This is a genomic window from Brotaphodocola sp. (genome assembly GCF_050873365.1).
GTDB lineage: Bacteria > Bacillota > Clostridia > Lachnospirales > Lachnospiraceae > Brotaphodocola.
Genome location: NZ_JBNMIQ010000017.1, coordinates 1 through 57,671, shown reverse-complemented (window position 1 = coordinate 57,671; position 57,671 = coordinate 1). Strand labels below are relative to the sequence as shown.

49 protein-coding genes and 1 pseudogene (1 of these 50 running past the window's edge) are annotated in these 57,671 nt (G+C 48.4%); 2 read left to right on the top strand and 48 right to left on the bottom strand.

Annotation, left to right across the window (positions count from 1 at the left end):
• From ACR0QT_RS09440 to ACR0QT_RS09225, 44 genes and pseudogenes are all read right to left on the bottom strand, one after another.
• On the bottom strand, positions 1–1,632 hold the 5' end (the start) of the coding sequence (locus ACR0QT_RS09440) for a PolC-type DNA polymerase III (protein ID WP_432630549.1). It extends 3,012 nt beyond the left edge of the window; only the first 1,632 of its 4,644 coding nucleotides appear in the window; it begins with the start codon at positions 1,630–1,632; its stop codon lies off the left edge, out of view.
• A 71-nt stretch (positions 1,633–1,703) separates the two neighbouring features.
• Positions 1,704–2,798, bottom strand: a complete 1,095-nt coding sequence (gene ispG / locus ACR0QT_RS09435; RefSeq protein WP_432630548.1) for a flavodoxin-dependent (E)-4-hydroxy-3-methylbut-2-enyl-diphosphate synthase — start codon at positions 2,796–2,798, stop codon at positions 1,704–1,706.
• Positions 2,799–2,962: 164 nt separating this feature from the next.
• On the bottom strand, positions 2,963–4,105 hold the full coding sequence (locus ACR0QT_RS09430; RefSeq protein WP_432630550.1) for a M50 family metallopeptidase: 1,143 nt from the start codon (positions 4,103–4,105) through the stop codon (positions 2,963–2,965).
• Positions 4,106–4,256: 151 nt separating this feature from the next.
• Positions 4,257–5,408: a 1-deoxy-D-xylulose-5-phosphate reductoisomerase gene (locus ACR0QT_RS09425; protein WP_432630547.1), complete on the bottom strand. Its 1,152-nt coding sequence runs from the start codon at positions 5,406–5,408 to the stop codon at positions 4,257–4,259.
• A 57-nt stretch (positions 5,409–5,465) separates the two neighbouring features.
• Positions 5,466–6,269, bottom strand: coding sequence for a phosphatidate cytidylyltransferase (locus tag ACR0QT_RS09420; RefSeq protein WP_432630546.1), 804 nt, complete (start codon positions 6,267–6,269; stop codon positions 5,466–5,468).
• Positions 6,270–6,318: 49 nt separating this feature from the next.
• Positions 6,319–7,047, bottom strand: a complete 729-nt coding sequence (locus tag ACR0QT_RS09415; protein WP_432630545.1) for an isoprenyl transferase — start codon at positions 7,045–7,047, stop codon at positions 6,319–6,321.
• A gap of 225 nt (positions 7,048–7,272) precedes the next feature.
• Positions 7,273–7,827, bottom strand: coding sequence for a ribosome recycling factor (gene frr, locus ACR0QT_RS09410; protein WP_432630544.1), 555 nt, complete (start codon positions 7,825–7,827; stop codon positions 7,273–7,275).
• 16 nt (positions 7,828–7,843) lie between these two features.
• On the bottom strand, positions 7,844–8,548 hold the full coding sequence (pyrH, locus tag ACR0QT_RS09405; protein ID WP_432630543.1) for a UMP kinase: 705 nt from the start codon (positions 8,546–8,548) through the stop codon (positions 7,844–7,846).
• Positions 8,549–8,587: 39 nt separating this feature from the next.
• Positions 8,588–9,388: a 4'-phosphopantetheinyl transferase family protein gene (locus ACR0QT_RS09400; RefSeq protein WP_432630542.1), complete on the bottom strand. Its 801-nt coding sequence runs from the start codon at positions 9,386–9,388 to the stop codon at positions 8,588–8,590.
• A 427-nt stretch (positions 9,389–9,815) separates the two neighbouring features.
• On the bottom strand, positions 9,816–10,451 hold the full coding sequence (locus tag ACR0QT_RS09395) for an AAA family ATPase (RefSeq protein WP_432630541.1): 636 nt from the start codon (positions 10,449–10,451) through the stop codon (positions 9,816–9,818).
• A gap of 284 nt (positions 10,452–10,735) precedes the next feature.
• Positions 10,736–11,650: an RluA family pseudouridine synthase gene (locus tag ACR0QT_RS09390; RefSeq protein ID WP_432630540.1), complete on the bottom strand. Its 915-nt coding sequence runs from the start codon at positions 11,648–11,650 to the stop codon at positions 10,736–10,738.
• Entirely contained in the window at positions 11,647–12,252 is a 606-nt protein-coding gene (lspA, locus tag ACR0QT_RS09385) for a signal peptidase II (protein WP_432630539.1), read from the bottom strand. The genes ACR0QT_RS09390 and lspA overlap by 4 nt, the downstream gene beginning before the upstream one ends.
• Positions 12,242–13,351, bottom strand: coding sequence for a 3-dehydroquinate synthase (gene aroB, locus ACR0QT_RS09380; RefSeq protein ID WP_432630538.1), 1,110 nt, complete (start codon positions 13,349–13,351; stop codon positions 12,242–12,244). Before aroB ends, lspA begins: the two co-directional genes overlap by 11 nt.
• A gap of 280 nt (positions 13,352–13,631) precedes the next feature.
• Positions 13,632–14,144 (bottom strand): cell division protein SepF, encoded by a 513-nt coding sequence (locus ACR0QT_RS09375; protein ID WP_432630537.1) that lies wholly within the window; start codon positions 14,142–14,144, stop codon positions 13,632–13,634.
• A 20-nt stretch (positions 14,145–14,164) separates the two neighbouring features.
• Complete coding sequence (locus ACR0QT_RS09370) at positions 14,165–14,845, bottom strand: YggS family pyridoxal phosphate-dependent enzyme (RefSeq protein WP_432630536.1); 681 nt, start codon at positions 14,843–14,845, stop codon at positions 14,165–14,167.
• 67 nt (positions 14,846–14,912) lie between these two features.
• Complete coding sequence (locus tag ACR0QT_RS09365) at positions 14,913–16,322, bottom strand: HlyD family efflux transporter periplasmic adaptor subunit (RefSeq protein ID WP_432630535.1); 1,410 nt, start codon at positions 16,320–16,322, stop codon at positions 14,913–14,915.
• Positions 16,323–16,609: 287 nt separating this feature from the next.
• Positions 16,610–17,614, bottom strand: coding sequence for an aldo/keto reductase (locus ACR0QT_RS09360; RefSeq protein WP_432630534.1), 1,005 nt, complete (start codon positions 17,612–17,614; stop codon positions 16,610–16,612).
• A gap of 87 nt (positions 17,615–17,701) precedes the next feature.
• Positions 17,702–18,352 (bottom strand): CatA-like O-acetyltransferase, encoded by a 651-nt coding sequence (locus tag ACR0QT_RS09355; protein ID WP_432630533.1) that lies wholly within the window; start codon positions 18,350–18,352, stop codon positions 17,702–17,704.
• A 113-nt stretch (positions 18,353–18,465) separates the two neighbouring features.
• A complete protein-coding gene (locus ACR0QT_RS09350) occupies positions 18,466–19,428 on the bottom strand; it encodes a hypothetical protein (protein WP_432630532.1) in 963 nt (320 codons plus the stop codon).
• 248 nt (positions 19,429–19,676) lie between these two features.
• A complete protein-coding gene (locus ACR0QT_RS09345) occupies positions 19,677–20,096 on the bottom strand; it encodes a twitching motility protein PilT (RefSeq protein ID WP_308451166.1) in 420 nt (139 codons plus the stop codon).
• An 89-nt stretch (positions 20,097–20,185) separates the two neighbouring features.
• A complete protein-coding gene (locus ACR0QT_RS09340) occupies positions 20,186–21,166 on the bottom strand; it encodes a D-alanyl-D-alanine carboxypeptidase family protein (protein WP_432630531.1) in 981 nt (326 codons plus the stop codon).
• A 2-nt stretch (positions 21,167–21,168) separates the two neighbouring features.
• Positions 21,169–21,564, bottom strand: coding sequence for a methylglyoxal synthase (gene mgsA, locus ACR0QT_RS09335; RefSeq protein ID WP_432628328.1), 396 nt, complete (start codon positions 21,562–21,564; stop codon positions 21,169–21,171).
• A gap of 15 nt (positions 21,565–21,579) precedes the next feature.
• Positions 21,580–22,710, bottom strand: a complete 1,131-nt coding sequence (locus ACR0QT_RS09330; RefSeq protein ID WP_432630530.1) for an FtsW/RodA/SpoVE family cell cycle protein — start codon at positions 22,708–22,710, stop codon at positions 21,580–21,582.
• A 3-nt stretch (positions 22,711–22,713) separates the two neighbouring features.
• A complete protein-coding gene (gene minE / locus ACR0QT_RS09325) occupies positions 22,714–22,974 on the bottom strand; it encodes a cell division topological specificity factor MinE (protein WP_177978188.1) in 261 nt (86 codons plus the stop codon).
• 28 nt (positions 22,975–23,002) lie between these two features.
• Positions 23,003–23,794, bottom strand: a complete 792-nt coding sequence (gene minD / locus ACR0QT_RS09320) for a septum site-determining protein MinD (protein WP_177978189.1) — start codon at positions 23,792–23,794, stop codon at positions 23,003–23,005.
• 69 nt (positions 23,795–23,863) lie between these two features.
• Positions 23,864–24,529 carry a septum site-determining protein MinC gene (locus tag ACR0QT_RS09315; protein ID WP_432630529.1) on the bottom strand — a complete coding sequence of 222 codons (666 nt, stop codon included), beginning with the start codon at positions 24,527–24,529 and terminating at the stop codon, positions 23,864–23,866.
• A 223-nt stretch (positions 24,530–24,752) separates the two neighbouring features.
• Positions 24,753–27,632 (bottom strand): penicillin-binding transpeptidase domain-containing protein, encoded by a 2,880-nt coding sequence (locus ACR0QT_RS09310; RefSeq protein ID WP_432630528.1) that lies wholly within the window; start codon positions 27,630–27,632, stop codon positions 24,753–24,755.
• A 3-nt stretch (positions 27,633–27,635) separates the two neighbouring features.
• Complete coding sequence (gene mreD / locus ACR0QT_RS09305; RefSeq protein WP_432630527.1) at positions 27,636–28,157, bottom strand: rod shape-determining protein MreD; 522 nt, start codon at positions 28,155–28,157, stop codon at positions 27,636–27,638.
• A gap of 243 nt (positions 28,158–28,400) precedes the next feature.
• A pseudogene (gene mreC / locus ACR0QT_RS09300) lies at positions 28,401–29,219 on the bottom strand (rod shape-determining protein MreC); the annotation flags it as partial.
• Complete coding sequence (gene radC, locus ACR0QT_RS09295) at positions 29,220–29,918, bottom strand: RadC family protein (protein WP_432630526.1); 699 nt, start codon at positions 29,916–29,918, stop codon at positions 29,220–29,222. It lies immediately after the preceding pseudogene.
• A gap of 252 nt (positions 29,919–30,170) precedes the next feature.
• Positions 30,171–31,454: an aminotransferase class I/II-fold pyridoxal phosphate-dependent enzyme gene (locus tag ACR0QT_RS09290; protein WP_432630525.1), complete on the bottom strand. Its 1,284-nt coding sequence runs from the start codon at positions 31,452–31,454 to the stop codon at positions 30,171–30,173.
• Positions 31,455–31,734: 280 nt separating this feature from the next.
• The gene (miaA, locus tag ACR0QT_RS09285) at positions 31,735–32,682 is read right to left on the bottom strand and encodes a tRNA (adenosine(37)-N6)-dimethylallyltransferase MiaA (RefSeq protein ID WP_432630524.1); all 948 of its coding nucleotides are present in this window, start codon (positions 32,680–32,682) and stop codon (positions 31,735–31,737) included.
• Positions 32,683–32,742: 60 nt separating this feature from the next.
• Positions 32,743–35,229 (bottom strand): DNA mismatch repair endonuclease MutL, encoded by a 2,487-nt coding sequence (mutL, locus tag ACR0QT_RS09280; RefSeq protein ID WP_432630523.1) that lies wholly within the window; start codon positions 35,227–35,229, stop codon positions 32,743–32,745.
• A gap of 106 nt (positions 35,230–35,335) precedes the next feature.
• Positions 35,336–38,008 carry a DNA mismatch repair protein MutS gene (mutS, locus tag ACR0QT_RS09275; RefSeq protein ID WP_432630522.1) on the bottom strand — a complete coding sequence of 891 codons (2,673 nt, stop codon included), beginning with the start codon at positions 38,006–38,008 and terminating at the stop codon, positions 35,336–35,338.
• 19 nt (positions 38,009–38,027) lie between these two features.
• Positions 38,028–39,461, bottom strand: a complete 1,434-nt coding sequence (gene miaB / locus ACR0QT_RS09270) for a tRNA (N6-isopentenyl adenosine(37)-C2)-methylthiotransferase MiaB (protein ID WP_432630521.1) — start codon at positions 39,459–39,461, stop codon at positions 38,028–38,030.
• Between the two features lie 533 nt (positions 39,462–39,994).
• Complete coding sequence (locus ACR0QT_RS09265; protein WP_432630520.1) at positions 39,995–41,575, bottom strand: glucose-6-phosphate isomerase; 1,581 nt, start codon at positions 41,573–41,575, stop codon at positions 39,995–39,997.
• A gap of 208 nt (positions 41,576–41,783) precedes the next feature.
• Positions 41,784–42,875, bottom strand: a complete 1,092-nt coding sequence (gene asrC / locus ACR0QT_RS09260) for a sulfite reductase subunit C (protein ID WP_308451155.1) — start codon at positions 42,873–42,875, stop codon at positions 41,784–41,786.
• Positions 42,876–42,892: 17 nt separating this feature from the next.
• A complete protein-coding gene (gene asrB, locus ACR0QT_RS09255) occupies positions 42,893–43,684 on the bottom strand; it encodes an anaerobic sulfite reductase subunit AsrB (protein WP_308451154.1) in 792 nt (263 codons plus the stop codon).
• A gap of 19 nt (positions 43,685–43,703) precedes the next feature.
• A complete protein-coding gene (gene asrA / locus ACR0QT_RS09250; protein WP_308451153.1) occupies positions 43,704–44,741 on the bottom strand; it encodes an anaerobic sulfite reductase subunit AsrA in 1,038 nt (345 codons plus the stop codon).
• Between the two features lie 161 nt (positions 44,742–44,902).
• Positions 44,903–46,783, bottom strand: coding sequence for an aryl-sulfate sulfotransferase (locus ACR0QT_RS09245; protein ID WP_432630519.1), 1,881 nt, complete (start codon positions 46,781–46,783; stop codon positions 44,903–44,905).
• Between the two features lie 124 nt (positions 46,784–46,907).
• Positions 46,908–48,779, bottom strand: a complete 1,872-nt coding sequence (locus tag ACR0QT_RS09240; RefSeq protein WP_432630518.1) for an aryl-sulfate sulfotransferase — start codon at positions 48,777–48,779, stop codon at positions 46,908–46,910.
• Positions 48,780–48,921: 142 nt separating this feature from the next.
• Positions 48,922–49,233 carry a thioredoxin family protein gene (locus ACR0QT_RS09235; RefSeq protein WP_308451150.1) on the bottom strand — a complete coding sequence of 104 codons (312 nt, stop codon included), beginning with the start codon at positions 49,231–49,233 and terminating at the stop codon, positions 48,922–48,924.
• 116 nt (positions 49,234–49,349) lie between these two features.
• Positions 49,350–50,276, bottom strand: coding sequence for an NAD(P)/FAD-dependent oxidoreductase (locus ACR0QT_RS09230; protein ID WP_432630517.1), 927 nt, complete (start codon positions 50,274–50,276; stop codon positions 49,350–49,352).
• A 295-nt stretch (positions 50,277–50,571) separates the two neighbouring features.
• Positions 50,572–52,041 carry an SLC13 family permease gene (locus ACR0QT_RS09225; protein WP_432630516.1) on the bottom strand — a complete coding sequence of 490 codons (1,470 nt, stop codon included), beginning with the start codon at positions 52,039–52,041 and terminating at the stop codon, positions 50,572–50,574.
• A gap of 202 nt (positions 52,042–52,243) precedes the next feature.
• Here ACR0QT_RS09225 and ACR0QT_RS09220 point away from each other — a divergent pair, with 202 nt between their 5' ends.
• Positions 52,244–52,912, top strand: a complete 669-nt coding sequence (locus ACR0QT_RS09220) for a Crp/Fnr family transcriptional regulator (RefSeq protein ID WP_432630515.1) — start codon at positions 52,244–52,246, stop codon at positions 52,910–52,912.
• A gap of 98 nt (positions 52,913–53,010) precedes the next feature.
• Entirely contained in the window at positions 53,011–53,721 is a 711-nt protein-coding gene (locus tag ACR0QT_RS09215) for an orotate phosphoribosyltransferase (RefSeq protein WP_432630514.1), read from the top strand.
• Between the two features lie 159 nt (positions 53,722–53,880).
• Here ACR0QT_RS09215 and ACR0QT_RS09210 read toward each other — a convergent pair whose 3' ends face one another.
• The 4 genes from ACR0QT_RS09210 to ACR0QT_RS09195 all read right to left on the bottom strand — a co-directional run bounded on the left by ACR0QT_RS09210 (position 53,881) and on the right by ACR0QT_RS09195 (position 57,525).
• Positions 53,881–54,471, bottom strand: coding sequence for a metallophosphoesterase (locus tag ACR0QT_RS09210; RefSeq protein WP_432630513.1), 591 nt, complete (start codon positions 54,469–54,471; stop codon positions 53,881–53,883).
• Complete coding sequence (locus tag ACR0QT_RS09205; protein ID WP_432630512.1) at positions 54,468–55,631, bottom strand: hypothetical protein; 1,164 nt, start codon at positions 55,629–55,631, stop codon at positions 54,468–54,470. Before ACR0QT_RS09205 ends, ACR0QT_RS09210 begins: the two co-directional genes overlap by 4 nt.
• A complete protein-coding gene (locus ACR0QT_RS09200) occupies positions 55,609–56,511 on the bottom strand; it encodes a hypothetical protein (protein WP_432630511.1) in 903 nt (300 codons plus the stop codon). The genes ACR0QT_RS09205 and ACR0QT_RS09200 overlap by 23 nt, the downstream gene beginning before the upstream one ends.
• A gap of 87 nt (positions 56,512–56,598) precedes the next feature.
• The gene (locus ACR0QT_RS09195; protein ID WP_432630510.1) at positions 56,599–57,525 is read right to left on the bottom strand and encodes an RNA ligase family protein; all 927 of its coding nucleotides are present in this window, start codon (positions 57,523–57,525) and stop codon (positions 56,599–56,601) included.
• Positions 57,526–57,671: the final 146 nt, after the last annotated feature.

The window sequence follows — 57,671 nt, the reverse complement described above, 5'->3', positions numbered from 1 at the left end:
TGCGCCAATCTCAATGATCTTGTTCTTCTCCGGCGAAAATCCTGTCGTCTCGATATCGAAGACAACGTAAGAGCCGAGCAGATCCTGTCCTTTGGAGTTCTCGACAAGCTGTTTCATATCGTCAACGAGATACCCCTCCACCCCATACAGAATCTTGAACTCATCGCCTTTGTCGAGCGCGTGGTTCGCCTCGGTAAACGCCTGCACGCATCCATGATCGGTCACGGCGATCGCCGGCATTCCCCACGATTTTGCGCGCTTTACGATGTCCTTGACATCGCTGACTCCATCCATATCGCTCATCTTCGTGTGGCAGTGAAGCTCCACGCGCTTCAACGGGCTGTGATCCATCCGTTTGCTCGTGAAATCCTCGCCCTTCTTGATTCCGCGCACCGAGCCGATTGTGAGTTCTCCGTCGAATTTATCGATTGTCGTCATTCCGCGCAGACGGATAAACGATTTCTCAGCGGTCGCCTTGTTGATCTCCTCAAGAGAATCCGGATCTGCAAACAGCTTGACCGTGATCGTGTCGGTGAAATCGGTCACCTGGAACATCACGATCGTCTTTCCACTCTTGAGTTCCCGGCTGTCCTTCTTTAAAATCTTTCCGCGAATCGTGACCTCGCCAACCTCTCCCTCGATCTTCTCGATCTCGATGAAGTCATCCTCAAAATCACGCCCGTAGAGCACATCCGGATTGTCGGATTTCTTCCGATAACCGCCTGAACTCCAGTCACTCTTCTTGAAGTTCTCGCGCTTTCCACCACGCAGATTGCCCGGATGAGCGCCAGCTCCGCCAGATACGGTTCCGTTATTAGAACCAGAGGATGCACTCTTTGCCACACCCTTTGCAGAATTTTCTCCGGCAGATGCTCCACCGCCTGCTTTTGCATTTCCTGCTGTTCTACTTGCCCCGGCGCCAGCAGAATTTGCACCCGAAGACGTTCTCGCCCCAGCTTCTCCGGTTCCGGCTCCATCCGTTCCGGTTGCCAATGCGCCCTCTCCGCTTGTACCGCCCTGACCGTCATCCTCCCTCGCGCGCAGATTCAACACATCTGCAACCGCTCTCGTCATCCGCAGTGCCTCCTGCTCTGCGAGAAGTTCTCTCTCGATCGAGGCTTTCGCACGCGTCGCCGGAACATACTCAAACTCGATCTCGACCGGAATCGAACAGCGCTCATAGAAAACCTTTTCGAGAATTCGCTTGAGCTCTCCTGCCTTATCGCGGTTAATCATCGTGTCCTCGACCGTCATGTGCAGAAGATCCGGCTCTGGAAACGAAAACTGCGCCTTTCTGAAAATCGAGTACTCCACGATGCTGTAATGCTTGAGTTCAAGGAGCAGACTGTCGCGGTACGCAGACAGCAGTTTTTCCGGCGTGTACTGTTCCGACAGATGATATTTTTCAAAAATCTTGATCTGAATCTGCTTGCCGTAAAAGAGCTGATCTGCAATCCCGCGCTCCAAATCCATGATATTTTTTCGATGAATCAGACGCGGACTCTCGATGTACACGCGAATCAGACGGCGATCTCTCGTCATGGAGACGCGGTCTACCTTCACCATCCCCATCAGTTCCTTCATCTGATCCGTCATATGTAATCCGGGAAATACTTCCAGAAATTCTTTCATTGCGCGACTCATCCATCCTTTCAATCATGTGCGTATTTTTGTATTTTTGTGTATTTTGGTTGGAAACCTGTCTATTTCGCTTCCTTGGCTTCCTTTGCCTTCTGCTCCTCAGATGCCTTCACAAGCTCTGCGCGCAGTGCCTGCAACAGATCGCTCTCCGGAAGTTTTCTGACAACCTCTCCGTGCTTGATCAGCAGACCTTCCTTGATTCCGCCTGCAACGCCGAAATCTGCCTCTCTCGCCTCTCCCGGTCCGTTTACGACACAACCCATCACAGCAACCTTGAGATTTAAGTGATCGAACTCGGTCACCATATTTTCAACCTTGTTTGCAAGACCGATCAGATCGATCTGGGTGCGTCCGCAGGTCGGGCAGGAGACTACCTCGATTCCACCCTTGCGCAGTCCGAGTGTCTTTAAAATTCTCTTTGCAGACTTGATCTCCTCAAGCGGATCTCCGGTCAGAGAAACGCGGATTGTGTCTCCGATTCCCTGATAGAGAATGATGCCGAGTCCGACTGCGGACTTGATGTTTCCGGAGGAGAGGGTTCCCGCCTCGGTGATGCCGACATGGAGCGGATAATGCGTCTTCTTGCTGATCAGCTCATGCGCGCGCACGCACATCATAACATCGGAGGACTTGATGCTGATAACGAGATTGTCGTAGCCGAGGCGCTCAATCATCGCAACCTTGTCAAGTGCACTCTCAACAATTCCCTCTGCGGTCACACCGCCGTACTTCTCAATCAGATTCTTCTCAAGCGAACCGCTGTTGACACCGACACGGATCGGAACACCATATTTCTTTGCGGTGTCCACAACTGCCTTCACGCGCTCCTCCGAGCCGATGTTGCCCGGATTGATGCGGATCTTGTCTGCCCCGCTCTCAATCGCTGCAATCGCAAGGCGATAGTCAAAATGAATGTCTGCGACAAGCGGAATGTGAATCTGCTTCTTGATCTTGCTGATCGCTCCCGCTGCCTCCATCGTCGGAACTGCAACACGGATGATGTCACATCCCGCCTTCTCAAGCGCGAGAATCTGTGCGACCGTCGCCTCGACATCCTCGGTCTTTGTGTTGCACATCGACTGGATCAGAATCGGATTGTCCCCGCCGATCACGCGATTTCCAATATGAATTTCTTTTGTCTTCATTCGCTCTGCCATAATCTGTTTTTTACCTCCCCGTTTTTCTTTCCAACATTTCAATTTCAAGAGTTTCTCTCTGACATGTCTCTAAGAGTTTCTTTTTAACGTTACGTTATTCGATCCGTATCTTAATCTTTATCTTAATCCTTATCTCACTCTTAATATTGTCTGATAGTAGACCTTTATCTGATAATCAGCTTGCTGATATCATTGAACAGCACAAGAACCATCAGCGCCATCAGAACCATCATTCCCGCCATATGAACCGCATTCTCAATCTTCGGGTCCGTCGGTTTTCTGCGCACAAGCTCAATCAACAAAAACAGCAGTCTTCCGCCGTCAAGTGCCGGAATCGGAAGCAGGTTCATGATTCCAAGACTCGAGCTCAAGAGAAGCACCCAGTTCGAGAGCACAAGAATCACCGCCTTTGTTCCAACCTCACGGCCCTCCTGCACGGTCTCTCCGACCATCCCGACAATGCCGACCGGTCCGCTGATCGCCTCATCAACCTTGACCTGGCGGTGCACGAGCATCCGGATACTGTCAAATGTCGAGACAACACAGTATCTGACCTCGTACACGCTGTCACTGATCAGCTCTCCGATTCCATGCACTCTCTCATATCCGCGAAACTGCACGCCAATCAGATAGGTCTGATATTCCTGGCTGTAAGCCGGAGTCAACGTCACACTGCGCTTCTCAAATGCACCCTCTGTCTCCCACGTTCCATCTGCCGGTCGCTCATAGTGGATCACCATCTTCTCACCCGGATGCGAAAATGTGTAGAGCTGTACATCGCGGTACGCATAGATTCTTCTGCCGTTGATCTTCGTGATCCGGTCTCCCGCCTGAAGTCCTGCCTCCTGAGCCGGAGAGCCTTCCGTCACACCGTAGAGCACCGGTGCATCATGACCGACTGCGCCGACAATCACAATCGCAAACAAAAATGCGAGAATAAAGTTGAAAACCGGTCCCGCTGCAATCACAAGAATTCGCGCAAACACCGGCTTATTTCCAAATGCATTCGGGTCCGGATGCTCGACATCGCTGTCCTCCCCGACCATCATGCACGAACCACCGAACGGGAGCAGTTTCAACGAGTACACCGTCGTCTCCGATTCCGGCGCGAGCGCATCCGCCTCGGGGCGCGCAAGAAAACGCACCTTGTAAGCTCCATCGTTTTTTACCAGACTGACAAGACGGGGACCCATGCCGATGGAAAATTCCACGACACCGATCCCGTTGAGTTTTGCCAGCAGGAAATGACCGAATTCATGTACCAGTACGATAAAGCCAAAAAGCAATACCGCCGCCACAATATTCAGCAATTTACCACCTGCTTTCTAAATATTCATTACTATTCATTCTGCTTCTTGTACGATACAAATCTCGAACGATCTTTTCTAATGGTCTTTTGATCTTTTCTAACGATCTTTCCGAACGATCGAACGATCCATAACCGTCTCTTACAGACTCTTACAGATTAAACTGCATCATCTGCAAGAATTCATACGTCTCACGCTCTGCCTCAAGAATCTGCTCGACATTCGGGTTCTCCACGGTGTAATGATGTTCCATCGCAGACTCGATCATCTCGATAATCGCAAGGTACGGGATCTCTCTCTTTAAGAACTTGCTTACCGCATACTCATTTGCCGCATTGTAGACCGTCGGCAGAGAGCCACCGCGACGTCCTGCCTCATAGGCGAGTTTCAGACCGCGGAACACCTCCATGTCCGGTGCCTCAAAGGTAATTTTACCCATTTTTGCAAAATCCAGACGATCTCCCGGCAGAAATCTTCTCTGCGGATAATAGAGTGCGTACTGGATCGGCAGTTTCATATCCGGTGTACCAAGCTGAGCAATCACCGCTCCATCCTCATACTCGACCATCGAGTGAATCACACTCTGAGGCTGTACGACAACCTCAATCTGGTCCATCTCGACATCGAAGAGCCAGTGTGCCTCCATGACCTCAAGTCCCTTGTTGACCATCGTCGACGAATCGATCGTGATCTTTCGTCCCATCGTCCAGTTCGGGTGCTTGAGTGCATCCTCGACCTGCACGCCAGCAAGCTGATCTCTCGTCCATCCACGGAACGGACCGCCGGAAGCTGTCAGCAGAATCTTGTGAATCTTATTTCCATGTTCGCCGTTTAAGCTCTGGAAAATCGCGCTGTGCTCACTGTCAACCGGAAGAATCTTCACCCCAAGCTCTTTTGCGAGTGGCATGATCAGATGACCTGCGGTTACAAGTGTCTCCTTGTTTGCAAGCGCAATGTCCTTTCCTGCCTTCATAGCAGCGATCGTCGGGCGAATTCCGATCATACCGACAACGGCGGTCACCACGATCTCTGCATCCGGCTGAGTCGCCGTTTCCATCAGTCCATCCATTCCGGAGACAATCTTCACATCGAGATCTGCAACTGCCGTGCGCAGTTCCTTTGCCTTCTGCTCATCCCAGACACAGGCAAGCACCGGATGAAATTTGCGGATCTGCTTTTCGAGAAGCACAATGTTACTTCCCGCTGCAAGCGCTGTAACCTGAATATCCCCGTTTTGCTCCACTACTTCCAAGGTCTGCGTACCGATCGAACCGGTCGAACCCAGAATTGCAATCTTCTTCATGGTCTTTTCTCCTTTTTTCGTTATTCTTCTGTCACTTCATTCAATTCCTTTATTCTGTTACTTTAAAAATGTCAGTGCAAAGTAAATTGCCGGTGCGGTGAACAACATACTGTCAAATCGATCCAGAATTCCACCGTGACCCGGAATCAGGTTGCCGTAATCTTTGATGTTGTGGTTGCGCTTGATTGCCGAGGCCGCAAGATCTCCGATCTGGGAAATCATTCCCGCAATCGCACATGCAATCGCGCACGCAATCTGAGGATTTGCAAGTTCCTGCATATGCGTTCCAAAAATGCTTCCATAAAGAAATCCGAGAAGTCCGGCTCCGACAACTCCGCCGATTCCGCCCTCAATCGTCTTCTTCGGGCTCAGCACCGGGGTCATCTTGTGTTTTCCGATCAGCATGCCGACGCAGTAAGCACTCGTGTCACATCCCCATGAGCTGAAAAAGACGAGCCAAACGAGGTAGGCACCATCCGGCATCACACGCACCAGATAGAGATAGGACAGCATCACCGGCACATAGAAGAGTCCAAAAAATGCCACCGTAATCTCCTCAGTCTTATACTTCGGGAACGTAAACACATAGATGCTCATCAGCACCATCAGCGTGATAATCGCAAGCAAGGTCACGTACTGCTGACCGTTCTCCAGCCAGACCATCCCATAATATGCCAGAGCAGAGACAAATCCGACTGCTCCGAGCACATTTTTCTCAATCTTCATCACCCGATACAGCTCAAACAGACCGATCAGAGAAATCAGCGCGGTCGTCGCATACAAAAGGATTCCTCCCTGTCCGACAATCAGAATTGCAAGGATGACAAGAACAATACCGCTTATCAGTCTCTTCGTAAACATCGTAAAATTTCCTCCGTTTATGTCCTGTTATGTCCTGTCTGTGCGTGCCTTACGCCTGCTTGACTCCGCCAAATCTGCGGTCACGCTTATTATATGCCTCAATCGCCTTCACAAGCTCTGCGCGGTCAAAATCCGGCCACAGACAGTCTGTGATGTAGATCTCGGAGTAAGCAAGTTGCCAGAGCAGGTAGTTCGACAGGCGCAGTTCTCCGCTCGTGCGGATCAAGAGATCCGGGTCCGGCATGCCTGCGGTATCGAGGTAAGATGCAACCGTGCTCTCCGTGATCGTCTGCGGATCGAGATTTCCAAGTTTGCAATCCTCTCCCATCCGTCTCACTGCACGGGTGATCTCATCGCGTCCACCGTAATTGACTGCAATGACAAAGGTCAGACCGGTGTTGTCCTTCGTCTCCTCCTCGAGACGGTTGATTCCGTCGATGATGTCCTGTGCAAAACGACTGCGCTCTCCGATCATCTTGACGCGCACGTTGTTTGCCTTTGCGGTCTTTAAGAGGCGCACCATGTAGAAGCGGAACAACTGCATCAGAGCTCCGACTTCCTCGCTTGAACGCTTCCAGTTCTCCGTCGAAAATCCGTACACCGTCAGATACTCAACGCCCATGCGCGCTGCGATCTCAACGGTCTTCTCAACCGTCACACAGCCTTCCTTGTGTCCCATTGAGCGCGGAAGTCCTCTCTTCTTCGCCCAACGTCCATTTCCATCCAGAATGATCGCGATATGTTTTGGAACTACAAGTCCCTGCAAATCATTTTCCATAATTTTTTATCCTCCCTAATCTGAGATCCCAACGGTCAAAACTTACACTCGTTGAGATTCTCATACATGTTTTGATATATGTTTTCACATACATTCTATATCCTTATATACAACTTATATACGATTGTAAAAATACAGGACAGGAATTTCCCCCTGTCCTGCTAGAATACATATGGATCTGTCTTTGCAAAATAATCAATATAATCAATCTTTTCTCTTTTGCAATTAAACAGTCATGATCTCCTTGGTCTTTGCATCGATTGCTGCATCGATCTTCACGATCATCTTGTCGGTCAGCTTCTGGATCTTCTCCTCTGCGGTCTTCTGCTCATCCTCAGAGATCTCTCCAGCCTTCTCCATCTTCTTGAATGTCTCGTTTGCATCACGACGGATGTTGCGAACTGCTACCTTTGTCGCGTCACCCTTCTTCTTGACATCCTTTGCAAGTTCTTTACGGCGCTCCTCAGTCAGCTCCGGGAATACCAGACGGATCACCTGGCCATCGTTCGTCGGGTTGATACCCAGATCAGAGGTCAGAATTGCCTTCTCGATTGCCTTTAACAGGGACTTCTCCCACGGCTGAATCACGATCATACGAGCCTCCGGAACGCTTAAGTTACCAACCTGCTGAATCGGGGTCGGAGTTCCGTAATAATCCACCTTAATCTTGTCTAAAACATGCGGGTTCGCACGGCCTGCACGGATAGATGAATACTCCTCCTGAAGTACCTCCAGGGACTTTTCCATCTTTCCCTCGTAAATCTTTAACTGATCCTGCATAACATCCTCCTGTTAGTTAGTCTACGGTCACAATCGTACCGTTAATTTTTCCCTGCATCGCATTTGCAATGCTGTCTTTCTCATTCAAATCAAATACTGCCATCGGCATCTTGTGCTCCATGCACATGATCGATGCGGTCAGATCCACAACTGCAAGTTTCTGATCGATCACGTCCTGAATGCGGATGGTATCATAACGCTTTGCATTCGGGTTCACAGCCGGATCGCTGTCATATACGCCATCGATCGACTTTGCAAGAAGAATGCAGTCTGCATCCATCTCAACCGCACGCAGAGTGATTCCGGTATCGGTAGAGAAATACGGATGTCCCGTACCGCCTGCAAAGAATACAACTCGTCCTTCCTCAAAGAACTGATTTGCTAAATCCTTTGAGAACTGCTTCGTCATCGTTCCACAGACAAACGGAGTCAGAATCTCGGTCTTCATTCCGGTATTGCGGAAAATCTCAGACACATAAATGCAGTTCATGATCGTGGCAAGCATACCGATCTGATCTGCATGTGTGCGCTCGATCGCGTCGCTCGTGCGTCCTCTCCAGAAGTTTCCACCTCCGATGACGATGCCGACCTGAACACCTGCATCGACAGAAATCTTAACCTGTCTTGCAACTTCCTTTACCGTATCTTCATCAAACCCAGTTTTCTTCGGGCCTGCAAGCGCTTCACCGCTCAATTTCAAAAATACACGTTTCATATCCATGAAAAATTCTCTCCTTCCGGCCACCCATATTCGTAGTGATTATATCACATCCGACAGATTTTGAAAAGAGAAAAAAACGTCCCTGTCTTCGGATGAAAGACAGACCGAAGCACACGCCCCCCTGCCGGAAATTTTCTCCATTTTTTCTTCCATCCATTCGGAAAAATCATAGAGTGCGCAGTTCTCATGTTCTCCACTCCGCCGTACACGCCCGATCGCATATTCCAAACATTTCCTGTTCTCTATCTGCACACAATCCGTCTGCACAGTCTGTTGAGACAAACTCCCATCCGGTCTCTTCTGTGGAAGCAGAATGCGAAACGAGTCGAGCGGAATCGTCAATCCCGTCCCCGTCATTTTTACATAGCTCTCCTTCATGGTCCAGAACCGTGTAAACATCCGGTCTCTCTGCACTCCCTCCGGACATGAAAAGATCTCCTGACATTCCTCCTCACAGAAAAAACGTCTCGAAACCCCGGCGACCGCTTTGCGAACCTCCTCGACATCACAGCCACACGGTCGATCAGAAGTAACTGCCATCACCAGATTCATCGAGTGAGAGAGATTAAAAAAAAGTTCCGGGCACGACAAAAGCACCGGCTTTCCATGTTCAGAAATCCCAATTTCTTCCGTCTTCTCCCTGCACCCAAATCTCATAAGCGCATAGTCAAGCAACAGCCCCGCACAGAGCGAACGCTCCCGATCCTCCGGTCTGCGAAAACGATTTGCCTTCTCAATTCGCTGTCTCGACAGTCGTCCCTCTATCTCAGCAAACATCTCCATCTTTTCCTGCTCGTCTTCCGGAAAATCCAACCTCATCAAATCTACATATGTGCTCATGATCCCGCCTTATTTTCCCTATCCCTATGAACTAATAAAATATCGTATAACTTCAGAAGGGGATTGTCTCCACTCCTGAGAAAGTTTGTGATAATCCCACCTATCGAGGAGGATGGGACATTCACTCTGAGTTATACCTTGATGGAACTCCGAAAGGCGAGAAAGTGACTGCAAACCCGTGTGAGACGTTGGTGTTTAGGTCGCGTACTTTGCGACCTTATGCACCATTACGTCGAACCCGGAGCGAGAGCGCGTTTGCAGGACTTTACTCGCCGTCGGAGTTCTAATGGATGCGCAGTGATTCTGATTGGAAAATGTCAGCAAAGCTGACCAGAATCACGCGCTAAGTCTCCGCGAGCGTCGACTTGAACCGCAAAAATGCCCTCATCCGGCACTTTCACCAAATGAGAGCATCTTGCAAATATCTCTACCGATTTACCCACTTCTGCTTTGCTTTCGCAACTTCCAGAATCATGTCAACCACGCCATCGATTCCAAGTGCCGTACTGCTCAGGCAAAGATCATAGCTCTTCGCATCGCCCCAGCGCTTGCTCGAATAGTAATTGTAGTAGCTTGAACGCTTCTTGTCCGTCTTTACCATGATGTCCTTTGCCTTGGCATCATCCACCTTGTACAGATCCTTCAGACGGGCAATTCTCTCCTCGTCCGATGCTGTGATAAAGACAGACAGCGTGTTCGGATAATCTGCAAGTGCATAGTCCGCACACCGTCCAACAATGACACAGGACTCCTGATCTGCGAGTTTCTTGATCGTATCAAACTGAGCAAGAAAGATCTTGTGATTTAAAGGCATATCCATATATGCAGAAGAATTATATCCCATCGAATAGGTATCCATCACAAGCGAATACAGAAAGCTACTCGTTGGCTTCTCATCATGAGACTCGAATAATTCCTGGCAAAGTCCACTGTTCTTAGCTGCCTGTGCCAACAATTCCTTATCGTAGCACTTGACCCCCATCTTTTCTGCCAGTTTCATTCCGATATCCTTACCATCGCTTCCGCACTGTCTGCCTATTGTGATAACAAGATTTCCCTTCATAATGTTTCGCTCCTTTCTGTCTTCGTGCGCGTCCGCCGATCACAGAAATGAATGTTGAGACACGCCTAAATCTTTCTAACCCTATTATAACTCAAAATTTCAGAAAAGTACATAAACATTATTCAAAAAAACGTATACTTTAGAAACTATTGTCACAATTCTTTGCTAAACGTTCAATGAAACCGAAAATACTACACAATGTTTCAATGTTTCCTTTTTCATCAAAATTCATCAAACTGTTTTCTCAATCCTGCTTAATATTGCTTAATATTGCTTAATATTGCTCAATCCTGTTCCAATTTTCTCAAAAGTGTCTCAAAGTATTCCGGAAGAGGCGCCTGAAATTCCATATATTCCCCGGTTGTCGGATGAATGATTCCGAGCACACCCGCATGGAGCGTCTGCCCCTGAAGTCCGGAAAACGGACATTTCGCCGGTCCGTACACATGATCTCCGAGGAGCGGATGACCGATGCTTGCCATATGCACGCGAATCTGGTGCGTCCGCCCGGTCTCAAGCTGACACTCGATGTAGGTAAAACGGCGGAAACGGCGCAGAACCCGGTAATGCGTGATCGCGTCCTTTCCGTTCTTCTCATTGATGCTCATCTTCTTGCGATCCGTCGGATGGCGACCGATCGGCGCATGAACCGTCCCCTCATCCTCCTTCACAACACCGTGAACAATCGCATAGTACTTTCTCGTGATCGAGTGCACTTTGAGCTGTTCGGCAATCGCGTTGTGCGCCTGGTCATTCTTGCACACAATCAGCACCCCTGTTGTGTCCATATCAATGCGGTGAACAATTCCCGGACGCATCACTCCGTTGATCCCAGAAAGATCGCCACGACAGTGCGCCATCAGTCCATTGACGAGCGTTCCGGTCGCATGCCCCGCTGCCGGATGCACAACCATGCCCTTCGGCTTGTTGATCAGAATGATATCCTTGTCCTCATAGAGAATGTCAAGATCCATCTCCTCCGGCACAATCTCCGGCTCGACCGCCTCCGGAATATCAAGCTGAATCTTGTCGCCCTCCATGACCTTATAACTGCTCTTGACAGGGCGATCATTGACGGTCACGCCCCCGTCCTTTAAGAGTTTCTGGAGATGAGCGCGCGACATTTCTGCAACCTGCTCGCTCAGATAGCGGTCAATTCGGGACCCTGCTCCCTCTTCCACACAAAATTCCCGAATCAATGCTTCGCCTCCTTATTGCCCTTATTCTTGTTATTGCTCTTCTCGCTCTTATTGTCCTTATTTTCTTTTCCACCAGCATTTGCTCCCTCAGCCTTCTTTTTCAGAGAGAAGACCTCGAGATCGCTGTCCTTGTAATAAAATCCAAACAAGACGAGAAGAAATGCCGTCGCTGTCGTCACATAGATGTCTGCGACATTAAAAATCGGGAAATCAATCAGGCTAAAATACAAAAAATCCACGACATAGCCGAGGGAAATTCGATCTGCCATATTTCCGATTGCACCTGCCGTGATAAAGATCAGGCAGATCTTGAGCGCATGGTAGCGCGCATTTTTCCAGTTCGGCATCCGGTACATCATAAATCCCGCCGTCACCAGAACTGCGAGTGCAATCACAAAGAAAAATCCCTGACGCCCCTGCAAAATTCCAAATGCAGCGCCCCGGTTCTCCGAGTAGAGAAGTTCAAAGACTCCGTCCACGATGACGCGCGGAGCCTTTCCCTTCAGTGAAATCGTTGCAGCCAGTTTCGTGTACTGGTCAAACCAGAGAAGAAGGATCGATCCGATTCCCCAGATTGCCAGATTGCCAAACTTATCTTTCATTCGTTCCTCCTGCAAGCCATTCCAGTGCCTCTTTCATCTCTGCCTCGGTCACCGTGCGGTCGATATACGCCTCGCCGACCTGACGCAGAAGAACAAACTTGATGGCACCTGCTTCCATCTTCTTATCATTTTTTGTCGCCTGAATCACCTCATTCGGGTCCAGACCATATCCAGCGATTGAAACCGGAAGATCAAAGGTCGCAAACGCCTTTCTCATCTGATCCACCTCGGCATCCGTGATCATTCCGCGCTTTGCGGAGATATGAGCAGCGGCAAGACAGCCGAGGGCAACACACTGACCGTGAGCCAGCTTGAAATTCATCATCTTCTCGATCGCGTGACCGAGCGTATGTCCAAAGTTCAGGAGCGCTCTCTCGCCCTGCTCGGTCGGATCTTTCTCCACGACATCTCTCTTAATTCGACAGCTCACAAGAATCAGCTGTTCACAGACGCTAAGATCTCTCTCTCTAATTGCATCTGCGTGCTCACAGATCCACTCATAGTAGTCCCGGTTCTTGATCAGACCGTGCTTGACAATCTCACCCATTCCCGACGCAAACTGCTCTGCGGACAGCGTCAGAAGGCTTGAGGTGCTCGCATAGACAAGCGATGGCATGTGGAATGCACCGACCATGTTTTTGTAGCTGTCAAAGTCGACTCCCGTCTTTCCTCCGATGCTCGAATCCACCTGAGACAGAAGAGTCGTCGGAACCTGGATGAAACGAATTCCGCGCAGATAAGTTGCCCCCGCAAATCCGCAGAGATCGCCGACAACGCCACCGCCCAGTGCGACGAGAACATCCTTTCTGTCGAAGTGTTTCTGAATCAGGAACTCATACAGCGTGCGAACCGTATCCAGATTTTTATTTTCCTCTCCTGCCGGAAAGATAAATGTCTCCACTTTCTTACAGCACTTAGAAACCTGCTCCTTCACCTCATCCAGATAGAGCGGTGCCACATTGCTGTCCGTCACAATACAGATTTTCCGGTTTCCGGTATCCAGCGCCGGAATCTCCTCACCCAGTCGCTCATAGGAGGACTCCACCACAATATCATAAATCCAATTGCCATCTCTGCGCACATTCAATCTCTCTGCCATCGTATGTTCTCCTTTTCCTGTTTTTTCGTTTCTCCTGTCTCCTATTTCCAATCCCATTTCCTGCCCTGCCATAACTGCTCTCAATTTCCAAAAAATTAAGAATTCAAGAATCGTTGCAGTCAACCTCTGTTAAAAGAAAAGCAAACAATCTTCCGAAAAATCGCTGGAAAATTGTCTGCTCTATGTATCTTTTCTTCCCAGAACGATGTCCGTTCCGTATTGATTTTTTCCACAGATTTTTCTGCGGATTCCCTGTTGACCTACTATTCCTACTATTGATTTACAGGTGGATATTCATGCCGGAAACTTCCAGACCGCCATTGTTGAGCATCTCCTGAAAATCACCGGAAAGTTCTACGGTCTCCGGTGTTGCAATAAAGATATAGCTGGAGATCTTCTGAAGATTTCCATTCATGGAGTAAGTGGAACCAGAGATGAAATCGATAATTCTCTGTGCGGTCTCCGTGTGGATTCCCTCCATATTCAGGACAACTGCCTTACCAGCAAGCAGATAGTCACAAGTCTCACGCGCATCATCAAAAGAAGTTGGCTTGATTAACGATACTTCCATCGTCTTCTGCTTCATCGGAACAACCTTCGGGGAGCGGGAGAACAGGCTTCTGCGTCCCTCCTCGATATCGTCATCGTCATCATCGTCACGCTGTGAAAAACGACTCTTTCTTGAGGAGCGATCTCTATCCTCCATCTCATAGTCGTCTTCCGGGTCGAACACTCCTTCATCTATATCATCGTTCATCCGGAAGGTATCCATTACCTTACTCAAAATACCCATAATTCTCTCTCCAATCCTCATCATCTGGCACCAAAGATTCCCGTGCCGACTCTAATCATGGTTGCACCCTCCTCAACGGCAACCTCATAGTCACCGGTCATTCCCATGGAAAGTACACTCATGCTAACATTATCAACGTTTTTCTTTTTAATGTCAACAGATAATTCATATAATTTTTTAAAAACAGGGCGATTTTCTTCCGGATGTTCCACATTTGGCGCTATTGTCATCAGACCACAAATTTTTAAGTGCTTCATCTGGCTGATTGCAAGGACAGCTTCCTCCACTTCTTCCGGCGCAAATCCGAACTTGCTCTCCTCTTTTGCGACATTGACCTCAAGCAGAATCTTCACCTCGCGCTCTTCCTTCTGCGCCTCTTTCTCGATATACTCTGCGAGTCGCACAGAGTCAACCGAGTGGATCATCTCAACGTGCGGGAGAACCTGACGGATCTTATTGTGCTGAAGATGACCGATCATGTGGAAACGGGCATCCTCCGGCATCTGCGGTGCTTTCTGCACAATCTCCTGCACCTTATTCTCCCCAAAATCACGGGCTCCTGCCTCATACGCCTCATGAAGATCCTCGATCGGCTTCGTCTTGCTCACTGCAATCAGCGTCACTTCCTTCGGATCTCTGCCACTGCGCGCACAGGCAAGATCGATTTTCTCTCTGACTTTTCTGTACTGTTCCTGAATCATCTTTTTTCCTCCTGTCTTTCCTGTATTTCCTATATTCCCTGTATTTTCTGTATTTTCCGTAACGCGTTTACTGATAAATCAGCTCTCCCTCATAGTCAGAATTTGCATCGAGTACAATGTGGTCAAACACGGCGAGTCCGTAATTGGTTCCCTTCTTCACTGTATAGTACTCATCATTTGACTTTAAAATCTCAATCTGCTTGAAGACTGCATATCCCTTGTTGATGTTATAGACACCCTGAAGAGATGCCGTCTGACCGATCTGGTATCGCTCCTGAGAATTCGGCTTGTCAATATAATCGCCTCCCTTGAGCGGAGCCTTGTCCCCCATCTCAATATAATCATATTCACCATCCGAATAATATATGGTAACAGGAACAAATTCCAGTGAAGTTCCTGACTCTGAGTACACCTCTCTCATAAAGCCAATGTCTCCGCTGTCTCCACCCTTTGCCAGATAATCCTCCGGAATGAGATAGAAATTCTTCTCGGTGACTGCAGTCACAGGAATCTTGAGTCCGTCCATTCTCTCGGTATCCACCTCAAAGTCCACATATCGCTCTCCGACAAACTGCACCATGTACTGATGGAAATCCAGTTTTCCGTACTGTGCCCCGTCCGTTCCGGTGAAAATCGAAAAATCCCCGTCTGTGTCGAGATCATACGTCGGAAATGTCACATGGAGACTTGTCTTGTCGCTGTACTCGGCAACGGCATCTTCCTTCAGCGGAAAGACCAGACTCCAGTCATCCGAAGTCACCAGCTTGTAGACCGGCGTGGACTGCTCAATCAGATCACCCGATTTCGGAATGGATTTTGTATACTTCGTGCGGTCAAATGAATCTGCACTCACCTGATCTGCCGTGAGCCCCTCCATCCCGTCGATCGCATACGAGACCACGCCGGACAGCGGTGCTCTCACCTGCTGGAATGTGATTCCGGTCTGCTCCAACATCGCATCAAGATTTCCGAGTGCATTGAAATTCACATACTCGAGGACGGATGCCTCCAACGTGTAGCGCAGATCATAGACATCTGAAAATCTCTGGTCGCTGTATCCGATGGAAAACGAGGAGAGCTGACGCTTGATGTCGGAGAGATTCTCGCTTGTGAGCGTCACATTCGCGTCCGGATTCTCCTCCATAAACTTTGCAAGGCTTCCGGTCTCATCGATCGAGTAGATTCTCGTTCCCACACCGGCGCGTTTTCCCTCTCGGATGTAATAGTTGATGTATCCGCTCCGATCCGTCGACTCGACCTGCTCATTTCGCAGAATCAATCCTGTATACTGGGTGTCATTGACAATATTTCCCTCAACGACCTCATAAAACTGAATCTTGTCTTTTCTTACATACTTGTAAACACTGAATATCAGATAAATGAAGATAATTGCAAAAGTAATCATTCCCACATTAAAATTAATCGGGCGATGATACCTCACAATTTTCGAATTTTTTGATTTTTTCTTTTTTGCCAAAACGATTTCCTCCCGCGCCTGATTCGGCTCCAATTCATTATAAGAGTTTCCTATAAAAAGTTCAAGCCGTTTTTCCATAAACAAGAAAACGAGAGAAGCGATAAAAGCGCAAAACTTTTATCGTTCCTCTCGTCTCCTGTCTTTTTACTTCTGTCTTTTTTATTTCTGTCTTATTTCTTTTCTGTTTTCTTTCTTGCTTTTTCTACTTGCTTTTCCTATCTCTTATTTTTTTCTTATTTTCTTAGCCCACTTCTTATTTTTGTGTCGCTCCTGTCATCGTTCTGATCTTACTTCTTCTCGTCCAACAGCATCACGCCCTGAGGTGGATTGTGGTCGATCGCGCCGACAATCCGATGCGGAAAATACGGTTCTTCCAAGTAGGCGAGATCCTCCGGTGTCAGCTTGACTTTAAGTGCCTCAACGGCGTCTTTTAAGTGCTCTTTCTTTGTCGCACCGATGATCGGGGAAGCAACTCCCTTTGACCAGTGCCATGCGAGTGCAATCTGGGACATCTTCACGCCATACCGCTCTGCCAGCTCATGAACGCGACTGACAATCTGCATATCCTGTTCCTCGGTTCGGTCGTATTTTCCCATTGCGACGCGATCGGTTTTTCCGCGAAGCGTATCCGTCCTCCACTGCGGGCGAGCCAGATGACCGGCAGCCAATGGACTGTACGGCATCAGCGAGACATTCATCTGCTTGCAGATCGGAATCAATTCTCTCTCATCCTCCCGGTACAGCAGGTTATAATGGTTTTCCATCGCCTGAAACTGCGCATATCCATGATCTCTCGCCGTCAGTTGCATGTTGTAAAACTGATAGCCGTACATCGCGGAAGCTCCGAGCGTTCTGACCTTTCCTGCCTTGACCAGATCATTCAGCGCAGACATCGTCTCCTCGATCGGAGTCTCGTAATCAAACCGGTGAATCATGTAGAGATCAAGATAATCCGTTCCAAGACGTTTGAGCGTTCCGTCGATCTCTCTGTGGATCGCCTCAGCGGAGAGTCTGCCGGGATTGAAATAAACCTTGGAAGCAATGACAACCTGATTGCGGGCGACATTCTTCTTGAGTGCACGCCCCAAATACTCCTCACTCGTTCCCGCAGAGTAGCCATTTGCCGTGTCAAAGAAATTCATCCCGAGTGACAGCGAATATTTTACCATCTCCTCGGTATCCGCTTCATTTAACGTCCAGTCATGCATCGTTCCGGCTTTTCCAAAGCTCATGCATCCGACACACAATTTGGAAATCTGAATGTCCGTGTTTCCCAATAACGTATATTCCATTCTGTTATACCTCCATATGTTTCTGTTTTGCAATTATTATTACATAGAACGTAATTAGTTTTATTTTCAAACACTTTTTTTCCCTAATCACAGCTCTAACTGATCGATTGCCTCCTGCAATCGCTGAAAGAAGAAACCAACGTGATAGCCATCCGCCACCGCATGTGCGATCATCAAATTCACCGGCATCAGAATCTTCTCTCCCGATTCTTCATATTTTCCCATCGTGATAATCGGAAAATAGGCGGGTTCTGCGCTGTTGACCGTTCTACTGCCAAATGCGGTAAATGTGGTCCACGGCACACAGGAGATGCAATAAAAATTAGCTGGCTGATCTGCCTTGACCTTGATCCCTCTCTTCTGCTGTCCTTCCCGCATATCCTCCCTAATCGCCCGGTAAAAGGTCTCAAAGTCCTCCGAATACTCCGTCCAGCAATCAGAAAACGTCTGATCCTCCTTATGAAAAATTGTATAGTTTGGAACGATCTGATCCCACACGCATAAATTTCCCTCCGCATCCTTAAACATGCGGAAATTCTCGATCTGGTTTAACACCTTTGTCACCAGATAAATCATCGTCGGATAAAACTTGTGATTACTCTCATGACAGAAATCCAACAGTTTTTTCACATCGACCGGTACTGTCATGTTGTACTCGATTTTAAGTTTCTCCGTATAATACTTATAATGCTCTCTGCGTGACCACGATGTCATGTCTATTTTTCTGTAGCCGTCCATGATCGTTTTCCATGCTCCTCTCCTGTAACATTGATTTCATCGCAACATTTTAAAGTTTCCGAATACCTAATTTCCAAATACCTAGTTTCCAAATACCTCCGATGATCGTTTTCTCACTCTCGAATCTTGCGCACTGCCTCCTCCAGACTTTCGCTTACATCCACCTCCAACAACACTTTAATGAGCCAGAAAAATACCATCAACACCAAGATCGGAATCACACAGGAAGTGATGAGCATCACCGCGATCGCCTCCACGAAACGACTCAAGGAATGTTCGATTTTCTGCAACAGTTCTTCTGAGGATAAGGTCACATTTTCCACTGCACTCGTTACAGTATCCTTTGCGTTCCCAAGAGCACCTTTTGCCTTTTCCCAGAGACCTGCCACTCCCGCACTCTGATTTTCCGACTGACTTGCATTCTGTCCTGCACTCCGGTTTTCCTTCCCCTCAGTACCCGAACTCGCATTTTGCTCTGTCATTCCTGCATCTTCATTCTTCTGCATGTCTGCTTCTTCTTCGGATTTGCCCTCCAGAAGTTTCTGCGTTCCCTTTGCCTCTTCCAGCGTCATCTCAATCTGAGCATGATAGGTGTCATCAATCAGATTCGACAGTTTTACACTGGCCGGAACTACCAGAAAAATACAGATTCCAAATGCCAGCAATCTTCTCGCCAACCGACCAACACTGCGATTTTGAAAAATCAGATTCCCCGCAAACAACACACAGGCGACCGGAATAAATAATTTGAATGTCGCATAACCGGTCAGAGTTACCAAATATTTTTCTAAAAATACTGCGCACAGCACAATCAGCAGATAACCACTCAAATCCGCAACTTTTTCTGCAATCGGCGTTCCCACATCCCCCGGCAGAAGCGTAATCAGTGCAGAGGTTGCGGTGGCTGCCACAGTCAGTTCCAGTACGGTATCCTTTTTCTCATCCAGCGCCGTTATCGTCTCTTTATGATGTTCCGGTGCCGTTGCATACTTCGCCCCCACACTGAATGACAGGATTGCTATCACAAGCAAAACCGCAATCGTGATCCATTTTCTTTTGTCATAAGTAAATTCCATCCTGCTCCTCCTATCCCGCCCATATTCTTTCTTAATTCTTTCTTATTCTTTCGATTTCTTTCACGCCATCGTCATCGTTTATTGATTGAACGTCAGCAAACAGGATCAAAATCCCTACCCATTCGTCAAATACTCCAAGACTCCGAGCTGTAACAAAAAGCCCTCCGCTATGTATTTCTACTTACAGCGAAGGGCTTTCTAAACCGGTCTTTACAACCGCTCAAATCAAATTACTAAAACTTTATGTATTACAGTGAGATGATGACATCCTTCTGTGCGCTCTCCGGCATATCAGCTGCGTCCATCGATACGCTGAGAACAAAGTTTACTGCATACTTATCACTGATTGTTTCCAAAGTTGTGATGGTGTCAGCGATATCCTCTCCCTCAAGGGATGCCAGCTTTAAGAAGCTGTCTAAGAACATCGTCTCAATGTCGTGATCCTGAGAAATGATTCCGCACAGGAAACCGATGAATCCCTGACTACCGCTCAGCGGATACTCATTCACATTGATCAGACGGATCTTGTTGCTTAATTCGTACATATGCTTGGAGCTCTTGTCCAGATAAACGATCGAACCGGTTGCTTCCTTTACTCCCTGATTCGCCATGTCTAACAGATGCTTGGTCTTTCCTTTTCCCTTTTTACCTGCGATAATCTGCACCATAGTAATCTCCTCCTTGAGCTTATTGAATTTGTATAAAATTCTTTTTATATTAACTCAATTATAGTACAAATCACAAAAATTTTCAACGGCTATTTGACAATTTTCTGAATAATATTTGTCATATTTCCATATAATTCCGGTCTGTTCGATGCTTTCATGACAACTGAGATATAATTCTGATTCTGATCGTCCTCACAGCCGAGAATCAAACAGTAACCGGCCGCCTGAGTTGTTCCCGTCTTTCCGCCAAGCACAGTCACTCCATCCGGGGTCTCACGCTTTCCGGTCAGATACTGGTTACTGCTCTCCCATTTCTGACTCTTTGCGACTCCATTGGCATCCTTGTACTCTGCGGTGTACTCCGTCGTCCCGATGATCTTGCGAAACTCCGGATACTTGAGACACTCATTGAAGATCAGATACAGATCATAAGCTGTCGTGTAATGCTCCGGATCTGTCAGTCCATGCGGGTTGACAAAGTGGGTATCCGTCGCACCGAGCTTCCACGCCATCTCATTCATCTTGTCGGCAAACGCCTCGATACTGCCCGCCTCATAGACTGCGATCGCACTCGCCGCATCGTTTCCGGACGGAAGCATCAGGCCATACAGAAGCTGTTCAAGCGTCAGAGTCTCTCCCGGATTGATATGGCAGAGCGAAGCTCCCGCCTCCGTGATCACGGTCTCCTTTCCGACTGTGATCTCTTTTTGCAGATCTCCATCCTGAAGCGCAATCAGCGCCGTCATAATTTTTGTGATGCTTGCAGGACTCATGCGCTCAAATGGATTTTTCTGAAAAAGCACCTGCTTGTCCTTCACAGAAAACAGCGTTGCCACCTCTGCATTGACCCCGGAATCCGAGGAAGGCTCCGATCCCGTGACCACGCAGAGATCACTTGCAAACGCGGATGCGCGTTCTCCGGAAGAAGAAGACTCTTCCAGAAAACTCTCCATGCGCCCATTTTCATATAAAGTCTCTGTCTGCCCGCCCTTTCCACATGCAACCAGCATCAGGCACATGCAGGACAGAGCCGTCGACAGAAACACTCTCCTCTTTTTCAAACCAGTCACCTCTAGCGGTAAATCTCACGCCATTCCAGATCACCACGATCAAGCGCCTTTACTAAAAGCTCTGCGGTCGCCAGATTCGTTGCAAGCGGAATGTTGTAGATATCGCACAGACGGACAACGTCGTTTACATCCGGCTCGTGAGACTTCGGAGTCAGCGGATCTCTGAGGAAGATCATCATATCCATCTCATTGTGCTCAATCTGGGCAGCAAGCTGCTGCTGTCCGCCGAGATGACCTGCCAGATACTTGTGAACGTTGAGATTCGTCACTTCCTCCACCAGACGACCGGTTGTTCCCGTCGCGTACAATTCATGTTTGCTTAAAATTCCCCGATAGGCAATGCAGAAATTCTGCATCAGTTTCTTTTTTGAGTCATGTGCAATCAGACCGATATTCATAAGAACATACCTCCTTTAATACCTCTCATAATTATTATTTCGTCTTTGCAGTCCCACATTCATCACAATGCCGACTCCAAAATACAGACTCAGCAGAGAGCTAACCCCCGAACTGATAAATGGGAGTGGTAAACCGGTATTCGGAAAAATTCCGGTCGCCACTGCAATGTTGGCAAAACTCTGAAATGCAAACAGCGTCGCAAGTCCAACACAGACAAGCCTTCCGGCTAAGTCTTTCGCCCGCGCCGCCATCATCAGACACTCATAAACAATCAATGCCATCAGGATGATCACGACAACCGAACCGATGAATCCAAGTTCCTCTCCCACAACCGCAAAGATGAAATCCGTCTCCTCCTCGGAGAGGAAGTTTCCGTTCTTTACCGAAGAGAGCGTCGTCGTATTCAGACCCTTTCCCCAAAACATGCCGGAGCCGATCGCCATGATCGAGTTGTTCTGCTGAAGGTTTGCCTCCGCATATCCGGATTTATCAAAGAACGCCAGAATTCGGCGCACCTGATAATCTGCCAGAAACGGTACGGCTCCCAGCTTCAACAAGTAGACAAACAGACCTCCGCACGGCAGAACAACCGCCAGTGCCCCGAAAATCCATTTGAAACTCAGCCCCGCCACAAACAACATGCTCAGGAAAATCACCAATGTCACGAGTGACGTACTAAGATTAGGCTGACTGAAAATCAGGAAGAAGGCAACAAAGAAAAGCCCTCCCCCGATCAACAGTGTAACAAACTGATTGATTTTGTCCTGATACTTGTCAAAGTACCAGGCAAAAAATACAATCAGACCAATCTTTACAAACTCAGCCGGCTGGATCTGACCGATCAGCGGTACGCGAATCCATCTGGTCGCAATACCCTTGCTGACACCAAATACCAACACGGCACCCAGCATCAGAACACAACCTCCATATACAACAGGCGCCGTGGAAAGGACCCGGTGATAATCCACCAGAGACAGCCCGATCACAACGGCAAACCCAATGACAATTCCCATCACCTGCTTTCCAACCACAGCCATATCCTGATTGGAAGCACTTCTGAGAACAAAGACACCAATAATATTAAGAAGTAATACATAAAGGAATAAACGAAAATTGTAATTCCTAAAACGATAGTCCAGTAACATTCTTTAATTCCTCTTGTCTGTAAACTTGCGGATCGGAAATGAGGTAAATAACACCTCTTCTTCCTTTTCTCTTTTCAGCCGAATCTCCACCCGGCTACCGTCAATCTCCGCATATCGAGAAAGCACATCCTCCATATCCTCCCGGATCTGATCAAGAAGACCAAGGCTTAGACCCGCCTGATCCGAAACCAAAAGAAGTTTCAAACGGCTTCTGGCAATCTCACCAGAATTGCTCCTGCCCCAAAAACAGAATCCCTGTCTCATCCTCGGTTTCCCTCCTTTACGCACTCTGTCATGCCCGTTTCAGAAAACCGGAAATCCGAACCAGAATTCCCTTATGAGGATCGAGATCCATCAGTGGAATCGTCTCCCCCGTGATCCGTTTGCAGATATTTAGGTAGGCTTGACCCGCCAAAGACGTGGTATCCACAAGGGGTTCTCCCTGGTTTGCCGACACCACGACATCCTCATCATCCGGCACCGCACCGATAACCGGTACCGCAAGGATATCCGATACATCCTCGACCGACATCATATCCCCTCTTCGCACCATATCCATCCGGATTCGATTGACAATCAGATCCGTCCGGCGCATCTGTGCGACCTCGAGAAGACCGATGATCCGGTCTGCATCGCGGATTGCGGAAACCTCAGGTGTCGTGACGACAAGCGCCCGATCTGCCCCTGCGATTGCATTCTGAAATCCCTGTTCGATTCCCGCCGGACAATCAAGAAGAATGTAATCAAACTCTCCTTTCAAGTCCTCCACGAGCTTTTTCATCTGCCCGGGATTCACGGAAGTCTTGTCCCTCGTCTGCGCCGACGGCAACAGATAGAGGTTGGGATATCTTTTGTCTCTTATCAGGGCCTGCTTCATCCGGCAATTGCCTTCCACCACATCGACCAGATTATAGATAATCCGGTTTTCAAGTCCCATCACCACATCCAGGTTTCTCAGACCGATATCGGTATCGATCAGAACTACGCTGTAACCAAGAAGTGCCAGACCTGTTCCGATGTTCGCTGTGGTCGTCGTCTTGCCGACCCCGCCTTTTCCAGAAGTAATCACCATGACTTCACTCATAGAAATGCCTCCTGAAAAATATATTCGCCATTATTTATTTTACATTAAAAGTGAAAATTTTTCCAGTATCTATTTCAAATTTAGCAGACTTAATCCCGATTTTTTTATTGGTTTCGTACAAATACTACAATTTTCCACAAATGCCAGCATCGGACCGCGACCGATTTTTCTGCCCCGATCCCCGTAATGGCAGGAAACCTCCCCGATTTTTAGCTGGAGAGGCGCCATCTCCATCGCGACGATCATCGCATTCTCATTTCCGGAAACACCCGCGCAGACGCTTCCCCGAAGCTGTCCGAGCACAACGACATTTCCTTTTGCGGACACGCGCGCACCATGGCGGACGTCCCCGATGATCACAATACTCGCCTCGGACTCGATCGATTCCCCGCGGTTCAAATCCCCGCGATAGAACTGACCCGTCTGGGAGGAGAGCTCCATCAACTTCTCATTGAGCGCTTTCTCACATCTCTGCATCCGCTGTGCATCTTGATCGAGGAGACAGAGCACCTCAACCCCGGAGTGCTCGGTGATCGCATTGACAATCCGAAGCTCCTCCGAGGCACTCAGTGTCCTTCCCTGCAAAATCAGAGCAATCTGAATATTGCCCCAGAAGCGGGCACTCTTCTCGAATTTTTCCGCGACGGCTCTCTCCAGCTCCGAAAATGGACAGTCCGGATCGAGATTTACCACCATTCCAGCCTTACTGCTCTTGATGACAACTCTGTTTTTCACAACCTGCTCCCCCGCTTTCTTTTCGATTTTCCGAAAAATACTCGCTCTCTTTTCTATTCTCTTCTATTCTCTTTTATTCTTTTTTCTCTTCTGTCATTATTTCATTCATTATTTCATTAATTGTTTTATTAATTATTTTGTTACTTCGATTTGTCAGAAACCTTCTCTTTGTTTCTAATCTGCTTTTTCGTCTTTCGTCTCTATTTTCTAGTCTCTAATCTCTCTAGTCTCCGATCTTGACGTTCGATACCGCAAGAGCACCGGTGTTGAGGATCTGGTCAAGCGTCGTATATCCATAGTAGAACTTGTAGACATTCTTTGCAACGCTCGCCGCATTCGATGAGGAATATCCGTATGGGATATTGACGGTCACTGCAATCTCCGGATTCGTGTACGGTCCATAGGAGATGAAGAATGCATGGTTGCCTCGGGAGTGGGTCTCCTGCGCGGTACCGGTCTTTCCGGCGATCTCCACCGGAAGATCACGGAAGATCTGCTTGGCGGAACCATCGGAAACCACGGCGCGCATACCCTGCTTAACCGCATTCCAGGTGCTGTCTGCGACCTCGACATGACCGGTCACCTTCGGCTCATACGTCTTCGTCGTATTTCCCTCATAGTCGGTCACATGGTCGAGAAGCGTCAGATCAAAGACGGTTCCGCGGTTCGCAATCGCCGTCACATAGCGCGACAGCTGAACATTCGTGTAGGAGTTCGTACCCTGTCCCATCGCAGAACGCTCCGGGTCCTCAGTTGTCAGCTCCGGCTGTGCCTCGGAAATCTCAATTCCGGACGGACGGTCAAGACCGAACATCGTCGCATACTTGCGGAGCGTGTTCAGACCGCGCTCGGTCGAGTAATTTCCACTTGCATCGGTCGAGAGGCGATGTGCAACCTCGGCAAAAAAGTAGTTACAGGAATTCTGGATTCCTCCGACGACGTTGAGCGGGCCATGTCCGCCTCCACCGATCCAGCACTTGATCGGCGGGGAGACCTCACCGTACTCGCCTGTGCAGACGATCGTGTCATAGAGGTTAATCACACCCTCCTCAAGTCCTGCAACTGCGGTGATCGGCTTGAACGTCGAACCCGGCGCCTTTTTCGCCTGCGTCGCATTGTTGTAGAGCGGAAGCGAGAGATCCTCGTTCAACTGGTTAAAATACGCCGCATCCACGCTTCCGGACAGACGGTTGTTGTCGTAGCTCGGGTAGGTCACAAGTGCACGCACCTGACCGGTCTTGATATCGGTAATCACGACACCACCCGTACACGGGTCGAGCGCAAGCTGTGCCGGTGTCAGCTGAATGTTTCGAATCTTCTCGCGGATGAACGTGTAGGTGTATCCGCTACCGTTTGCCTGAAGAAGCTGAACCTGCTGGGCATCATACGGCAGAACACCCTGATCGTAGAGTGCGATACAGAGCTGTTTGCCCGTGATCACATCGCCGTTGATCAGATAGCGGAAAATCTGTTTCGCAAACTTCGTGTCGTCCTGAAGCTGATTCATCACATAGTCGACGAGTACAGAATAAATGTCGTCCGCACTCGAGTACTTGCTCTTCACCTCAAGGCGCGTCGTGTCGATCCAGTTGTCTGAGATTCCCGCATAGATGTAATCGCGAAGGCTGATCGTGTCATCCTTCCATCCGAGATACGCCTCGCTGTTCTGATCGATCTTGTTTTTCTGGATGATTCCGACCGTCGATCCGGACAGATAGTTGTAAATGTAGACCATGTACGCCATCATATCCTTCGGCAGATCCTTCATCGCCGTCGGGTGATCGCTCATCAGCTCGTAGCGGATACGCTCGAGCACCTGCTGTCTCGATACCATAAACGTGTTGTAAATCTGCTTCTCCGTCACCGACGCATCTTCCTGCGCCATGTGATTTAAAGAGAGCACATTGTTGTTGATCAGCTGATAGTAGGCATCCTTGACCGGAATCTGAATCTTCGACGAGTCGGTCTTCTCGGTGATCTCCACATCGTGATCGACGAGACGGTCGGCAACGATTCCCGCAAGCTGTTTCTCGATCAGATGATAAATACCGATCTGAAGGTCACGGTCAATCGTCAGATAGACGTCGTTTCCGGTTGTCGGCTGGGTCTCAGAAACAACCTGCATGATGTTTCCCATGTTGTTGACAATGAGGTTTCGGCTTCCCTTCTTTCCCTGAAGCTCCGACTCCATCGATGCCTCAATGCCGGTTCGTCCAACGACATCGCTCGCCTCGTAATCCGGATTCTCCTTCTGAAGCTGATCGAGCTGATCCTCCTGCACCTTTCCGGTGTATCCGATAATCGGTGCAAAGTAGATGCTGTCGTTGTAACGGCGGATTGTCGACTCCTCGATGCCGACTCCCTGAAGCTCGTCCTCATGCTCCATGATGTCCGCGACGGTCTTATCGTCGACGTATGCCGTGATCGTGCTCGGCTCATAGCGCTTGTAGAACACGAGCGCCATCGTGTAGCGGATGTTGACGATCTGAAGTTTCTCCCAGTCATTCAAGACAAGCGGATTGCCATTCTCGTCCTTCATCTCGTTGAGCTTGTAGGACTCTGCCTTTCGCTCGATCGCCTCTCTCGCCGTGATCGCAGACGGATACTTGCCGGAGGAATCCGTCAGCTCATTGACCGACTTGACTCCGTAATAATCTCTGAGGAAGCGCAGTCGCGCCGACTCCGAGCTCGTCGTGTAGGTGAACTGTCCGTCCGCATCCATGCCGATCTCAAGTTTTCCCTGCACATTACAGCCGTGTTTCTCAAGAATCTTTACCAACCGATAGAGCATCGCATTCATCGAAGCACTGTCCTTGTAGACTCCCGTGTTCTGGATCGTCACGGAGTACGCCGCCTCGTTGTAGGCAAGCAGATTGCCGTTTCGATCATAGATATTTCCTCGCGTTCCCGGTGTCTTCACCGTTCGCTCCGTAAGCTGAACATAATCATCCAGAAATTCCTGCCCCCGCACAATCTGAAGGTCAAACAGCTTGACAATCAGAGTCACAAACATCACCGTAAAGACCACCGCCAGGGCAAATACCCTTGACGTCAGAATCTTTTTGGCGGTTTCCCGTATTACTTCCAAAAAATCCTTCAGCACGTTTTATCCGTCTCTCCTATTCCTATTCCGATCTTCCATCTCACGCAGACGTCTGTCCGTAAACAGGAAGAACCGGTAAATCAAAAGTGTCGTCACCACCGTAAAAATCATCTCGGGGATCACAATTTCCTTTACATAGTACAGAATGTCGAGCCGGTTTCGGATCAGAAACCGCAGGACATAGATATAGAGATTATAGACAACCTCGTTGACCAGACTCAGAATCAGCGGGAGCGTGATATAATCCTCATAGTAGTATTTCGTACAGATTCCATTGAAGTATCCAATGTTCACAAACAGCAGGGTGTAAAACCCAAACGGACCACTGTAAAACAGATCCAACAGGATTCCTGCGACGAGCCCGTAATACATGCCCGCTGACTTTCCGTGGACGAAGCCAAACGAGAACGTCAGAATCAACAGCAGATTCGGGGTCGCTGAGAGAAACGGAATCAGCGGAAACACACAGTTCTGAATCGTGAATGCCACCACCAAAAGCAGTACATTAATCAGAATTCTTCTCATTCTTCCTCTTCTTCCTCTCTATTCTTCCCCGCCCTGCGAAGTCTGAGTCTCAGAGCCGGTCTCTGTTCCGGTTTCTGCCCCGTTTCCCGTCTCGGTTTCCACTCCGGGTTCCATCTGTGATCCGGTTTCGGCTTCTGATCCTGTCTCAGCTCCGGTCTCTAATCCATATTCAGCCCCGGTCGTGGAATCCGGGTTCCCCGGAATGTCCGATGTTCCCGTACTTCCCTGCTCCGCCTGATCTGCCTTGAGCGTCGTGATCACGAGAACTTCCTGAAGGCTGTCAAAATGAGCCACCGGAACGAGATAGCCCGACTTTGTGAGTCGTGTCGGGTCGGTCGTAATGTCGGTCGCATAGCCGATCAAAATGCCCGGAAGATACTTGGAGCTGATATTTGAAGTCACAATCCGGTCTCCATCCTTGACATCTCCATCCTTGCTGATGTTTGTGATCCGAAGACGTCCCTCGCTGAACAGAGTCAGATCGCCAGAGACGATACAGGTGTCTCCGGACTGCTGTGCCATTCCGCTGACACGGCTCACATCGTCGATGATCGAGCGAACCGTCGCATAGTGAGCGCCGACATCGGTGACGATCCCGACAAGACCGCCCCCTGCCATCACGTTTGCATCCACTTGAACGCCGTCTGCCGATCCCTTGTTGATTCGGAACACCTGAAACCAGTCTCCCGAGTCCTTCGCGATCACGCGCGCGCCGATCTTCTGGTACTGCATGTAATCCTGATCGAGCTGATAAAGCTGGCGCAGACGATTTAACTCAAACTGCTCCGACTGCAAGCGACTGTTCTCCTCCACCAGAGTGTCAATCTGATCCTGCATCGCCTGCTTCTCCTCCATCGCACTCGCAAGGCTTGCGTAGTTGCTGATCCCGTTATAGAGGGAAGTTCCCGCCCGGTTGACTCCGGACTGAATCGGACTTAAAAAATATCCGATTCCGTTTCGCAGAGGATTTAAAAATCCATCCTTAAATGACGTAATTCCGATCAGAAGCATACAGAATACCGACAATCCAATTAAAATGTACTTGCTTCGTTTTGATTCCATCTACAAAAATCCCCGTTCTTTCAAACTGATGTAGGTACTATCCCCGATGATGATGTGATCCTGAAGGCGAATCCCGATAAGCTCTGAGGCTTCGCGCATCCGCCGTGTCAGCAGGATATCCTCCCTGCTCGGCTCGGGATCTCCGCTCGGGTGGTTGTGCACAAGAATCAGGCTGACTGCCTGAAACCGAAGTGCTTCAATCAGAACCTCCCTCGGCGTCGCAAGGGAGGCATTGACCGTCCCCCGACTGATCGTCACATCCCCGGTGAGCATCTGTTTCGTGTTGAACATCAACACGCGAAACTCCTCCCGCTCGAGATGGCGCATGTCCTCCTGACAATACTTTGCGACAAGATCAGGCGCATCGAGCCGGAGTGGCTCTTCTGCGATCTTCCGGTTCCAGATTCTTCTCGAGAGTTCTCCAATACACAGAAGCTGAATCCCCTTGACCTGTCCGATTCCCTTGATCGTCATCAACTCTGCCAGTGAAAGGTGCAAAAGCCCTAAAATACCCTCCTTCGGGTAATTTAAGGCCAGTATCTTTTGAGCCAGCTCGAGAGAACTCTCGTTTCTCGAGCCGGTTCGGATAATAATCGACAGAAGCTGTGCGTCGCTCAAACAGGCGGGACCCTCTTTCAGACAGCGCTCATAGGGCTGTACATCCCGTGGCAGTTCCTTCATCTTTACGTGACTACTCATCCTTCCTCCTCACGCAACTCTCCAAGTACGAAATCGGGAAATGATGATTCTCTATTATCATAATACGCAGGCAATAAGGTGTCAATTTACAAAATTCATAACTGTTCCGTATCTTCACAGTCACGAGCAAAAATCCATTGAAAATTGCCCTCGGCAATGGGATTTTTGCTTGCCAGCCCATATTTTCGTACGGTCAGCGCAGGAAATGCGCAGACCTACCAAACAGTTACAAAAATTCTTACTTCAAACTTCTTACTTTAATGTCGCAAGACCTGCCTCGACTACCTTCTGCAAGGATTTCATGATACCGAATTTTGCGTGATACCAGGTCAGACCGCCCTGGAAGTATACGGCATACGGTGGCTTGATCGGACCGTCTGCGGAGAGCTCAATCGAAGCGCCCTGTACAAACGCGCCCGCTGCCATAATGACCGGTGCATCGTATCCCGGCATATCCCACGGCTCCGGAGATACAAAGCTGTCAACCGGCGCTGCCGCCTGAATTCCCTGACAGAACGCGATAACTCCCTCCGGGCATCCAAACGTCACTGCCTGAATGATGTCGTGACGGGACTCTGTTCCGTTCGGAACAACCGGGAATCCGAGCTTCTCATACACGTTGGCTGCAAAAATTGCACCTTTGAGTGCACCTGCGACAACCGTCGGTGCGAGGAAGAGTCCCTGATAGAACGACTGATTGAGTCCAAGGCTCGCTCCAACCTCTTTTCCGAGTCCCGGTGCAGACAGACGGTAGGAAGCGCGATCGACGCAGTCCTTGCGTCCCACAATATAACCGCCGATCGGCGCAAGTCCGCCACCCGGATTCTTGATCAGGGAACCGACGATCATATCGGCTCCGACATCGGTCGGCTCAATCCGCTCTACAAACTCGCCGTAGCAGTTGTCGACCATACAGATCACATCCGGCTTGATCTTCTTCACAAACGCGATCAGTTCGCCGATCTTTGCGACAGAGAGCGTCGGGCGGGTCTGGTATCCCTTGGAACGCTGAATCGTCACGAGCTTCGTCTTCTCGTTGATCGCCTTCTCGATTGCCGGATAGTCAAACGAACCATCCTCAAGCAGATCGACCTGGCGGTAAACAACGCCGTACTCTTTGAGGGAACCGACAGACTCACGGATTCCGATTACCTCCTCAAGCGTATCGTATGGCTTTCCAACCGGGGAGAGGAGCTCATCGCCCGGACGCAGATTACCGGACAGCGCAACATGGAGCGCATGGGTTCCACTGATCAACTGCGGGCGCACAAGGGCACTCTCTCCGTGAAATGCCTTTGCGTACACTTCCTCAAGCGTGTCACGTCCGAGGTCATTGTAACCGTATCCGGTCGTTGCAGCAAAGTGAATATCGCTCACGCGCGCATCCTGCATCGCCTTCAGCACCTTCATCTGATTGTACTCTGCGGTCTGATCAATCTCCTCAAAACGTTCCTTTAAATCCTTCTCAATCTTCTCTCCAAAAGCAATGACTTCCGGGCTCAGTCCCATCTGAGCGTACATTTCTTCCAGTTTCATCTGTTCTCCTTCTTTTTTATCCAAATTTTATTCATTCGGTAAAATCCCGAGTGCTGTTTATGCTGTTCTTGTACATAGCAAAGACACCCTCCACGAAATGATGGACCTCGGGTGTCTATTGCGGATAGTATACCGCATCTCAAAAAAATTTGCAAGGATATTAAAAAGAACCCGCATTTTGTGCGGATTCTTTTGCTGATTTTTTCTCTCAATTTTTTCTTCGTAATTGGCAAACGCCTATTTCCCTAGCCCTCTTTTATTTGATCGAATCCAATCGAATTTAATTCTGACCAGCTTTGACCTCTTCCAAGATGTGACTTAAAACTTTCGCGCGATCCATGCCAAACTCCTCAAGATTCAGCCATCTCACGTCCCGCTCCCGCTTAAACCACGTCAGCTGACGCTTTGCAAAGTGACGCGTCTCGCGCTTAATGATATAGATTGCCTCCTCAAGCGTCGTCTTTCCATCTAAGTAGTCAAGGATCTCCTTATATCCGAGTCCCTGCATCGCGACCATGTCTCTCGTGCATCCCATATTTTTGAGTTTCTGCACTTCCTCGACAAGTCCCTGCTCGACCATCTGATCGACGCGCAGATCAATTCTCTCATAGAGAAGTTTGCGATCACAGTTGAGTACATAGTAATAAAAGTCGTATGGAGAGGTCTTCTCCCGCTCTCTCTGGTTGTGCTCTGAGATCGGCTCTCCGGTCTGACGGTAATACTCGATCGCGCGGATCACGCGCTTTCTGTTGTTTGCATGAATCGCCTTGGCGGATGCCGGGTCAACCTCGGCAAGCATCTGATGGAGCACCTCATTTCCCTGCTCCTCCCCGATGCGCTCAAGCTCTTTTCGGATCGAATCATCGCCCTCGTTCTCCGTAAAATCAATGTCATAGACGAGAGACTGAATGTAAAATCCCGTTCCGCCGACGACAATCGGAAGATGACCGCGGTCTGTGATCTCTTTCATCGCCTGTTTTGCCATGCTCTGAAACCGTGTGACATTAAACTCCTCCGACGGCTCGAGCACATCGATCAGATGATGCGTCACCCCATCCATCTCCTCGAGTGTCACCTTCGCCGAACCGATGTCCATATGGCGGTAAACCTGCATCGAGTCAGCACTGATGATCTCGCCATTTAACGCCTTTGCAAGCTGAATCGAGAGATTCGTCTTTCCGACAGCAGTCGGTCCGGTCAATATAATCAATGGCTGTTTTTTCTGCATAATCTTCCCCCTCTCATCCCCGTAAGCTACTTGTTTCAAACTACCTTTTTTTAATAATGGTTATACGATTCTCTTAAACTTCTTTTCCAGTTCATAACGGCTCATCGAGATGATCGTCGGTCGTCCATGCGGGCACGCATACGGATTCTCAAGATCCAAAAGCAGATCAATCAGGTGATCTGCCTCGGCAAAGCTCATCTGGTGATTTCCCTTGACCGCTGCCTTGCACGACATCGAAGCGACTTTCTCATAGATCATGTCCGCATTCTTTTCCTCGTCAGAATCCTCGGAGAGTCCGTCGATCATCTCCAAGAGAAGCTCTTTCTTTGCGATCGAGAACAGATTGTCAGGCACTCCGCGAACCGCATACTCTCGCCCACCGAAATGCTCAATCTCAAATCCGATATCCGTAAAGTATTTCATATGCGCCTCGAGCATCAACGCTTCCTGACTGCCAAGCGTCAGAATGATCGGCGGACTCACCATCTGGCTCGTGTACTCCCGCGTCTTTAAGCTCGCCATCGTCTTCTCGTAGAGCACCTTCTCATGCGCCGCATGCTGGTCGATGATGTAGAGCTGATCCTGAAATTCTACAAGCCAGTAAGTGTCAAAGAGCTGTCCGATCAGTTTATGGCGGTTTCTCGACTTCGGCTCAAGGAGTTTTCCGTCAAACAGCTCGATCTGCTTAGTCTGTTCTATCTGTTCTGACTGTTCTTTCTGCTCGATCTGGTTATCGTTATTCTGCTCCGTCTGCTGAGTCTGAACTGCGCGAGTTTCATTTTCCTCGTTCTCGCTCGCATTTGCATTTGTCAAATCCTGAGCTGATGAAACCGCATCCTCAGAAACGCTCTCCCTCTCAATCGGAGGAAGCCCCGCCTCCGCTCTGAGATTATTCTCCAAATAAAAGTTTCCACAATGTTCCGGCGGTTCGCTTAACAGAATCTCCGTGAGTCGCTGATCGACGCAGATCCCCGGTTGCCCTGAATAAATTTCTGGTTGCTCTGGCAACTGCCCGGAGTGTCCCTCTTGTCCCGTGCACGCTCCCGATTCCGATTCCAAATTTTCCGATCCCATAGATCTTTCCACAGATCTTGTGCGATAAGGACTCGCCTCTTCCCGAGTCTCCCCCACCTGATCAATTTGCAACTTTTGGGGCATCTGATCCTGCTCCGCTTGACCTTGACGCATCTGATTCTGTCGTATTTGATCCGAACCGATCTGGTCCCGCTCCGTGAAATCCATCTCGTCAGTCAGACTGCCAAGACGGTCTCTCCGCCCCATGCGAAGCTGAGGTTTCTGTGTCCCGCGGTCGATCACAAGCTCCGTGACCGACTGCATCATATCCGCATACGGACTGTCGGACGAAGGAATCACACGCTCGCTTCTATCATCAAATTTCTTATCAAACTTCTTATTTTCCTGAAGTTTTTCTGACTCCCGTGCTTCTTTCCCTGGCACTCTTTCCTGCATTCTTGACGGAGCGCCTGACGGCACTTCCCATTGCGTCTCAGCCTGTGCGTTTGGCTGTTTCTCCTCAAGAATCACTTCCGGAATCAGTTCCCGGTGCATCAGCGCATCCGAGATTGCATCACGAACCGCGCGGAATATCATCTCTCCATCCTGAAAACGCAGTTCCATCTTCGTCGGATGCACGTTGACATCGAGAAGCTCCGGCTCAATCGAGATGTGAAGAAGCGTGAACGGATACTTGTGTTGCATCATGAACGGGCGATATGCCTCCTCAATCGCCTTGCCGATGATATTACTCTTGATGTAGCGCCCGTTGATAAAGTAATTCTCAAAATTTCGGTTGCTCCGCGCAATCACCGGCTTTCCGACAAATCCTTTGATCGAGATCACATCCCGCGAACTTTCGATCTCAAGCAGGTTCGAGGTGATCTCCCTGCCGTAAATCGTGTAGATAATATCTTTGAGGTTGTGATTGCCCGAGGTGTGAAGTTTATTCTGGTGATTCTGGATCAGGCGAATCGAGATCTCCGGATGCGAAAGCGCAATCTTTTCCACGAGATCCACGATATGCGCGCCCTCTGTCGCCGGAGTCTTTAAGAACTTCCGGCGCACAGGCGTATTGTAGAACAGATTTCGCACGAGAAATGTCGTTCCATCGGGTGCACCGACCTCCTGAACCTCTCCGCCTTCTCCTCCAGCGATCTCATATCGGCTCGCGCTCATGCTTCCCTGTGTCTTTGTGACGATCTCGACCTGAGCGACCGCTGCAATGCTCGAGAGTGCCTCTCCACGGAATCCCAACGATCCGATCGTAAACAGATCTTCGACTGATTGAATCTTGCTCGTGGAGTGGCGCAAAAATGCCGTCGGAATCTGCTCCCCCGGAATTCCGCATCCATTGTCCGTGACACGGATAAATGAGATTCCGCCGTCGCGGATCTCCACGGTAACCGCACTCGCTTTCGCGTCAATCGCATTTTCAAGAAGTTCCTTCACGACCGAGGCCGGGCGCTCAATCACCTCTCCTGCGGCAATCTGATTGATCGTGCTCTGATCAAGCACATGAATCTCCGGCATTCCTGCTTCTCCTTTCTATTCGGTATGTCCCTCTTATAAACTAAGCTGACCAAAATCACGCGCCAAGTCGTCGATGCTTGCGTCGACTTGAACGATTTCCCTACTTCTACTTTCCTGCGCTGTCACCGCTCCAACGGTTTTTGAGACGGGTCTGGAGGCGGTAAAGCGTGTTCAGCGCATCGATCGGCGTCATCGTTCCAAGCTCCATCGTCTTGAGCTCCTCGATGATGTCATCCTCTCTGACTGTGTCAAACAGCGTCAGCTGACTCATCTCCACATCATCCGGCTTCGGAACCGGCTTGTGGGAGGAAGATGTCGCACTGTTTTCCGCAATCTCCTTCGCGCGCGTCGCAAGATCGGCATTGCTGAGTTCCTCGACAAGCTCTTTTGCACGGTTGATCACCGAGTCCGGCACACCCGCAAGTTTTGCGACCTGAATTCCGTAGCTCTTGTCTGCTCCGCCTTTTACAATCTTTCTGAGGAAGACGATGTCGTCGCCCTGCTCCTTGACCGCGATACAGTAATTGTTGACTCCACTCATAATACCCTCAAGCTCGGTCAGCTCGTGGTAATGGGTTGCAAACAGCGTCTTTGCTCCGAGCACCTTCGTGTTGCTGATATGCTCGACAACTGCCCATGCGATACTGAGTCCGTCAAATGTGCTCGTTCCGCGTCCGATCTCATCTAAAATCAGAAGGCTGTTGCGCGTCGCATTTCTTAAGATGTTTGCGACCTCGGTCATCTCGACCATGAACGTACTCTGTCCGCTTGCAAGGTCATCCGACGCACCGACACGCGTGAAGATTCGGTCGCAGATTCCGATATTTGCCTGATCTGCCGGCACGAAACTTCCGATCTGTGCCATCAATACGATCAGTGCAGTCTGGCGCATGTACGTCGACTTTCCTGCCATGTTCGGTCCGGTGATGATCGAGATCCGGTTCTTTCCATTGTCCAGACAGGTGTCATTTGCGACAAAGAGATCGTCTCTCATCATCTTCTCGACAACCGGATGGCGACCACCCTTGATCTGGATCATTCCGCGCTCATTGATCGACGGCTTCACATAGTTGTTTCGCGTCGCAACCGTCGAGAGGGACGCATAGACATCGATCTCCGCGATTGCGCGCGCCGTCTGCTGAATCCGCACAACCTGAGCGCCAACCGCATCGCGCACCTGACAGAACAGATCATACTCAAGGGAAAACAGCTTGTCCTCCGCACCGAGAATCACACTCTCGAGTTCTTTGAGCTTGTCTGTCGTGTAACGCTCCGCATTTGTCAGTGTCTGCTTGCGGATAAAATAATCCGGCACGAGATCCTTAAACGAGTTTGTGACCTCAAAATAATAGCCGAAAACGCGGTTGTACTTGACTTTCAAGCTCTTGATTCCGGTATTTTCGCGCTCCTGCGCCTCAAGCTCTGCAAGCCACGTCTTTCCCTCGGTCTTTGCCTGACGCAGGCGGTCTGCCTCCTCGGAAAAGCCCTCGCGGATGATTCCACCCTCGCGCACTGTGATCGGCGGTTCCTCGACAATCGCCCGGCTGATCAGCTCTTTGAGGTCCTCAAGACCGTCAAGCTGTTCCTCGAGTGCCTTGAGGTTTTCACTCGTAAACTCTTTTAAGAGTGTCTTGATATAAGGCACCATCTCGATTGAACCGCAGAATGCAAGCAGATCGCGCGGATTCGCACTCTTGTAGCTGATTCGCGAGATCAGGCGCTCGAGATCGTAGATCGGATTTAAGTACTCGCCAAGCTCCTCCCTGCTGATGTAGTTGAGGTTGAGTTCTTCGATTGCCTGCTGGCGTTTCAGAATGTCCTCTTTGTTGATCAGTGGCTGTTCAATCCAGTTTCTAAGGAGTCTCGCTCCCATCGCCGTGCGCGTCTTGTCAAGCACCCAGAGCAAACTTCCACGCTTCTGCTTCTCGCGCATCGTCTCGAGAAGTTCGAGATTTCGTCTCGTCGACGAGTCGAGAATCATGAAGTTTCCGCTCGCGTAGGAAACAAGTGTTGTCAGATGATCGAGCGTATTTTTCTGAGTCTCGTAGAGGTACTGGAGAACGGCTCCCGATGCAATCACGCCACAGTCATAATCTCCGAGTCCGAGTCCCTCAATACTTGCCACCTTGAAATGCTCTTTTAAAATCTTTCTGCAATTCTCATCCTGAAAAAAGTGCGCATCGAGCGTCGAAACGGTAAAGTGATAGCGGTCCTTCATGTCGTCGAGACTGATCCCGGACATCACAAACGCGTCGTTGCAGATGATCTCTGCCGGCGCAAACTTATGAATCTCGTCAAAAAGGGAGCGCTCCGAGGATACCTCTGTCACCAGAAAATCTCCGGTCGTGATATCCGCGACGGACACTCCCATCTTGTCATCGAGATAGACGATTCCCATCAGGTAATTGTTCTTCGTCTCATCGAGCGCCTGCGCGCTGGTGATCGTTCCGGGCGTTACCACCCGGATGACCTCACGCTTTACAAGTCCTTTCGCCAGCTTCGGATCTTCCATCTGCTCCGCGATTGCGACCTTGTATCCTTTCTGGACCAGTCTGCTCAGATAAGAATCCACTGCGTGATACGGGACTCCACACATCGGCGCCCGCTCCTCGAGTCCACATTCCTTTCCGGTCAGAGTGATCTCAAGCTCCCTTGATGCAGTCAGCGCATCGTCAAAAAACATCTCATAGAAATCACCCAACCGATAAAACAGGATGCAGTCTGGATACTGTTTCTTCGTCTCCATATAATGCTGCATCATTGGTGATAAACCAGCCATGTCTCAAAAACTCCTTATCTTATCTCATCGTTCCCATGTAGTAAAAGCCCTTCGACTCTTCCAGATAAACGTCCACAATCTTGCCGATCAGACTCTCATCTCCCGGGAAATGTACCACGGTATTGTTTGAGAGACGTCCGGTCACATAGCCCTCCTGATGGTCATCCATGACCTCAGCGAGCACTTTCTGAACCGTGTGAACATCGCGACCGCAGACCTCAGCGGAGATCGCCTGTACTTCCTTTAAGAGACGGTCAAAACGGACTTTTACCACGTCCTCCGGAACCTGCTCCATCGCTGCTGCCGGGGTTCCACGGCGCACGGAATAGATGAATGTAAATGCACTGTCAAAACGCACACGGCGCACAACGTCAAGCGTCTCCTCGAAGTCCTCCTCGGTCTCGCCCGGGAAGCCGACGATGATATCCGTTGTCAGCGAGATCTCCGGCATTGCCTCGCGGATTCTCTCGACCAGATTTAAATAGTCTTCCTTTGTGTAACGGCGGTTCATCGCCTTCAAGATGCGACTGCTTCCGGACTGAAGCGGAAGGTGGAGATGCGCACAAACCTTGTCGCACTCCTTCATCGCGAGAATCAGCTCATCGGAGAGATCCTTCGGATGGGAGGTCATAAAGCGGATGCGCTCAAGTCCCTCGATCTCATTGACACGGCGAAGAAGCTCCGCAAACGTTACCGGATTTTTCAGGTTCTTTCCGTAGGAGTTGACGTTCTGACCGAGGAGCATGACCTCGACAACGCCATCTGCGACGAGACGGCGGATCTCAGCGAGAATCTCCTCCGGCTCACGGCTTCTCTCACGTCCGCGCACATACGGAACGATGCAGTAACTGCAAAAATTGTTACAGCCGAACATGATGTTGACTCCGGACTTAAACGGATATTTGCGCTCCACCGGAAGATCCTCAACGATCTCCTCCGCTTCCTTCTGAATGTCGACGACCATCTTCTTTCCGGTCAGACGATTGTACATGATCTCTGCGAGCTTATAAATGTTGTGGGTTCCAAAGATGACATCCACGAACGGATAGCTCTTCTTGATCTTCTCAACAACCGCAGACTCCTGCATCATACAGCCACACAGACCGATCAGCATCGACGGGTTCTTCTTCTTGATTGAGCCGAGCTGTCCGAGGCGACCGTAAACCTTCTGGTTCGCATTGTCGCGGACGGTACAGGTGTTGTAGAGCACCAGATCGGACTTCTCGCTGTCAGACTCCTCAAATCCCATCTTCTCCAAAATTCCGAGAAGTTTCTCAGAATCTCTCGCATTCATCTGGCATCCGAACGTATTGATGCAACAGGTCAGCGGGCGACCGAGAGATTTGGAAAGTTCACTGACAAGCTCTGCACATTTCTCGGTGAAATACTGCTGTCTTGCCGGCTCCCTCTCCGGAATCTCCAAAACTTCCTGTGATTTATTCAAATGATCCATTCTCATTACTCCATTTTTCTCTTGTTTTCTCTTAAACTTACTTATCGGGTTCTCTTTTTCTATTTCCTGTTTACTTCCTGCATTTCCTCTTTCGTTTGCTGTTCACGCGTTGCGCAAACAGCAACGGATTTTGCCGATGCTTCGCATTCCAAATCGGCAAAATCTGCTACCACCACTGTATTATACGGCATTTTCAGTTCAGAAAATGCCTACCCGTGTACAGTAACCAATTTCTGCTCTATAAGCCCTTTGAGGAAATGTTTTTGCTTTCGCTTAAATGCGGACATCCACTCTGAGTTTTACAGGCATCAGGAAAATATTATAGCACAACTAAAAAATTATTTACAACTAAAACTTTCTCAAATCCCGAAAAACCCGAAAATTACTATGAGAAACAAAAAAACCGAACGCAAACGGCTGGAAACAACGACAAAGAGAATGACGCAATTTCCTATGAAACAAAAAAGCAGGACAGATTTCTCTGCCCTGCCGGTCTTGCCATAATGCTAGCGCCAAGTCAATGCTAAGTCTTATTAGATGTTCAGAAGATCGCTGAACTCCTTGAGTGCTCCGTCGGTCTCGTGAGCGAGTACGCGCTTTGCAAGTACCTTTCCGAGCTGTACACCTTCCTGATCGAAGCTGTTGATGTTCCATAAGAAGCCCTGGAACATGATCTTGTTCTCAAAGTGTGCGAGGAGAGCACCGATTGTTCTCGGGGTTACCTCATCGCCGATGATGATGCTGGACGGACGTGCGCCCTCGAAATTCTTGTTGCGGTTCTCATCAGACTTACCGCAGGCAAATGCCACGATCTGAGCTGCAACGTTCGCGCAGAGTTTCTGCTGGCTCGTGCTTCCCTGGATCACAACATCGTTCTTCAGCTGGCTGTTCTTGAAGCCGACAAACTGAAGCGGAACGATGTCGGTTCCCTGATGCAGAAGCTGATAGAAGGAGTGCTGACCATTTGTTCCCGGCTCACCGAAGATGATCGGTCCGGTCGGGTAGCTCACGCGCTCACCGAAACGGTTGACGCACTTACCGTTGGACTCCATATCTAACTGCTGAAGATGTGCCGGGAAACGGCTTAAAGCCTGGGAGTACGGCAGAACTGCGGTGCACGGATAGCCGAGTACGTTGCGCTCGTAAACGCCGATCATCGCATCGAGCATCTCCGGGTTCTCGCGCAGGTTCTTCTTTGCGGAGAGCTTGTCCTCCTCTGCTGCGCCCTCCAAAAACTGTGCAAATACCTCCGGACCGAATGCCAGAGACAGGACAGCACCACCAACTGCGGAGCTGGAAGAATAACGACCACCGATGTAGTCATCCATGAAGAAGGCTGCAAGATAATCATCGCTCTTTGCCAGAGGAGAAGTCTCACTCGTAACAGCGATCATATGCTTGGATGCATCAAGACCTGCGTTCTTTAAAGCATCCTTTACGAAGGACTCGTTTGTCAGAGTCTCAAGCGTTGTGCCGGACTTGGAAACGAGAACGAACAGGGAGTGTGCGACATCGATCGAGTTCAGCACTACGGATGCATCATCCGGATCTACGTTGCTGATGAACTTTGCCTCCATCTTGAAGGTGCCATTCTTCTTTGCCCAGTTCTCTAAAGCCAGATAGATTGCACGCGGGCCAAGGTCACTTCCACCGATACCGATCTGTACGACTGTCGTGAATTTCTCGCCGTCTGCATTCACGATCTCACCTGCATGGACTTTATTTGCAAACTCTGCAATGCGGTTCTGCTGTTCTACATAGAACTTGCGCTTGTCCACTCCGTCTGCGACAACCGGATTTCCGAGCTGTCCACGGGTCAGCTGGTGAAGTACGAGACGCTTCTCACCGGTATTGACTACCTCACCGTTGTAGAGAGCCTCAAACTTCTCTGCAAGCTGTGCCTCCTCGGCCAGCTTCTCCATTGCAGTCAGAACCTCATCATCAACCTGCTTTGCCGCATAATTGTAAACAAACCCCTCTGCCATCGGAACGCTGTACTTCTTTACACGCTCTGCGCCATTCTCACCGGTCATTGCCTCAATCAGATTCACGCGCTCTGTCTTTGCGAGATCCTCAAAGGAAGTAAGGGTATCCAAGTTTTTCCATGCAACCATAATATACTCCTCCTGCTATTGTTCGTTTTTGCAACCATGTTGCTTTTCGATCACTCCGGATCGTTAAAATAGCTACTATGATTATACTATGAAATTTCAGAAAATACAAGAAAAAGGAGCAGAACCTTTCTGCGATTCTGCCCCTCTTCTTTAAATTCTCTTATGTTTTGCGAAAATCTGACAATCTTGTCAAATAATCTATTATTGCTTATTTCTGCTGAGCAAAGCTGTAATTTGCAGTCTCTGCCGGGCCAGCATGCTTATGCTGAGACAGCGGCATAACGTGCATATTTCCACGCTGCTCGTTCTCTGCCCAGTAGATATCGTCTGCCATCTTTGCTTCCGGGTTGAAGGTAACACCCTCGAAGATGTGCTTTACGAACTCCTTGTAGCCAACACGGTCGATCAGGTGACCACCATGCAGGTACTCCGGCTTGTAATCCAGAGCCCATGCGGAGAACTTCTGCCAGTTTGCGAACATGCCAAGGATAACATCCTCAGTTACCCAGTTCAGGAACAGCTTACCGGAACGCGGGTTCTGCTTACCGGTACGTCCACCCAGGGTGACACGATACAGGTGCGGTCCTCTGCTCCAAGCTCCGGTCGGGCAGGCGATCGAACACTCACCACAACCTACGCAGCAGCAGGTATCCTTATCGATCTTGCCGTTCTTGTTCAGGCTCAGGACGCCGGTTGCATGATGCTGACAAGCCTCCACGCAAGCGCCACAACCGATACAACGGTCGATGTCGTAGATCTGCTTGTTGATACCCATGATACCGAAATCGTTGAAGTTTGCCTTTACACAGTCGTTCGGGCATCCTGCAACTGCAACTTTGATGTGGTAGTGAGACGGGAAGATCAGCTTCTCGATCTTTCTAGCCAGCTCTGCGGTATTTGCATTACCCTTGATGCAGTGTGCATTACCAACACATGCCATGATGTTTCTTGCACCGATGGTCGGATAACCGCTCTCAACATCATACTCTGCCGGCTGACCAGCGATCGTATTCATGTCTACACCACAGCTCTCCACATCAATATCATGAATGTAACCCTTGATGTACTTGTTTACTGCCTCGATATTCTCGTACTTGATTCCCGGAATATCAAAGGTCTGTCTGGTTCCGAAATGGAAGGTTCCATTTCCCCATTTCTCACAAATCTCCTGTACCATTGTCAGATGCTTTGCAGCAAGAGCAGCACCCGGAACACGCAACTGAAGCATGAACTCACCCGGTACCTTAGACTGACGGAAACAGTTGAGACGCACTTTCTTAATATCAATATCCTGATTCATAATCCTTGCCCCTTTCCTTAGTCAATCAGATTCTTAGCCTGTGTATAGTTGAATACCGGGCCATCCAGGCAGACATACACTTCGTCGATACGGCAGTGTCCGCACTTACCTACTGCACAAGACATCTTTCTCTCGAAGGATACCCAGATCTTCTCTTCCTTAGCGCCACACTTTACAGCCTCCAGACCGGTGAACTTCATCATTGGCGGCGGTCCTACGATTACCATCTCGTAATCCTCTCCAAACTCCTTTAACGGAACCTTGGAAACGAACTCGGTAACGAAACCGGTGTTCCAGCCATCCTTGTGGTCACGATCCAGCGTGTAGTAAGTCGTGAAGCGCTCTTTCCATCTCTCAAGATCCTCTTTGAAGATGATGCCTTCCTCGTTCTTAAATCCGCTGATTAAGGTTACGCTCTTCACGTAATCCGGGTTCTCATAAAACATGTTCAGCATGCTCTTTACCGGAGCCAGACCGGTACCACCGGTGATGACTACGACATGCTTGCCTTTATACTGCTCAATCGGCCATCCGTGTCCGTACGGTCCACGCAGGAACAGATGATCTCCTGGCTGCATCTCAAAAATCTCATCCGTTACTTTACCTACGGAACGAATGGTAAACTCCATCCAGCCCTCACCATAGGAGCTGACAGAAATCGGAGCCTCACCTACCTTCGGGATGGAAAGCTGTAAAAACTGTCCCGGATTCGGTTTGATATCCGTAGCAACACGGAAGGTATACTCATGAACGCTCTCACGCTTAATGCTGATGATTTCACATGCTACCGGCTTGATAATGTTATTCATTCTTCTCCACCTCTCTCTCTCACGCCTTGTCAGACTCAGCTACGATCTCATCGATCGCCTTGCTCATCTTGTTGACAGTTGCTACGATGGAGATCAGTTCCGGACAACGCTCCATGCATCGACCGCAACCTACGCACATATCATAATCTTTGAAACGTGCCTTGTAGTCGTGGAATTTGTGGAGTACTTTGTAACGCATACGATCACCGGCAGTGTTGCGGAAGCTCATGCCACCAGCCATATCGGTAAAGCCCTTGATCTGGCAGGAAGCGGAAGTACGCTTTCTCTCACCGACACGACCATTCTCGTTGTAGATGATATCCGTTGTGGTAAAGCAGGTACAGGTGCTGCATGCAATCGTACAAGCTCCGCAGGAGATACAACGCTTGTTGTACTCGTTCCACATCGGATGCTGTTTTAACTTGGTCAGGACATCCTTGTTCGGGATCTCCGGAACGGTTACTTTCAGAACATTCTCTTTTACATAATCCGGCGTAAAGTCTGCCTTCTCGTCATTCTCGAAGCATCCTGCAAAATCCTGATCCTTCACGTCAACCAGAAGTCCATCCTCGCCGAAACGAACTGCCAGAGAGTAGTCCTCTGCCTTGTTGGTTCCCATGCTTACGCAGAAGCAGGTATCCCAGCTCTCAGCACACTCCATCATAACAATCTTAACTTTCTCGTTCATGCGCTTGTAGTACATGTCCTCGAAGTTACCGTTGCTTAAATAGATGCGCTCCTGATGATGCTGTGCGTGAATGTCACACGGACGCATGAAGATCAGCAGTTTCTTATTAGTTGCCTTGCTCTCGATGAACTCGTCCTCAGTGAAGTAGAACAGAGACTCGGTGATCGGGGTCAGAACCTCTTTTGCCGGGAAGTCAGATTTCTTCTTGTACTCAACTTCCTCAATCGTGTTGATCTTAGCATACTTTACCAGATCGGTATCAGAATATCTGCCCTTGCCTACGAATCGCTTCGGTGCCCAGATTTCATACTCGTTCTGAAGCTCTGCCAGGATCTTGTTGGCTTCTTCAAAGCTCACTTTGTATCCCATGAAAACAACTCCTCCTTTGTTTTTATGCATCCCCGGATTCCCACCGGAAACGCATGAGTTTGCGCCTTTATATGGTTTCCGCCTGCCTCACAATTTCGCCCTGCTGAGAGCAGGCAGAAACCTTTTCCGCAATATTGGCTAGCTATATAATTATACTACATTTAAAAGGTAATTTCTACACCTGTATCATATTTTTTATCATCTACGGTGACAGTTACCTTATAAGTGCCCTCAATTCCCTCTGCACTGATCGGAACCTCAACGGCTCTCGGATCATGCTCAAGGAAGGTTCCTACGCACATTGCAAGGAACGGTCTCTTCGTCGTCGGAACGAAGTAATGACGGTTCGGAGCGCCATTCTCGCCCTCAAGGTTGAGCATAACGAGCATGCCCTTCTCAAAGCTTGCCTTGAAGACCAGACGATCCTCTTCCTTTGCAATCTTTGTCTTGTACTGATCCGGAATCATGCCAGCCGGCTCTGCCGGAGCCTCGGTTAAGAACTCCTCCGTCACGCCGAGTGTGCCAAGGATCTCGCCCTCTCCGAATGTTACCTGATCCATCTCATCGTAGAGTTTGAGCTTCTCTGCACGGTAGTAGTTTGCCGGCAGATGCATCTCGTACATCACCTCATCATCCTTGATCTCAACGGTGATAGAGCTGAGCTGTACGGTTCCGTTGTCGATGCCCTCAGTCTTTGCAGCACCCGGAACGTTCATCCACTCGCCATTCTCTTTACCGATACCGCCGGAGTGAACCATGTAGTGACCCGGTTCGTAGTACTCGCAGTTGCAGATGTAGGTGGAGAAGAACTCTGCGCCTCTCTCCTTACCGTACTGCCATACCTGCTCGATCGTCATGTTGTCGGTATCGATGTGGTAAATGACACCGCGGGAGAAGTTGTCCTTCGCTGCGCGATAGTGCTCTTTCTCCTTGGATCTCCAGTGACCGTTATCGAAGCACATTACATCGCCGTTTGGCAGAATCATGCAGGCATGCTGTTCATACTGCCAGTCGAAGTCTCCGTCGCCGATCGGCTTGAAGAAGTACTTCTGCATCTCCTCCGGCCAACCTGTCGGATCACCGATGATCCAGTTGAGCTTTCCGGTCTCGAAATCGCGGTTGATGATGATATCCTGATGACGACCGGAGAACGTCAGAGAGTTTGTTCTCTTATCGTACCAAACTGCATTGTTGTGGAACCAGTCATGTGCATCCTGGCTTCCGGAACCGCCGACCGGATATACCGGAAGAACGTCCTGATGATCCCATTTCTTTAAGATCTCACCGGTTTTTCTGTCTACAAGAACGCAGACATCCTCAACGGTACCACGCGGAAGATCCTGAGTCAGAATCAGCAGATCGCCGTTCTCCATCTCCCACTCATCATGATGATAACCACCCGGAACACGGTACTCTTTGTAGATCTTACCGATCATGCCCATCTCATACACACCGCTGGTGTGGTAAGGCGGAGCAACCAGACGATCGGTACCGACGAAGAGACGACCGTTTCTTGCACGCTTTAAGTCAAATGCAAGGTTCAGAGTGTTGTACCAACGTGCATCGCCTGCATAGTCGTAAGCTGCGGTGCATGCCGGGGAGGTCGGGCTTACGAATACCACGTTGTCCTCCATGTACTCCGGAGTGGTCTTGATGTAGGTCGGCTTCCAGACTTTCTTCGGTGCCGGCTCGGTCTGGATCTTGATCTCAGCCTTCTCGCCGGTGCTCAGCTCGATGATAACGGTATTCTCATAATCTGCATACAGACCGTATACCGGGATCACCATCTTCTTGGAATCGGATGCCGGACGATACATCATATCGCCTGCGCTCTCCTTGCCCTTTACGGTTACCTTTGCAAATGCCGGTTTCTCGTTCTCAAACATCACAAGTGCGGTTAACGGAGCGATCAGATACGGGTTTAATTTCACATACGGATTTGCGATGGTGTGCTTCTCCTGTGCATACTCGTTCAAGAACTCCTGCTCTGCCTTGTACTGACGCTTGATGATATGTTCTACATTTCTAAAATCGACTCCCATAAGTTCCTCCTATAAGACTGCCGGGATTTCTGCCCGGTCCCGACAGCCTGCTATCCGGGCCTTCCTTCTCCTAAAATTTCCAATTCGTATGACTGATTACTAATTCTCTCAACTCACCCGAGTCTTAGCAGTGAATCTTGATACCAGTCTCGTACTTCTGATCGTCAACGATGACGCGCAGATCGTAGTCGCCCTCTAAGCCTGCCTTGTTGATGTTCGTTCTCGTGTTACGATCATCGGAATCAAGGAAGGTTCCACAGCACATTGCAAGGAACGGAACTGCGGTTGTGGAGATGAAGTAACGATGGATCTCCTCGCCCTTCTCAAGCTGAAGGATAACGAGCTGTCCCTTCTCGAAGCGGGAGAAGAAGGTGAAACGATCGATCTCGTCTTCTACTCTTGCGTTGCAGGACTCCGGAAGCATTGCGCCCTGGCTGTCTGCCGGAACTTCGGTATCCATCTCAAGGGTAACACCCATCTGACCGAGGATCTGACCCTTGCCAAGCTCAAGATTGATGCCGTCGCTGTAAAGTTTCAGCTTCTCACCGCGGTAGTAGTTGCCCGGAACGTGAAGCTCAAGCATCTTCTTGTTGTCGCAGATCTCAACGGTGATGGACTCTAGATGTCCGCCCTGGCTCGAAGCGAATGCGCCGAGTGCCTCAGACGGGTTGCCGTCCTTGTCATAAGCGATACCGCCGGAGTGAACCATGTAGTGTCCCTCGTTGTAGTACTCTACGTTACAGATGTACGGGGAGAAGAACTCTGCTCCGCGATCCTTACCGTACTGCCATACCTGCTCGATCGTCATATCCTTCGTGTTGATGCGATAGCGAACACCTCTGGAGTAGCTGTTATCTGCACTCAGGAACTGATCTCTCTCAACTGCCTTGTGGCCGTAATGATGGTTATCGAAGCACATTACATCGCCGTTCGGAGTGATCACGTTTGCGTGCTGTTCATACTGCCACTCGAAGTTGTTTCCGATCGGCTTGAAGAAGTACTTGTCCACCATCTCCTGTGGCCAGCCTGCCGGATCACCGATGATCCAGTTCAGATCGCCAGTCTCAAAGTCGATGTTGACCATAGCGTCAACGTGACGACCGGAGAAGGTCAGGGAGTTCGTGTTCTTGTCGTACCAAACTGCATTGTTGTGGAACCAGTCATGATCGGACCAGCTTCCGGAATGGCTCACGGTCTCCGGATTCAGGAACTTCTTGTAATCCCAGGTCTTTAAGATTGCACCGGTGTTGCGATCTACGAGAACGCACATATCCTCAACGGTGTTTCTTCTCAGATCATCGGTCAGAACTAAGAGGTTGCCATCTTCCATCTCGAACTCATCGTGATGATAGCCACCCGGCAGACGGAACTCTTTGTAGATCTTACCACACGGGCTGATCTCGTACAGACCGGACATGTAGTACGGCATCTGGATAACACGGTTCGTACCCATGATCAGGTTGCCGTTTTTCAGTCTCTTTACATCGAATACGCACGGGATGTTCATATGCCATCTTGCATCGCCTGCATAGTCAAAACCAACTGCCAGATCCTCACCTGCCGGAGATACCAGAATGATGTTGTCCTGTAAATACTCCGGAGTCGTATCCATCGAGAAAATAACTTTCTTGCCATCAAATACATCCGGAACATCGATCGTTACAACATTTGACTCTCCGCGGTATGCACGGATCTCAACCTTGTTCTGATACTCAGAATACAGACCAACAACCGGAAGTACATGCTTCTTTGCCTTCGGGAAGGTGTGGCTGATGTTTCCCTGTACCGTCTTTCCGAGAACGGTCAGAGTCACTGCGGTCTCCTCCTCCGTCTCAAAGCAGATAACTGCGGAAAGCGGGTTTACAAGGTAAGCATTGTAGACAACGAGCGGATTGGCGATTGTGTAATTGCCCTCCTCAAATGTCTTAAGCATCTGTGCCTCAGCCTCTGCCTGGCGGTTGATCAGGTGATCCTGAAAGGAATAATTTACTGACATAAGTTCCTCCTCCTGTCGGGACAGATCCATAACCCCTTAGGATCTGCCCCTTCTTTTTGTTGTTTTGTTTTTTGCTTTTTTATGTTTTATAATCTGTTTTTTGATCCATTCAGATTACAAGAACTACAAAATCACTTGCTGATTACTGATGATCCTTCACGAGCTTGATGATAACCGGCTTCTGCTGAAGACCCTGTAAACGTCCAACCTCTGCGCCATCTTTTAACAGAACGAGAGTCGGATAGCCGGTTACCCCATACTCAGCAGTCAGATCCTTGTTCTGGTCAAAATCTACTTTCAGGATGGTCAGATCATCGCCAAACTCCTTCTCAACATCCTTCAGTACGAAAGAGAGCATCTTGCACGGTCCGCAGGTAGTAGAAAAGAAATCTGCCAGTACCAGACCCTGTCCTGCTAACTCTTTAAATTCTGCGCTGTTTACTTCTTTAATCATTGGTTGATTCCTCCGTATTCGTTGTATTATTCATTCTTCGTTGTATTTGTTTTCTTTCATTCAAACAAATCACTCGCAATTCGTCTGTTTGATTGCGGATCTGTGCGACCGATTACTTACTTTCTCAGGTTCTGCACATAGTGAGCAGCTTCCTGTGCGGCAATTGCGCCGTCGGAACATGCTGTGATTACCTGACGAAGGTTCTTCGTCACGCAGTCTCCTGCACCGAAGATTCCCTCTACCGGGGTATGCATGCGATCATCAACGGTCACATAACCCATCTGGTTCAGAACACCGAGATCCTTTGCAAACTCTGTCGTCGGAGTCAGTCCAATGTACTCAAACACACCGTCACATGCAACCGTGTTCTCCTCACCGGTCTTTGTGGACTTGAAATGAACGCCGGTCAGCTTCGTATCCCCGGTGAACTCGAGAATATCCTGATACGGATAAATCTTTACATTCTCCATTGCACGGAGTTTGTCACATGCGATCGGATCTGCAGTCAGATCAAACATCGTCACGATTGTCAGGCTCTTTACGATACCTGCAAGGAAGATCGACTCCTCAACTGCGGAGTTTCCACCACCAACTACAACAACATCGCGATCGCGGTACTGAGCGCCATCACAGATTGCGCACCAGCTGATGCCATTTCCACGGAAGTTGTCCTCGCCCTGAACATGGAGACATCTCGGACGGGTTCCGGTTGCAAGAATGATCGTGCTTCCGGTGAACTCCTTGCCGTCCTCCTCGCAGATTACCTTCTTCTCTGCGCCGTCATTCTGAATCTCCTTGACAGTCGCATAATCGAAGGTGATCGACGGGAACTCCTGAGTCTGCTCAAACATCTTGTATGCCAGCTCTGCTCCGTTGATAAAACCGGTTCCCGGATAGTTCTGAATCTCATTTGTGTTGATAATCTGACCACCCGGTGCCAGCTTGTCAAGCAGAAGCACGGTCATGTCTGCTCTCGCTGCATAGATTGCAGCAGTCATTCCGGCAGGACCTGCTCCCACGATAATCACATCATACTGTGCCATAATTCCTTCTCCTTAACTAACTTCATTCTTTCTTTTTAATCAATCAAACAAAATCTCTAACTCTGCTATTGTATTCCTTTTATTTCTATTACCTATCCCCTGTCATTCCAATGCTTTATGATTTTCACAGACAGATGAGCGTCACTTTTTGGAGTTGTTGTCTCTGCATCTTTGCCATCGTTTTTATCTACACATATCTACACGTTTCCATACATCACATTCTGTATATTCTGTATCATGCATATCCTGTGTCATGTCTCTGCTTTGCGGTATCGCCTCCCGCTCGGCAGTGGAATTACATCAGCATGCTTGCTAACGGAACACCAACGACCATCACAAGGATGAACTCGATCAGAACGATCGGCAGAGTGTACTGATATACATACTTCGTCTCAATCCATTCCTTGTTACTGTGCAGGATTGCTGCGAACGGAGATGCTGCCGGAGTAACTGCTGCGGACATCAATACGAACAGAATCAGCAGGGTTACGATCGGTCTCGGATCTGCTCCGGACTGTGCACAGTAGGTTACGAGAACCGGCTGAAGAATCATACCGATTACAAGGCTGTTACACAGGTTTGTCAGAACTCCTGCAACCAGAAGGATCAGGACTGTAAATACAGTCGAAGACATTCCGTTGAAGATCGGGGAGAGCACATAGCTTAAAAATGCGCTGACACCGGTGGACTCGTTCGTCAGAACGTTACCAAGCATGATTGCTGCAACGATGATGAAGTATGCACCCCAGTTTAAGTTGCCTGCAAGTACCTTCGGGATCTCTACTGCTGCCTTGCCGTCAATACGAATTGCTGCCAGAACTGCTACAACAAAGAGTGCAAGTCCGTAGCTGTTGCTGGACAGGAACTTCATGCCCGGCAGAGACGGAAGCAGGGACGGAAGCATCATACCAAGAACGAGAAGAATGAATGCTGCGGACAGAACTTTCTGACGCAGGTCCATCGGCGGAAGCGGATGTTTGTTCAGCTCTTCTACATCGTAATCTTTTAACTTCGATGCATCCGGACGAATCACAAACTTTGCATAGAGAACAGTTACGGTGATGATCGTGATTCCAAGAACGATTGCAACGATCAGGTAAGAAGCGTTGTTTACGGAAATCGGACCGCCCGGCATATTCTCTGTGATGCTCTGGAAGTTTGCTAACAGAGCAAGACCATTCTGCATGTACGGTGCCATCGGGAAACCAACAAGTGCAGAAGTGATTACGAGTGTCAGCATAACTCTCGGGAATGCATCGCCCTTCTTGTAACCGATCTCATCAAAGATATCGTACAGAACCGGCCAGAACAGGAAGATTGCGGTGAAGCAGTTGATGAATCCTGCAATCAGATAAGAACCGATGCAGATAACGAATGCCATCATCCATGGCTTACCGTTTGCAAACTTTCTTGTCAGGAAGAAACGTCCAATGTAAAGAGTTACTTTGTAATAAACAAGTGCTCCTGCTGCTACCATCAGGAAGAAACTCTGACGAGCAACCGGAGATCCGAATGCGGACTGAAGCACTGCGTTCATCGGTGCATAATCAGAAAAACCGATCATCGCGATTGCGAACAAACTGCTCCAGAGTGGATCTACAAATGTCCACAGATACAAGGTTCCAAGGAAGATACCTACAACCTGCATACCAACTGGTGTAATCTCCGGCAGATTAAGCGGTAAATACCGGAAAAGCACCATGATTGCAACTCCGATTATGGAGTGAACAATCGTCATCGTGTCTTTGTTTTTTGAACTTGCCATGTGTCAAACCCCTCCTACGCTTTTGTTAATTAATTAACACATGAGGCAAAACGCAACAACTCCTATAAAATGCGACCCTCACTTTTAGTTAATACTACCATTTTTTTCTCGTTAAAGCTATAACACACGTTATATCTGATAATATTTTTCGGTAGTTTTATTTTTAAAACTATGTTACAATTAGTTCGGAGGTATAAAAACTATGAAGGAAAATTTCAGAAAACTGCTTCGATCAATGGGAACCAAAATCCATCTTGACAAGCAGGTCTGTTTAAATATCAGCATGGATTCACCTGGGGCTGACTGCTGTTATTTACTTGAAGACGGAATCTGTGCACTGACAGGAGTGACAAGTAACGGGGAAGAGACCGTTTACCTGTACTTCTACCCTCCTCGCATTGTCGGATTTAATCAGCTCTTAATGACTCACGGAATCCCTCATCCCGTGGAGTTTTCGATTATTACAAAGACGGAATGTACACTCTACCGCATCAGCTTCTCTGCCTTTCAGGATCTGATGCAACATGATCCTACATTCAACACCTTTCTTATTCAGACACTCTCTGATAATTATTATGAAGTTCTCGTTCATTTTCATCAGAGACTCGACGAGTCGGCTGTGACGGGCTTAAGCCGTCTTCTTCTCAACGTTGCCAAGGAGAAGGAAGGCATCCTGACCGTTCCGAAATTCTTTACCTATGCGGAGCTTGCTCGCTATCTCGGAACCCACCCGGTGACGGTATCGCGCATCATGGCAAAGATGAAACAGCGCGGTTATCTGTCCAAAAACAGCAACGGAATTCTGATTGAAAATGCGGAGGCACTGCGCCAAATTGTCCATGGAAATGGGGAGCTTTGTCTAAATTATTAAAAACTTAACAATCGTTATGGATTTTTTTATCATTTTGTACTATAATCTGATTTAAATGGGTAGGATTACATTAATCATTTTAGAGGAGGATCTTTCTTATGATGGGACAAGCTACTAAAATCCAGGCAAAGGACAACCCAAAGGTTGCTCTGCGTGTGACAAAAGGCCATTTTTCTTCCGACCGTTTCCATATCAATTATTATATTGATATGTCTTCTCTGAAGATGCGCCAGTCTGAGGCAGAGGCTGTTGCAAAGGCAATGGTAAAGAAGTACGTAAACCGTGTTGGTCTTTCCAAATCTTTCGGAATCAGTGATGAGGTTCTTCAGTACTCGAAGGCTTTCGCTACAAAGAAGACGATTGATACGATCATCTGCATGGACGGATGTGAGGTAATCGGAGCTTACGTTGCACAGCAGCTCTCCGAGATGGGATTCAACACCACCAACATGCACAAGACCAGCTACATCATCACCCCGGAGTTTGATTCCACCGGTCAGATGGTTGTCCGTGAGAACATCGTTCCGATGCTGAAGGACAAGCACGTTCTGGTTGTTCTTGCAAGTGCAATGTCTGGTCATACGATCATGAAGAGCATCCGTTGCATCGAGTCTTACGGCGGAATCATGGAGGGTATCTCCGTTATCTTCGGTGCTGTATCTGAGATCGAGGGTTATCCGGTAAATGCAGTCTTCGATATGAGCGATATCCCGGACTTCAAGCTGTCCGATCCGCACAACTGCCCGCAGTGTCAGGCAGGCACCAAGCTGGATGCAATCGTAAACAGCTACGGATACACGAAGCTGTAAGGATATATATAAAAATAAAACAAAGTCGCAAATAAAATCATATAAGACAAAAGAGAAGACGCTCTAGGCTTTCAACAAAGCCTAGAGCGTCTTCTCTTTTTAACTGTTAGGAATGGATTTTATTCTATTTTTTCAAATTTTCTCACTTTCTATCACCATTTAACAAACATTTTCTGTGGCACTCACCCAGTTATGCCAGTCGACACGACCGATGCATGGCACACCTTCAAACCATTTTAAAATTTCATCCATACAGACGGGGCGATACCCATTTGCATCAACACCAACATCATAGCGGAATAGCCCCTGCATGCGGTTCAATTCATTGTACTGCACTCCTTGCGAATGGATGTGACCATGAAGATGAATCGATTCATGTTTCATCCCTTGCCAGTCTGCCATAGGGTAATGGCTCAACACGAGTTTCCGCTTCTCCACCTTGAGGACACAGATGGGATTCTCTACTCGAAACACCCAAGAAATGTTCGGCTGTGCCCAGTTTTTATCATGATTTCCGGGAATAAGATGCACATCCTTGCACTTGATCCGCTTTCGAAGATCGGCGGCATCTTGTATCATCATTCTGAATGAATAATCGCCAAGGTGATAAAGCGTATCATCCGGCTTGACCCAGAAATTGATGGTATCGATCAGCTCGTCGTTCATAGCGACAATAGATTTCCAGGGACGATTGCAAAAATCCAGAACATTCTCATGACCAAAATGGGTGTCTGATGTGAACCAGATCATGCAATCACTCCTCTCATTAATTTCCAATATGCCAGCTTTTTTTCATATAATCCTGCATACTTTTGATCAGATAAGTTATTTTCACTTTTCTTCCACTCATCTCTTATCCACTCCAAGGTTGGTAATTTTGATATATCTATACAATTTTTGTTTTCTACTTGATCTAAACATTCCTTTTCTGTATTGCACAAGTTATGAACAGATGTATTCTGCACTCCTAATGGAAATTGCCCCTCTAGCTCGATTGAACTTCCGCTATCAAATATGGGTGCGATGTCAATTATCTTGAGAGTAACTGGATTTCTTATAAATCCGATATTATTTTGATGACGATCTCTATTTGTTATCAAGTAATCCACAACCGTCATCATATCCAGCATCTTTGTCGTTTTCTCTCTTTCGCACCCATAAATCTCTGCGAATTTTTTCACATACTCATACAAATCCTCCTTCTGCTGATATCCATATTCAGCCAGCAAATCATACGCCGTTATGAGTTCCCTTTCAGCAGAGGTAAATGCCTTACACATGCATCCAGTCTTTTGACCATGCTGATCTGTTATGTAATGATAGTTACAGTAATTATCATATCCCTGCATCTTATAGATATTACTTGCAATTACCTCCCTTATATTTAACATATCCAACATGATTGGCGTTCTTTTAGCCAACATGAGACCTTGCTCGGACGCAAACCAGTATTTCTCAAGAGTTCCGCCAAGTGTGTTATTTATCGGGGGATATTTAACTCGATTCTCACGGTTCTCCTCCATCCTATCAAAGGGATCAACTTTTGCATTATGAAAGAGATTTACATTTTTCCAATGCAACTCTCTTTCTGCGTTAGCATCCTTTATCCAATAATTGTCCGTAAAAGACACAGCGTGCATTTTGAGCATGTCACTTACTTTGTAATCATACAGCTTTAAGCTCAATCTATTCATTGGTATGGATCTATCATCCATCCACTCTTCCAATAGATATCTGCCCTCTTCATTTACGAGTGTCCTATCCGAATTCTCAAAGTATTCATAGTGAAGGATTCTTTTTAATGGCAATGGCAAATGATCCGCATTTGATATCTGCATTTTTTCCACTTCACCATTATGATATATAAATCTGCAAGTTTCTATATCTCTATGCATGAGCAATAAATTCATTCTGCGCCACCTGAATTCGTCTTAGTTCTTCAAATCTTAGACGATATAATTCCTTATAAAAGCATTTCCGTACATCAGAAATAGTCTCTGTATCTTCCACAATATCACAGACCTTTTGATACATAACCTCACTAAAATCCAACTTGCTCAACTCATTTTTAATGTAAGGTGCCCCATTGGCTTCTATATATTGAAATGGATTTATTTTTCTATCGTCATGTTTAAAGAAACAAACACATCCTTTAAAAGCGATTGTTCTCATATCTTCTGCATTCTGTATCGATGTCTCCATCTTCTCATCAGACCATTTCGAATTCAGAGCATTTCCATTATCATACACCGGTGCAAATGAGATTGTTCCATTCTTGAGAAGCAACCCCCAATTTCCATTGTTTCTATCCGTATTTCCATTCAAAGCATCCAATATAAACATCCGCCAGAAACTCTCATGCACCCCTTTTACTTGTTGCGCTGTTCTGTTATGATTCAACACATAATCAACATCATCGATCTCTGGTGATAAACCATTGGATACATTTCCATTTTTATCTATAATTGGTTCCGATAGCGTTGTCTTTAGTTTTGTATATTCAATAAGTCTTCCGCTGTCTCCAACAAAATCCTTACATGCCACACATTGTTTTCCATGATACCAGCCAAGATCCACCACATGAGCCATCATATATAAACTAACTACCCTAGACGCAATGTATTCTGATATCATATCATTTGCATGATCCAAATCAACTTTTGCCAAGTGATGCAGATTACCAGGAAATTTAACCATGTAATACACGCCGTTTTGAACCAATCCAACTTTATTACATGATAATCCATCATAGCAAAAAAATGATCTCTCGTAATCGCTGTAATCAATCATACTCCATATTCCTTTATGCTCCATTCAAGCTCATCTTCATCATCACTCATCCAAATATCATTCTCTGCAAATGACCACTTAACAAGCCTACTTGCGCGAAACCTCAATCTCCCTGATCAGTTTCATCACTCTCTTCTGGCACAATTTTCCGAAATATTCTCCGCAGGAATTCACCAGCTCTGGCTCTTCCTTCACACAATCCTGATAGATTCGCATAGGCAGGTTCTTTGCAAGAATCTGAATGTTCGGTTTTACCTCTAAATCCGCAATCAGACCCTCATCGCGCATCTTCATCCACTCCTTTTCCACACGTCGAGGCGTCACGATCTGCTCCACAATTGCCTGAGCTTTCACCATCTCCGACCGTTTTTCAGGATCTTCGACCTGCTTTTTCTTCTTTCGGACTTCGGCAAAATTTTCACATACTATCTTGATCACAGAGGGATTCTCCCTATCCTCCGCACCCAATTTCGTCTGATTTTTCACAATGGCACCTTCTCCCTGATCGAGTGCAATCTCAGACTGTCCAACAAAGCTTCTGCAATGCTCCCAGGAGACAAATGGTCCATCATAAAATGTCTTCACATAAGTCAGGTTATGTCTCTCACAAAACTCCCGCACCTCAGTTTGTGGCAGATAGGTTCGTTTTTCTGTATCATAGATATCGTATACATACCATTTGTTGTACGCTTCTGGTCGGTACTCCACCGCATGAGGAATCAACCACTCCCCAAAAATGGCATAGGATTCCGTCTCTTTATACTCCTCCGCCGGAAGCGTCTGAACGTAGCTCCAGAATCCTTTTAATGCCTTGTCATCAAAGAGCTGTTGATTTCGCGAAAACACTGCCAGCTTTCCGGTCTCTCTATCATAACGGATCGACGCATTTGCCCCATCAACCTTCTCCTGAATCACAATGTGATCTCCGACTGAAAAACCGCCAATATTGGGGGCTGTGCCTTCATCCGCCTGTTCTCGGATTCTCTGAATGTCCATAAAGTGTTTGATTTTCATAAAGTTTTCTCCTAGTATAATAATGGTGTAGTCAATCAAGACTACTTGGTTAATAAGTTTCTATAAATCAGATAACAGAAGAAGGAATTCTACCTTCATCAGATGTTATCCGTAATAACTATCATGTCTGACGGTTCCTGATAGAC

What these genes read in the sequence shown, in the direction of transcription:
- ACR0QT_RS09215 (WP_432630514.1), top strand. Translation starts at nt 53,011, where the DNA reads ATGATGGGACAAGCTACTAAAATCCAGGCAAAGGACAACCCAAAGGTT.
- ACR0QT_RS09235 (WP_308451150.1), bottom strand. Translation starts at nt 49,233, where the DNA reads ATGATTAAAGAAGTAAACAGCGCAGAATTTAAAGAGTTAGCAGGACAG.
- ACR0QT_RS09220 (WP_432630515.1), top strand. Translation starts at nt 52,244, where the DNA reads ATGAAGGAAAATTTCAGAAAACTGCTTCGATCAATGGGAACCAAAATC.
- ACR0QT_RS09350 (WP_432630532.1), bottom strand. Translation starts at nt 19,428, where the DNA reads ATGGAATTTACTTATGACAAAAGAAAATGGATCACGATTGCGGTTTTG.
- ACR0QT_RS09370 (WP_432630536.1), bottom strand. Translation starts at nt 14,845, where the DNA reads ATGATTCAGGAACAGTACAGAAAAGTCAGAGAGAAAATCGATCTTGCC.
- asrA (WP_308451153.1), bottom strand. Translation starts at nt 44,741, where the DNA reads ATGGGATACAAAGTGAGCTTTGAAGAAGCCAACAAGATCCTGGCAGAG.
- ACR0QT_RS09205 (WP_432630512.1), bottom strand. Translation starts at nt 55,631, where the DNA reads ATGAATTTATTGCTCATGCATAGAGATATAGAAACTTGCAGATTTATA.
- ACR0QT_RS09290 (WP_432630525.1), bottom strand. Translation starts at nt 31,454, where the DNA reads ATGAAACTGGAAGAAATGTACGCTCAGATGGGACTGAGCCCGGAAGTC.
- ACR0QT_RS09265 (WP_432630520.1), bottom strand. Translation starts at nt 41,575, where the DNA reads ATGGTTGCATGGAAAAACTTGGATACCCTTACTTCCTTTGAGGATCTC.
- asrC (WP_308451155.1), bottom strand. Translation starts at nt 42,875, where the DNA reads ATGAATCAGGATATTGATATTAAGAAAGTGCGTCTCAACTGTTTCCGT.
- ACR0QT_RS09245 (WP_432630519.1), bottom strand. Translation starts at nt 46,783, where the DNA reads ATGGGAGTCGATTTTAGAAATGTAGAACATATCATCAAGCGTCAGTAC.
- ACR0QT_RS09240 (WP_432630518.1), bottom strand. Translation starts at nt 48,779, where the DNA reads ATGTCAGTAAATTATTCCTTTCAGGATCACCTGATCAACCGCCAGGCA.
- radC (WP_432630526.1), bottom strand. Translation starts at nt 29,918, where the DNA reads ATGAGTAGTCACGTAAAGATGAAGGAACTGCCACGGGATGTACAGCCC.
- miaA (WP_432630524.1), bottom strand. Translation starts at nt 32,682, where the DNA reads ATGCAGAAAAAACAGCCATTGATTATATTGACCGGACCGACTGCTGTC.
- ACR0QT_RS09420 (WP_432630546.1), bottom strand. Translation starts at nt 6,269, where the DNA reads ATGTTTACGAAGAGACTGATAAGCGGTATTGTTCTTGTCATCCTTGCA.
- ACR0QT_RS09400 (WP_432630542.1), bottom strand. Translation starts at nt 9,388, where the DNA reads ATGAGCACATATGTAGATTTGATGAGGTTGGATTTTCCGGAAGACGAG.
- ACR0QT_RS09230 (WP_432630517.1), bottom strand. Translation starts at nt 50,276, where the DNA reads ATGGCACAGTATGATGTGATTATCGTGGGAGCAGGTCCTGCCGGAATG.
- ACR0QT_RS09210 (WP_432630513.1), bottom strand. Translation starts at nt 54,471, where the DNA reads ATGATCTGGTTCACATCAGACACCCATTTTGGTCATGAGAATGTTCTG.
- minE (WP_177978188.1), bottom strand. Translation starts at nt 22,974, where the DNA reads ATGAGACAGGGATTCTGTTTTTGGGGCAGGAGCAATTCTGGTGAGATT.
- frr (WP_432630544.1), bottom strand. Translation starts at nt 7,827, where the DNA reads ATGCAGGATCAGTTAAAGATTTACGAGGGAAAGATGGAAAAGTCCCTG.
- ACR0QT_RS09415 (WP_432630545.1), bottom strand. Translation starts at nt 7,047, where the DNA reads ATGGAAAATGATTTGCAGGGACTTGTAGTTCCAAAACATATCGCGATC.
- mgsA (WP_432628328.1), bottom strand. Translation starts at nt 21,564, where the DNA reads ATGAATATCGGTCTGATTGCACATGACTCAAAAAAGAAACTGATGCAG.
- miaB (WP_432630521.1), bottom strand. Translation starts at nt 39,461, where the DNA reads ATGGATCATTTGAATAAATCACAGGAAGTTTTGGAGATTCCGGAGAGG.
- ACR0QT_RS09195 (WP_432630510.1), bottom strand. Translation starts at nt 57,525, where the DNA reads ATGAAAATCAAACACTTTATGGACATTCAGAGAATCCGAGAACAGGCG.
- asrB (WP_308451154.1), bottom strand. Translation starts at nt 43,684, where the DNA reads ATGAATAACATTATCAAGCCGGTAGCATGTGAAATCATCAGCATTAAG.
- aroB (WP_432630538.1), bottom strand. Translation starts at nt 13,351, where the DNA reads ATGGCAGAGAGATTGAATGTGCGCAGAGATGGCAATTGGATTTATGAT.
- ACR0QT_RS09345 (WP_308451166.1), bottom strand. Translation starts at nt 20,096, where the DNA reads ATGGTGCAGATTATCGCAGGTAAAAAGGGAAAAGGAAAGACCAAGCAT.
- mreD (WP_432630527.1), bottom strand. Translation starts at nt 28,157, where the DNA reads ATGAGAAGAATTCTGATTAATGTACTGCTTTTGGTGGTGGCATTCACG.
- mutL (WP_432630523.1), bottom strand. Translation starts at nt 35,229, where the DNA reads ATGCCGGAGATTCATGTGCTTGATCAGAGCACGATCAATCAGATTGCC.
- ACR0QT_RS09330 (WP_432630530.1), bottom strand. Translation starts at nt 22,710, where the DNA reads ATGTTACTGGACTATCGTTTTAGGAATTACAATTTTCGTTTATTCCTT.
- pyrH (WP_432630543.1), bottom strand. Translation starts at nt 8,548, where the DNA reads ATGGATATGAAACGTGTATTTTTGAAATTGAGCGGTGAAGCGCTTGCA.
- ACR0QT_RS09355 (WP_432630533.1), bottom strand. Translation starts at nt 18,352, where the DNA reads ATGGACGGCTACAGAAAAATAGACATGACATCGTGGTCACGCAGAGAG.
- ACR0QT_RS09395 (WP_432630541.1), bottom strand. Translation starts at nt 10,451, where the DNA reads ATGAAGGGAAATCTTGTTATCACAATAGGCAGACAGTGCGGAAGCGAT.
- mutS (WP_432630522.1), bottom strand. Translation starts at nt 38,008, where the DNA reads ATGGCTGGTTTATCACCAATGATGCAGCATTATATGGAGACGAAGAAA.
- ACR0QT_RS09225 (WP_432630516.1), bottom strand. Translation starts at nt 52,041, where the DNA reads ATGGCAAGTTCAAAAAACAAAGACACGATGACGATTGTTCACTCCATA.
- minD (WP_177978189.1), bottom strand. Translation starts at nt 23,794, where the DNA reads ATGAGTGAAGTCATGGTGATTACTTCTGGAAAAGGCGGGGTCGGCAAG.
- ACR0QT_RS09200 (WP_432630511.1), bottom strand. Translation starts at nt 56,511, where the DNA reads ATGATTGATTACAGCGATTACGAGAGATCATTTTTTTGCTATGATGGA.
- ACR0QT_RS09375 (WP_432630537.1), bottom strand. Translation starts at nt 14,144, where the DNA reads ATGGGTATTTTGAGTAAGGTAATGGATACCTTCCGGATGAACGATGAT.
- lspA (WP_432630539.1), bottom strand. Translation starts at nt 12,252, where the DNA reads ATGAAAGATAAGTTTGGCAATCTGGCAATCTGGGGAATCGGATCGATC.
- ispG (WP_432630548.1), bottom strand. Translation starts at nt 2,798, where the DNA reads ATGGCAGAGCGAATGAAGACAAAAGAAATTCATATTGGAAATCGCGTG.
- ACR0QT_RS09360 (WP_432630534.1), bottom strand. Translation starts at nt 17,614, where the DNA reads ATGGAATATACGTTATTGGGAAACACGGACATTCAGATTTCCAAATTG.
- ACR0QT_RS09425 (WP_432630547.1), bottom strand. Translation starts at nt 5,408, where the DNA reads ATGAAGAAGATTGCAATTCTGGGTTCGACCGGTTCGATCGGTACGCAG.